General features: G+C 38.1%; 39 protein-coding genes (1 of these 39 cut by a window edge). 21 read left to right on the plus strand and 18 right to left on the minus strand.

The window, feature by feature from the left end:
* Positions 1 to 783, minus strand: the 5' portion of a protein-coding gene (locus REI64_RS03705; protein ID WP_308848747.1) for a PKD domain-containing protein. 51 nt of this gene lie to the left of the window's left edge; 783 of the gene's 834 nt are visible here — the first part of the coding sequence; it begins with the start codon at positions 781 to 783; its stop codon lies off the left edge, out of view.
* A gap of 176 nt (positions 784 to 959) precedes the next feature.
* Between REI64_RS03705 and REI64_RS03710 the strand changes: the two genes are divergently transcribed.
* The 12 genes from REI64_RS03710 to REI64_RS03765 all read left to right on the plus strand — a co-directional run bounded on the left by REI64_RS03710 (position 960) and on the right by REI64_RS03765 (position 14,210).
* Complete coding sequence (locus tag REI64_RS03710) at positions 960 to 3,833, plus strand: triple tyrosine motif-containing protein (protein ID WP_308848748.1); 2,874 nt, start codon at positions 960 to 962, stop codon at positions 3,831 to 3,833.
* A gap of 60 nt (positions 3,834 to 3,893) precedes the next feature.
* Positions 3,894 to 5,204 carry a polysaccharide deacetylase family protein gene (locus REI64_RS03715; protein WP_308848749.1) on the plus strand — a complete coding sequence of 437 codons (1,311 nt, stop codon included), beginning with the start codon at positions 3,894 to 3,896 and terminating at the stop codon, positions 5,202 to 5,204.
* Positions 5,205 to 5,284: 80 nt separating this feature from the next.
* Entirely contained in the window at positions 5,285 to 5,929 is a 645-nt protein-coding gene (upp, locus tag REI64_RS03720) for a uracil phosphoribosyltransferase (protein WP_308848750.1), read from the plus strand.
* A gap of 129 nt (positions 5,930 to 6,058) precedes the next feature.
* Positions 6,059 to 6,301, plus strand: a complete 243-nt coding sequence (locus tag REI64_RS03725; protein WP_308848751.1) for a DUF2442 domain-containing protein — start codon at positions 6,059 to 6,061, stop codon at positions 6,299 to 6,301.
* A 33-nt stretch (positions 6,302 to 6,334) separates the two neighbouring features.
* Positions 6,335 to 7,024 carry a YjjG family noncanonical pyrimidine nucleotidase gene (locus tag REI64_RS03730; RefSeq protein WP_308848752.1) on the plus strand — a complete coding sequence of 230 codons (690 nt, stop codon included), beginning with the start codon at positions 6,335 to 6,337 and terminating at the stop codon, positions 7,022 to 7,024.
* A 260-nt stretch (positions 7,025 to 7,284) separates the two neighbouring features.
* A complete protein-coding gene (locus REI64_RS03735) occupies positions 7,285 to 7,803 on the plus strand; it encodes a DinB family protein (RefSeq protein WP_308848753.1) in 519 nt (172 codons plus the stop codon).
* 37 nt (positions 7,804 to 7,840) lie between these two features.
* On the plus strand, positions 7,841 to 8,224 hold the full coding sequence (locus REI64_RS03740; protein WP_308848754.1) for a hypothetical protein: 384 nt from the start codon (positions 7,841 to 7,843) through the stop codon (positions 8,222 to 8,224).
* A 15-nt stretch (positions 8,225 to 8,239) separates the two neighbouring features.
* A complete protein-coding gene (locus REI64_RS03745; RefSeq protein WP_308848755.1) occupies positions 8,240 to 9,559 on the plus strand; it encodes a flippase in 1,320 nt (439 codons plus the stop codon).
* Positions 9,556 to 10,203, plus strand: a complete 648-nt coding sequence (locus REI64_RS03750; RefSeq protein WP_308848756.1) for a class I SAM-dependent methyltransferase — start codon at positions 9,556 to 9,558, stop codon at positions 10,201 to 10,203. The genes REI64_RS03745 and REI64_RS03750 overlap by 4 nt, the downstream gene beginning before the upstream one ends.
* A gap of 4 nt (positions 10,204 to 10,207) precedes the next feature.
* Complete coding sequence (locus REI64_RS03755; protein ID WP_308848757.1) at positions 10,208 to 12,376, plus strand: gliding motility-associated C-terminal domain-containing protein; 2,169 nt, start codon at positions 10,208 to 10,210, stop codon at positions 12,374 to 12,376.
* A gap of 18 nt (positions 12,377 to 12,394) precedes the next feature.
* Complete coding sequence (locus REI64_RS03760; RefSeq protein ID WP_308848758.1) at positions 12,395 to 13,156, plus strand: class I SAM-dependent methyltransferase; 762 nt, start codon at positions 12,395 to 12,397, stop codon at positions 13,154 to 13,156.
* A 154-nt stretch (positions 13,157 to 13,310) separates the two neighbouring features.
* A complete protein-coding gene (locus REI64_RS03765; RefSeq protein ID WP_308848759.1) occupies positions 13,311 to 14,210 on the plus strand; it encodes a glycosyltransferase in 900 nt (299 codons plus the stop codon).
* Between the two features lie 151 nt (positions 14,211 to 14,361).
* Here the strand turns inward: REI64_RS03765 and REI64_RS03770 are convergent, their stop codons facing one another.
* Entirely contained in the window at positions 14,362 to 17,538 is a 3,177-nt protein-coding gene (locus REI64_RS03770) for a S41 family peptidase (RefSeq protein ID WP_308848760.1), read from the minus strand.
* Positions 17,539 to 17,600: 62 nt separating this feature from the next.
* Between REI64_RS03770 and REI64_RS03775 the strand changes: the two genes are divergently transcribed.
* From REI64_RS03775 to REI64_RS03785, 3 genes are all read left to right on the plus strand, one after another.
* Positions 17,601 to 18,884 (plus strand): glycosyltransferase, encoded by a 1,284-nt coding sequence (locus REI64_RS03775; protein ID WP_308848761.1) that lies wholly within the window; start codon positions 17,601 to 17,603, stop codon positions 18,882 to 18,884.
* A gap of 311 nt (positions 18,885 to 19,195) precedes the next feature.
* Positions 19,196 to 19,945 (plus strand): glycosyltransferase family 2 protein, encoded by a 750-nt coding sequence (locus tag REI64_RS03780; protein WP_308848762.1) that lies wholly within the window; start codon positions 19,196 to 19,198, stop codon positions 19,943 to 19,945.
* Between the two features lie 185 nt (positions 19,946 to 20,130).
* Positions 20,131 to 20,691 carry a type 1 glutamine amidotransferase domain-containing protein gene (locus REI64_RS03785; protein ID WP_308848763.1) on the plus strand — a complete coding sequence of 187 codons (561 nt, stop codon included), beginning with the start codon at positions 20,131 to 20,133 and terminating at the stop codon, positions 20,689 to 20,691.
* Positions 20,692 to 20,872: 181 nt separating this feature from the next.
* Here the strand turns inward: REI64_RS03785 and REI64_RS03790 are convergent, their stop codons facing one another.
* The 11 genes from REI64_RS03790 to REI64_RS03840 all read right to left on the minus strand — a co-directional run bounded on the left by REI64_RS03790 (position 20,873) and on the right by REI64_RS03840 (position 34,512).
* Positions 20,873 to 21,916, minus strand: coding sequence for a hypothetical protein (locus REI64_RS03790; RefSeq protein ID WP_308848764.1), 1,044 nt, complete (start codon positions 21,914 to 21,916; stop codon positions 20,873 to 20,875).
* A 188-nt stretch (positions 21,917 to 22,104) separates the two neighbouring features.
* Positions 22,105 to 22,740: an OmpW family outer membrane protein gene (locus REI64_RS03795; protein WP_308848765.1), complete on the minus strand. Its 636-nt coding sequence runs from the start codon at positions 22,738 to 22,740 to the stop codon at positions 22,105 to 22,107.
* A 464-nt stretch (positions 22,741 to 23,204) separates the two neighbouring features.
* Positions 23,205 to 24,191, minus strand: a complete 987-nt coding sequence (locus tag REI64_RS03800; RefSeq protein WP_308848766.1) for a pyruvate dehydrogenase complex E1 component subunit beta — start codon at positions 24,189 to 24,191, stop codon at positions 23,205 to 23,207.
* 154 nt (positions 24,192 to 24,345) lie between these two features.
* Positions 24,346 to 24,702, minus strand: a complete 357-nt coding sequence (locus tag REI64_RS03805; protein ID WP_308848767.1) for a VOC family protein — start codon at positions 24,700 to 24,702, stop codon at positions 24,346 to 24,348.
* Between the two features lie 4 nt (positions 24,703 to 24,706).
* Positions 24,707 to 25,261: a GNAT family N-acetyltransferase gene (locus REI64_RS03810; RefSeq protein WP_308848768.1), complete on the minus strand. Its 555-nt coding sequence runs from the start codon at positions 25,259 to 25,261 to the stop codon at positions 24,707 to 24,709.
* The gene (tnpA, locus tag REI64_RS03815) at positions 25,261 to 25,695 is read right to left on the minus strand and encodes an IS200/IS605 family transposase (RefSeq protein WP_308848769.1); all 435 of its coding nucleotides are present in this window, start codon (positions 25,693 to 25,695) and stop codon (positions 25,261 to 25,263) included. Before tnpA ends, REI64_RS03810 begins: the two co-directional genes overlap by 1 nt.
* A gap of 381 nt (positions 25,696 to 26,076) precedes the next feature.
* Entirely contained in the window at positions 26,077 to 28,914 is a 2,838-nt protein-coding gene (locus tag REI64_RS03820) for a PD-(D/E)XK nuclease family protein (protein ID WP_308848770.1), read from the minus strand.
* A 167-nt stretch (positions 28,915 to 29,081) separates the two neighbouring features.
* A complete protein-coding gene (locus REI64_RS03825; RefSeq protein WP_308848771.1) occupies positions 29,082 to 32,333 on the minus strand; it encodes a UvrD-helicase domain-containing protein in 3,252 nt (1,083 codons plus the stop codon).
* 36 nt (positions 32,334 to 32,369) lie between these two features.
* Positions 32,370 to 32,828, minus strand: a complete 459-nt coding sequence (locus REI64_RS03830) for a 6-carboxytetrahydropterin synthase (RefSeq protein WP_308848772.1) — start codon at positions 32,826 to 32,828, stop codon at positions 32,370 to 32,372.
* An 89-nt stretch (positions 32,829 to 32,917) separates the two neighbouring features.
* Entirely contained in the window at positions 32,918 to 33,721 is an 804-nt protein-coding gene (locus tag REI64_RS03835) for a tRNA threonylcarbamoyladenosine dehydratase (RefSeq protein WP_308848773.1), read from the minus strand.
* A gap of 131 nt (positions 33,722 to 33,852) precedes the next feature.
* On the minus strand, positions 33,853 to 34,512 hold the full coding sequence (locus REI64_RS03840) for a TatD family hydrolase (RefSeq protein WP_308848774.1): 660 nt from the start codon (positions 34,510 to 34,512) through the stop codon (positions 33,853 to 33,855).
* Positions 34,513 to 34,617: 105 nt separating this feature from the next.
* On the opposite strand from REI64_RS03840, the gene REI64_RS03845 reads away from it, so the two are divergent.
* Entirely contained in the window at positions 34,618 to 35,127 is a 510-nt protein-coding gene (locus REI64_RS03845; RefSeq protein ID WP_308848775.1) for a thioredoxin family protein, read from the plus strand.
* A gap of 736 nt (positions 35,128 to 35,863) precedes the next feature.
* Here REI64_RS03845 and REI64_RS03850 read toward each other — a convergent pair.
* Positions 35,864 to 37,570 (minus strand): glycoside hydrolase family 3 protein, encoded by a 1,707-nt coding sequence (locus REI64_RS03850; RefSeq protein WP_308848776.1) that lies wholly within the window; start codon positions 37,568 to 37,570, stop codon positions 35,864 to 35,866.
* A gap of 395 nt (positions 37,571 to 37,965) precedes the next feature.
* Between REI64_RS03850 and REI64_RS03855 the strand changes: the two genes are divergently transcribed.
* The 4 genes from REI64_RS03855 to REI64_RS03870 all read left to right on the plus strand — a co-directional run bounded on the left by REI64_RS03855 (position 37,966) and on the right by REI64_RS03870 (position 40,774).
* The gene (locus tag REI64_RS03855; RefSeq protein WP_308848777.1) at positions 37,966 to 38,589 is read left to right on the plus strand and encodes a porin family protein; all 624 of its coding nucleotides are present in this window, start codon (positions 37,966 to 37,968) and stop codon (positions 38,587 to 38,589) included.
* 134 nt (positions 38,590 to 38,723) lie between these two features.
* Positions 38,724 to 38,897, plus strand: coding sequence for a hypothetical protein (locus REI64_RS03860; protein ID WP_170311298.1), 174 nt, complete (start codon positions 38,724 to 38,726; stop codon positions 38,895 to 38,897).
* A 176-nt stretch (positions 38,898 to 39,073) separates the two neighbouring features.
* On the plus strand, positions 39,074 to 40,240 hold the full coding sequence (locus REI64_RS03865; protein ID WP_308848778.1) for a PQQ-dependent sugar dehydrogenase: 1,167 nt from the start codon (positions 39,074 to 39,076) through the stop codon (positions 40,238 to 40,240).
* Positions 40,241 to 40,369: 129 nt separating this feature from the next.
* Positions 40,370 to 40,774, plus strand: coding sequence for a cytochrome c (locus tag REI64_RS03870; RefSeq protein WP_308848779.1), 405 nt, complete (start codon positions 40,370 to 40,372; stop codon positions 40,772 to 40,774).
* Between the two features lie 273 nt (positions 40,775 to 41,047).
* Here the strand turns inward: REI64_RS03870 and REI64_RS03875 are convergent, their stop codons facing one another.
* Together REI64_RS03875 and REI64_RS03880 are read right to left on the minus strand one after the other, a co-directional pair.
* Positions 41,048 to 43,354: a DPP IV N-terminal domain-containing protein gene (locus REI64_RS03875; RefSeq protein WP_308848780.1), complete on the minus strand. Its 2,307-nt coding sequence runs from the start codon at positions 43,352 to 43,354 to the stop codon at positions 41,048 to 41,050.
* Between the two features lie 78 nt (positions 43,355 to 43,432).
* Positions 43,433 to 44,008: a YdeI/OmpD-associated family protein gene (locus tag REI64_RS03880; protein WP_308848781.1), complete on the minus strand. Its 576-nt coding sequence runs from the start codon at positions 44,006 to 44,008 to the stop codon at positions 43,433 to 43,435.
* Positions 44,009 to 44,090: 82 nt separating this feature from the next.
* Between REI64_RS03880 and REI64_RS03885 the strand changes: the two genes are divergently transcribed.
* Positions 44,091 to 44,282, plus strand: a complete 192-nt coding sequence (locus REI64_RS03885) for a hypothetical protein (RefSeq protein WP_308848782.1) — start codon at positions 44,091 to 44,093, stop codon at positions 44,280 to 44,282.
* A 140-nt stretch (positions 44,283 to 44,422) separates the two neighbouring features.
* Here the strand turns inward: REI64_RS03885 and pyk are convergent, their stop codons facing one another.
* Positions 44,423 to 45,853 (minus strand): pyruvate kinase, encoded by a 1,431-nt coding sequence (gene pyk / locus REI64_RS03890; protein WP_308848783.1) that lies wholly within the window; start codon positions 45,851 to 45,853, stop codon positions 44,423 to 44,425.
* 126 nt (positions 45,854 to 45,979) lie between these two features.
* Complete coding sequence (locus tag REI64_RS03895) at positions 45,980 to 46,399, minus strand: IPExxxVDY family protein (protein WP_308848784.1); 420 nt, start codon at positions 46,397 to 46,399, stop codon at positions 45,980 to 45,982.
* Positions 46,400 to 46,589: the final 190 nt, after the last annotated feature.

Genomic DNA, 46,589 nt, shown 5'->3' on the forward strand with positions numbered 1-46,589 from the left:
ACGTAATATCATTTCTGTTGCTGAAATAGATATGATACGGTAATTATTTGATGAAACGTCGGTTACACCAATAAATCTTTCTGGCGGCGTGCCTGGAATAGTAATGGTAGCCAAACCTGCACCTTGCACCGTAGTACTAAAGGTAAATGCAGTTTCGTAAGACCTATCGTTACCACAGTTGTAATTTGGATCAACGTTACCGCCGTTAAATGTTTGTCCATTTGCTTTGTAGGTAAGCTTAAAAGCGTTGTTGGCAAACGAAAAGATGTATTCGTCATCTAACTGGCAAGTAGCCAAAGCACCACCACCGAAATATTCTGACGGATTATTTTCTGTCCCAACAGTAATTGGTGCCAATGATGCTGGATCTAGTTTCCAAGCATGTGCTGTTAATAGTTGGTAGTTAGCGTTATTTAACGTAGGTGTGAAGTCATCTTGCTCTACCACTATAGGCTGTGTAGCGATGTCGTAACCACCCTCTCCGTAAGCATACAACTTCACATTGTACGTGCCCTTAGAGATAAAATAGGCTTCGGTGCTTGCTCCGGCAGATTTAAGGCCTTCGTTCTGTCCAAAATCCCATTGGTAACGGTAAGCATTTTGAGATGTACTTTCTAATAGGTAGGTGTTTGCTTTGCCTGCAACTTTAGTAACCTTAAAGGCTGCCGTAGCAGGAGTTCCGAGTTTGCTGGCATAATCTTCATCTTTACAGCCGAAGTTGAAAAGAGTAATTAATGCCAACAGTAAAAGACAATGATGCCTTACAAAAGACTTGTTGTTCATACTTTTTAATATTTGGTTAATCGGTTAATTGATGTAAAATTATCTTTAATAATATCCGACATCCAAATTTTAAGCCCCTACAAAACTACATCAAAACCGCTTAAAATAACTCAAGAGCACAGATTATACCTACAACATTTGAAGAAAGGAAGATTTTATCTACTTTTAGTTTGTTAATGAAAAACCAAATATTAGCCTTACTCCTATTTTCTCTGCCCCTTTTTGGATTTGCTCAAAATCCGATAGGTATGCCAGACATTGTTAACTATGATAATACTAGTTATGGCGGCGGTACTCACAATTGGGATATCCAGCAAGACCGTAATGGAGTTTTGTATTTTGCTAACGATGAAGGTCTACTAACTTTTGATGGTAGCCGTTGGAAAATTTATCCATTGCCCAACAAAACCATTGTAAGATCTGTCAAAATTGGCAACAATAACAAGATATACGCAGGCGGCCAAGGCGACTTTGGATATTTTGCCCCAGATTTAAGCGGTAGGTTGGTTTTTCACAGCCTAAAGAATGAAATCCCAGAAGCACACCGTTCCTTTGCAGATATATGGAATGTACATTCTACGGCAGATGCCACTTTTTTCAGAGCAGCAAACGGAATTTATAGATGGAAGAATAATAAAATTAGCGTATTTAAATCAGAAGCTGGATGGCTTTATATGGGCATTGGTAATCAACAGATTATTGCTCATGACAAGGCTAAGGGCTTGCTCAAACTTAACGTAGACCGCTGGGAACCAGCAGTAACCCATCCACTACCAACAGATTTATCTATTAGCTCTATTGCACAATATGGTAAAGACAGTGTCTTGGTTGGAACCATGTGGCAAGGCTTACTGCTGCTGCACAACCAACAAATGCAGCCCGTCAAAAACATTAGCTATCTATCAAATATCACCAATACGTGTATCGTTAACAATAATTTAATAGGCATTAGCACCTTAGACAAAGGTTTCTATCTTTTTGAAAAAAGCGGCAAACAGCTTTATCAGCTCAACAAAAATTCTGGTTTACAAAACAGTTCTGTTTTAAGCTTGTACAGTGATAAAAATGCTAATATTTGGCTCGGATTGGCAGACGGGATCAGTTTTATTGCCAATAGCAACGCCATCAAACACATCAATCCGCCAGTTTTTGATAATGCAGGCGGGCATACTTCTGTGCTTCACAACAACAACCTATACGTTGGTTTATCTAATGGCGTGTACAAACTTCCGCTAGGCAATACTACCGACGTCAGTCTTGCGCAAAGTGGATTTAATCCCGTTGCCAATGCTTTTGGACAAGCTTGGGGCATGAATGTAGTAAATGGCAAGCTTTTACTTGGCAGGCACGAAGGTGCTTTCGAAATAGTTAACGACCAGCTTATTCCAATTGCTACCGGAAAAGGATATTGGAACTTTCTGAGCTTTCCGCAGCCATCAACAAATAGGCAACTTTTGCTTTCGGGCAACTATAATGGCATTTCCGTTTTTGAAGACATTAATCAGAAGCTTCAATTAATCTCAAACATTGGCAACTTTAGTGAATCGGCTCGTTTCGTACTTGCAGAAGGCAACAATATTTGGGTATCGCATCCTTACAAAGGTGTTTACAAAATTACGACTTCTAGCTTGCGAACTACCAAGGTACAGCTTTACACGCATAAAAAAGGCTTACCTTCTACCTTCAACAACCATATCTACTTTGTTAAAAATAAAATTGTTGTAGGTACCGAAAAAGGTGTTTACGAGTATAACAGCCAACAAGATCGTTTTGAACCTTCAAGTCTTTTCAATCCAATTTTTGGAAATAAATATATACGTTATTTAAAAGACGATGCCGAGGGCAACATTTGGTTTATCGAAGAAAAGAAATTAGGTGTTGCACAACGTAAGGGCAACGCTTACGAATTGCTTTACATCACCGAGCTTAACGGAAAAACTTTGGGCGGTTTTGAGCATATCAACATCATTAATAAAAACAATATTATTATTGGTGCCCAAAAGGGATTTTACCATCTAAATTTAGAAAAATACCTCGCAAAATATGGTAAACAGCAGGTAAGGATTAGTTTAGTAAAAGCTTTTGGCAAAGCAGATAGCTTGCTTTTTGGTGGTTATTTTGGCGATGTTAATGAAGATGCGTCGCAAAGTATAATTCCAAAAATGAGACATGCCTTAAACTCATTCCACTTCGAATATTCCTCAACATTCACTAAAAATAGTGCAAACACCTTTTACACTTGTTACCTAAAAGGATTTGACGAAAATTGGTCGCCACTAGATAAAAAGACGGAGAAAGATTACACCAATTTGCCTGGCGGAAACTACACGTTTATGGTGAAAACTGTAGATAATTTAGGCAATGAATCAATTGCCGCAACCTACGAGTTTACTGTTTTTCCACCGTGGTACCAGAGCATTGTGGCGTATATCGTTTACATGCTGATGTTTTTTGGCATCATGTACATCGTTTATAAAAGACAGCACCGCAAAATAATTAATCAGCGTATTGCTTTTCAAAGAGAACAAGAGCATACCCAGTACATGCACCAGTTAGAGATTGATAAATCGGACAAGGAAATCATCAAACTTAAAAACGAAAAACTAGAGCTGGAAATAGAGACTAAGAACACCGAATTAGCTTCAAACACCATGCACTTGGTGCAAAAGGCAGATTTAATGTCGAAGATTAAGGGTGAGCTATTCAAGCTGAAAAAGGAGATCAAGGACGATACGTACTCGGCAGATTTTAATAAAATTATTAGGTTGTTAAATGCCGAGGAAAAATCTGACGAAAGTTGGGAACAGTTCACTGTACATTTTGACAAAGTGCATGTCGATTTCCTAAAGCACTTAAAGGAGGCTTATCCGGCCATTACCAGTAATGAGCTTCGTCTTTCTGCTTATTTAAAGATGAACCTTTCTACAAAAGAGATCGCAAAGCTGATGAAGATATCGCCCCGAGGTGTAGAAATTGGTCGCTATCGCTTGCGGAAAAAGTTAAATATTGATGGTAATGTGAATTTGTTCGAGTTCTTTAATGCGTTTTAGTAGCTTCAAAAATTTCTAAAACTGCTATGTTTGACCGCATAATTACTTAACTTAGTAAATATGCAGCTGCTCGTTTATAGTCCACAAGTTACCCCACGCATCAAATACATTTTCAATTTTATTTTTAGGGAAGTGTTGCGATGCGATTTTGAATTTACAAGTGTCGCTAATCAGTTCGTCACGTATAATGGGCCAAAATTCAGCTACGCAGAAAAGCCCTTGGGCAATGAACTATTTTTTAAAGCAAATGCGCTTTTACTTAAAAATAATATCGCACAGCAGGATTTAGACATTACAGATTTTGGAAACGATCGGGTTCCTTTTGCGGTTGAAAATAGCACATTACCATTTGATATCTTTGCGGCATCTTTTTACCTCTTAAGTAGGTACGAAGAGTATTTGCCCTACACGCCCGACGAACATTTACGATTTCCAGCAGAAAAGAGTTTACAGTACGAACTTGGCTTGTTAAAAACTCCAGTGATAGACCAATGGGCAATGATTTTGAAAAACTTGCTACGCAACAAACTGGGCAATATTCATTTCGGCAGCCGGAAGTTTGAATTTATTACAACCATTGATATCGATAGGGCTTACCACTTTAAATCTAGCGGTATTGTCAAAAACACAGCCCGTTTTATTAGGGCAATTGCCAAAGGCGATACCGAAAGATTGACTAACATTATAAGCACTGGTTTGGGGAAGAAAAAAGATCCCTTTGATACTTACGATTATCTGCATCAATTACATGAAAAATACCAATTAACTGCTATTTTCTTCTTCCTGCTTTCATTAAAAGGCGACAGAGCTCACGATGTAAACATTCACCCGAATGATGATTTATTGCAACAACTGATTGTAGAAACTTCCAAAGTGGCCAAAGTGGGAATCCATCCCTCTTATGCCTCAAATAGTAACGTTACCAAACTCAAAGAAGAAAAGGCTTTGTTAGATGCCGTGTTAGGAAAAACGGTGGATTTATCTAGGCAGCACTATCTTAAAATGCAAATCCCAAAAACCTACTTACAACTTATTAAAGAAGGCATTAACCATGATTATACCATGGGATATGCTTCGCAGGTTGGCTTTAGGGCAGGCACATGCACGCCTTTTTTCTGGTACGATTTACAGCTAGAGAAACAATCGCATTTAAAAGTACATCCTTTTGCAGCAATGGATTCTACTTTGCTAAAATACCTGAAATTACAGCCCAAACAAGCGATAATGCTGATCACAGAACTCGTAGAAAACGTAAAAATGGTAGACGGAACTTTCTATTCGCTATGGCACAACGAAAGCTTATCGGAAACGGGAAATTGGAAAGGCTGGAAAGAAGTTTATGAAAAGATGTTGGCATTGGCTGTTGCTTAAGTAACCTGAAATAGATCACTATTTTAAGGTTTTGTGGAATGTCTAAGATGGTTTATGATCTAAAATTGTAAATTTAGAACATGATATACGACCTAAGCAAAAACAATTCTATAGCCCGCACTTTTGTTGCCGAGATAAGGGATGAGCAAATCCAGAAAGATGCCATGCGTTTTCGTAAAAATATGGAGCGTTTAGGTGCTTTCTTCGCTTACGAGATTAGCAAAACCTTAAAGTATAAGGAGGTTGAAACGCAAACCCCATTGGGCATTGCTACAAGTTCGGTTTTAGAACAGCAGCCAGTTTTGGCAACCATTTTAAGAGCTGGTCTACCAATGCACCAAGGTTTGTTGAGTGTTTTTGATCAGGCCGAATCTGCGTTTATCACAGCTTACCGTAAAACCAAAAAAAGCGGCGATTTTGTTATACAGATGGAACATATTTCTGCTCCAGATTTGGAAGGGAAAACAGTAATTCTTGCCGATCCGATGCTGGCTACAGGCTTAAGTATTGTACTTTGTGCGAAGGAACTCATCAACTCCTATAAAATTGAAAAGCTACATATCGTTTCTGCCATCGCAAGTGCCGAAGGCGTGAAGCATGTTAGGGCTAATTTGCCAAAAGCAGATTTATGGTTGGGTGCTATTGACGATGAAATGACTAGCAAAAGTTATATTGTCCCAGGTTTAGGCGATGCTGGGGATTTAGCTTATGGGGTGAAGCAGTAAAAAGCCTCCCCTAACCCCTCCAAAGGAGGGGAATTTAAGACAAATCGGAATAACAAGTAGTCAGTAAATTGAATTTTTCGTTTACAATAATGCGATAGAACCAGAAATCATTACGAAAAAATTATAGTCATGGTTATAGAAATTAATAAAGCAGATTATTTAGGAGACTATAAAATTAGATTTGGGTTTTCTGATGGAGAGGTACGTATTATCGATTTTACTGATTTTTTAACATCCGCAAAAAATCCAATGACAAAAAAGTATTTGGATAAAAACGAATTCAAAAATTTTAAAATTGAATTTGGTGACATAGTTTGGAATGATTACGAAATGTGCTTCCCTATTTGGGATTTGCATGAAGGAAAAGTCTAGCTTTACAACGTTAAAACATTTCAACTTTACAATTTGATTAAGCACATTTTCTTCGACCTTGACCATACCATTTGGGATTTTGACCGTAACGCTCAAGAAACCTTAATGGAGCTTTACGAAAGCTATAAACTAAATGAGCTGGGACTAAGTTCTGCAGAAGATTTCATAGCAACTTATACGGTAAATAATCATCAACTTTGGGCACAATACCATTTGGGTAAAATCACCAAGCAAGCGCTTAGAGAAGAACGTTTCCGCAAAACCTTTTTAGATTTAGGCCTGCAACCGGAGATGATCCCTGCCAAATTTGAAGATGACTATGTGGCGATGGGCCCAACCAAGACAAATCTGTTTGAAAGTGCAGAGAAGGTACTTACCTATCTTCAAAACAAATACCATCTACACATCATTTCTAACGGATTTAAGGAGGCTGTTCTTACTAAAATGCAAGTATCAAACCTCAATCCATATTTTAAAAACGTAGTGATTTCTGAAGATGTTGGTGTTAACAAGCCCGACAAAGCAATTTTTGAGTATGCTTTAAATTTAGCGGTAGCGCAAAAGCAAGAAAGCATTATGATTGGCGATAGTTTGGAAGCAGATGTTTACGGCGCACAGAATTTTGGAATAAAGGCGATTTTCTTTAATCCGCTGAAAGCACAAAAACCTGATGATGTGGAACAGCAAATCCATCATTTGGAAGAGTTGTTAAACCACTTTTAGTTGGACGCTTGGTTGGTGACGTTGTTAAATAGCCCGGATTGAAGCGGTAATACTTTTTGTTTCGTCATTTCGAACGCAGAGAGAAATCTGTTACATAGATGCATTTAACTTTTAGATTTCTCTCTGCGTTCGAAATGACGGCAACGGAACACAAAAAGATTTAGCGAAAAGCCGGACTGCAGGCTGCTATTAGCACTAATACTGTGCTTCAAAATTTTAACTTAAACAATATATGGTTTGGCAAAACGTATATTTACCTTATGGGTACTGAAAAAATTTACCAATCTGTTCTTAAAATAGCAGAGGCTTACCGGCAGGCACTTGATAGGATTGGCGCTGTTAACTTCCAAACCGAACCACCTATTGGCGGTTGGAGTTATAGCGAGGTCTATTCCCATATCTTCGATTCGAGTTTACTTTCGTTAATGGCATTGAATAATTGCCTTATGGGCGAGGGCAAGAAAAAACCAACGGCATTCGTTGTTAAAGTAATTTTATTTTTTGGCTCACTTCCTCCGGGAAGAAAGTATAAAGCGCCATCAAAAATAGCATCAAGAGTAAAGAGGATAAGTATTGCCGCAGCTCAGCAATTCATTACAGATTTTGAATTACAGCTGATGCAAATTTACCCGAAAATGAAAGATTCCGACCCAAATATTAAGGTTAAACATCCGGTGATTGGCTATTTAAACGCTAAACAGTGGCTTCGGTTTATCGAAATTCATTTGAACCATCACCTAAAACAGCTAAAGCGCATTGAAAATAGTTACAAGCAATAGTGCAAAATTTGCCGATATTGCCCACAAATTAGTAAAGATGAAAAAGATTTTATGCGCAATAGCTTTAGTAGGCTTGTTTTCGGCCTGCGACAATAGCAAAAACAATACGCAAACCCAAGTTCCAACTGCTACGCAGGGCGGCTTATCTGGATTACAAAATGCACCCGCAGCCACGACAGAAAGCCAAACCAGCTTATTAACCAATCCGGAACATGGCAAACCAGGTCACGATTGTGCTTTACCTGTAGGTGCTCCGTTGAAACAAAAAGCGACTACTCAGCAATCTACCGCACCTGTACCCAACACACCTGTAGCACCAGAACCTGTTGCGGCAAAACCTTCAAGTGCACAGAAATTAAACCCGGCACACGGCCAACCTGGACACGACTGCGCTAAACCTGTTGGTGCTCCATTAAGTTAATCCTACTCTGCGTAAATGAAACTGCCACATATTAAAGGATTTGATGAACAAGCTTTTCAAAAGTATTTAAAAAATACTGGCTGGGTTATGTTCGGAAAAATATTAAGCTTAGTAGTGGGCATGCTCATTGCGAGGTATCTTGGTCCTACAGAATTTGGGGATTTGAGCTTCGCTTTGGCATTGGTTGGTATTTTATCAGCAGTAGGTGCATTAGGTCTCGATACATTTATTGTGAGAGAAATCATTCAAGAACCTGATAAAAAAAATGAAATTCTTGGCACATCCCTTTGGCTAAGAATTTGTGTAAACTCGTTGCTAATTCCAATTGCAGTAGTCATTTACCTTTCTTATCATCATCTGTCTCACAATCAAGCTCGTCCCTTAACTATTATGGTAGCGCTTTTGGGTCTAGCTTCGTTCTTTAAATCTTTTAATGTAATCGATGCTTTTTTTCAATCACAAGTACTGTCAAAATATATCGTACAAGTACAAAATATATGCTTGTTTATCTCATCTGCAGTAAAAATTGTTGTTATTAGCTTAAATCTTCCGTTAATATATATTGTACTTTCGTTAGTGTTTGACGGATTTATTCTTGCGCTTGGACTAGTTATAATTTATCAGAAAAAACAAAGAGACATTACAAAATGGACTTTTAGCAAAGAAAGGGCAAGATCCCTACTTAAGCAGTCATCACCTTTAATTCTTTCTGCGGTTATGGTTTCACTATATATGCAGATAGATCAAATCATGCTAAAATCTGAAGGAAGCAAGACTGTCGGAATTTACAGCGCTGCTGTGAAAATAAGTGAAGCGTGGTACTTTATCCCAGTTGCAATTGTAACTTCAGTATTTCCTGCATTACTAAATGCACGAAAAACAGATTTAGAACGATACCAAAAAAGATTAGGTAACCTCTACGATTTATTGATTTTAATCAGTTTACCCGTAGCCATATTTGTTAGTTTTTCTGGGACATACATCATTAATATTTTATATGGAGATCGTTTTGAAGGTGCCGGCCAAATGCTTTCCATTCATATTTGGTCGGGTATTTTTGTATTTCTAGGTAGTGCTAGTTCACAGTATCTTTTAGCTGAGGGCTATACTAAGATTTCTTTCTACAGGACTTTGGCTGGAGCAGTTACCAACATTGGTCTAAATTTTTGGCTAATACCAAAATACGGTGGGCTTGGAGCTTCTGTAGCTACATTAATAGCGTGCTTCGTTTCCGCTTTCTATATATTATTTATTCCAAAAACCCAAAAACAAGGATTGATGATGTTAAAATCATTATTTTTGGTTACACTTTTTCAAAAAATCATTAAACGTTGAGCAAACTTAAAGCACTAGCAACATTATTAGCAAAACCGAAACGTTTAGCTGCGCTTCTATCATACGGACACAAAGGTTACTTGGCCTCTATCGGCTGGTTTACCGCTTTTGATAATCATCAGGCTGTTGACGCTAACAATCAGCCTATACCCTGGGTTACCTACTCTTTTATCGATTTCATTAAGGGCCGATTAAATAAAGAGCTAACTATTTTCGAGTATGGATCTGGAAATTCTACCTTATTCTATGCAAAAAGCGTAAAACGTGTGGTTTCTGTAGAACATGATGAAGCTTGGTACAAGAAAATAGTAAATGAAAAAGCCTCTAATGCAGAAATGATTTTCACCAAGTTAGAAACAAATGGCGAATACAGCCAGAAAGCAAAATTGCTTAATGAAAAATTTGATTTAATTATTGTTGATGGTAGAGACCGTGTTAATTGTTGTAGATATAGTATAGATGCTTTAACGGAAAAAGGAGTGCTTGTTTTAGACGACTCTGAACGCAAGGAATATAATGATGCTAGAGTTTTCCTAACTGATAAAGGCTTTAAAGAACTGTCTTTTTCAGGCATTTCACCAGGCTTATTTTATAATAAAGCCACATCTGTTTTCTATAAAAAGGACAATTGCTTGGATATCTAATCTCATGAGTAAACGCTCCGCTCTTCTTTTCTTTTTATTAGCATTTTGTCCCCTCTGGATATTTGCATTTGAAAAGAAGACACCTTTTGATGTTTGTAACAACATTAACTGGGCAACTTGGGGCAATTTCAACGGGCGTTCGGCTACGGGCTCAGTTTTTAATGGAAGCGAAAATGTTAACGTGACCATGACATCTAACTTCGATTTTAGCTCTACTCCCGACATTTACAACCATACCCGATTTAGTACATATCCATCCGCTATTCCAAATAGAACCGTTCCCAGAACAACTTGGTCTGCGGGAGTTGGAGGCACTACCGAGATGTGCTTTTCAAAAACAGTGACTAATCCTGTTTTATTACTCGCATCTTTAGGAGCCAGTAACGGCACTGCCTCTAGGCTCAGTTTCTCGAAACCATACGTGGTACTTTTTGATGGAGGAGGTATGCAATTTCATGACAGTTATTCCCTAACCGGAATTGAAGGATATGCCATTGTGATGTTTCCGGGAGATTTTGATTGTGTTACCGTAAATTCTACCACACCCGAAAACTACACCAATATTACATGGGGACTTAGACCACCTCCCTTTCCAATTAATATTATTGAAGCAAAAGGCTGTACCGAAGCAACACTTACGGCATCTGGCGGTGTTTCTTATCAATGGAATGGCGGACTGACACCAAACCAAGCAACCAACAAATTCACTAGTTCAGGAACTTACATAGTTACTGTAACAGATGCTAACGGTTGCAAAACCTCTGCTTCAAAACAAGTGACACTTTCACCAAACTTTGCCAATGTTACCGGCAACACAAGCGGCTGTAATTCGGTGACTTTAACTGCCGTTGGCGGCGCCTCCTATCTGTGGAATGGAGGAGATAGCCCAAACACAGCAAATAATACTTTTAGAAGTAGTGGAACCTATTCTGTTACAGTTACCAGTGCAGATGGTTGTACCCAGTTAATAAACAATACAGTAACCGTTAACAACGCTCCAACTGCCTCTATTGTTGACAACAGCATTGCATGTGGCAATACAAGTTCCCTCACTGCCAGCGGAGGCATCTCCTATCAATGGAGTGGCGGATTAACCCCTAACCAAGCAAGTAATACTTTCACTTCAAGCGGCACCTACTCGGTTAGGGTAACCGGAGCAAATGGCTGTACTACAACCCTATCAAAAACCATTACTATTGGTGCCGGGCAAACCGTTATCAACGGAAACGATACTGGATGTAACAATGTAACGCTTACAGCAACTGGCGGCGTAACTTACCGGTGGGATGGAGGCAACACACCAAACCAAGCCAGCAACACATTTACTACAAGTGGAACTTACAATGTAACTATCACCGATGCCAACGGATGTATTTCCACTTTGCAAAAAACGATAACCGTAAACCCTAATATTGTTCCATCTTTAAATATTGCAGCCTCAACCAACAATATCTGTGCTGGTGGTGTTATCAGATTTACACCAAACTACGCTGATGCTGGTACAAACCCAACTTTTAAGTGGTTTAAAAATGGTGTGCAAGTTTCCACTAACGAAACCTATATCGCCAACGGCCTAAAAAACGACGATGAAGTTCACTGTGAGATTACAAGCTCTACCCCATGTAGCGTTCCTTTTATCAGTAATAAAATTAAAGTGACAGTAAATCCTTTACCTGCTGTAAGCTTCGAAGGAGATATCATTATTGAAAATGATGGCCCCAAAACCTTAAATCCCCAAGCGAACGACAATATTGTTAGCTACCGTTGGTTTCCAGCCATAGGTTTAGACAACCCAAATATCAAAAATCCAAAAGCCAATCCAGAATATACAACAGAATACACCTTAACTGTAAGCGGACCAGGTGGCTGTTTGGCTGAGGCGAGTTTAAAAGTTGTAGTGCTCAAAGACATCTTCATTCCAAATGTTTTTTCTCCTAACGGCGATGGAAAAAACGACCAATGGGTAATTAGAAATATATCCGATTATATAGGTACGAAAGTTCAAATCTTTAATCGATATGGCCACAAAGTATTTCAAAACGACAACTTTATTACGCCTTGGGCCGGCATTTTTTCTGGCAAGCCCTTGCCTTCAGGCAGCTACTACTACATCTTAGACCTCGCAAATAAATCTAAAACGAGATACACAGGCAGTGTTACTATTTTAAGATAGTTACTATATTTATATCCTATGTTAAACAATGAATTTCAAACCGCCTACCAAGATTTCTACACCAACAACGATGTAGCTTGGCGCATGCTAAGCGCAAAATATAAAGTACAAAACATTGTTGATGTTTGCAAAGGCATTCGTCCTCAAAAAGTACTCGAAGTTGGTGCTGGCGACGGTAGCATCCTTCATTTCTTAAACGAATGGAATTTCGCCCCAGAAATACATGCGCTGGAAATAGCCGCATCTGGCGTAGAGAAAATTAAAGAGAGAAATTTAAAAAATGTAAAAGAAGTTCGGGTTTTTGACGGCTACAAAATCCCTTATCCAGATGATAGCTTCGATTTAATTATTCTTGCACACGTACTAGAACACGTAGAGCATGAAAGAATATTAATTAGAGAGTTAAAGCGTGTGGCAAAGCATGTTGTAATAGAAGTTCCCAGAGATTACAAATTTAATGTTGATAAACGGCTATCTCACTTTTTGGCTTATGGTCACATTAATATGTACACGCCTACTCTATTGCGCTTCCTTCTAAAAAGTGAAGGATTTGAAGTCGTAGCTGATAAGTCCTCCATCATCACTCCAGAAGTTACACTTTTCAACGATTATGTAAATCGTAAGTTTAAAAAATCATCAATAAGAACTCTAAAAGTAAAATTAGAATACAAAGTGAAGATTTTTTTGAGTAAGCTACTTGGCACGAAAAAAGAAGAACAATTCGCTAACGCTTATACTGTTTTAGTTCAAAAATCAGAGCAGGACATTAAGATATTTTAGACCCATTTCGTCATTGCGAGGTACGAAGCAATCTTAAAGCGAGTGCCATCTTGTCTTTCAATATTTGTAAGATTGCTTCGTACCTCGCAATGACGACCGCCTTTAAATGTTGCCGATGGCTTAATAAATTAGTGAATTTACGTTATTTTTGGCTATGCAAAACCTTGCTCCAATAGCTTTATTTGTTTACAACCGTCCGCAGCATACCGAGCGTACTATTAAATTTTTACAGCAAAATCTGTTGGCTGCAGATAGTCGTTTGTATATCTTTTCTGATGGGCCAAAAACACAAAACGATGAAGAAAAAGTGAATGAAGTAAGAAGCTTCATTAAAACAATTGAAGGATTTAAGTCGATAAAAATTATTGAAAGCAAAACCAACAAAGGTCTAGCAAATTCGGTTATTGAAGGTGTAACCCAACTTAACCAAACCTATGGACAAGTAATTGTATTCGAAGATGATTTGGTTTCTTCTCCACATACGCTAACCTACTTTAATGAGGCCTTGAACCGCTATCGTGATGAAGAGAAAGTAATGCATATTGGTGCATATATGTACCATTTAAAAAATGAGAACTTACCTGAAAGCTTCTTCTACAGAGCGGCAAGTAGTTGGGGATGGGCCACTTGGCAAAGTGCTTGGCAACATTTCGAACCAAATATCGATAAATTATTAGCTCAATTCGACCGTCAGAAAATAAACGAATTTTCGATTGAAGGAACCATGAATTTCTGGAAGCAGATGAAAGAATTCAAGCACGGTAAAAATAATTCGTGGGCTATTCGATGGTATGCGTCTATTTTCCTTAAAGGAGGATTAACACTAAACCCATCACAATCTTTGGTAAACAATATTGGACACGATGGCACAGGCGTACATTCTGGCATTAACGATATTTATAATGTGATTATTAATCCTCGGCCAATTAAAAAATTCCCTGAAAAAATTGAAGAACACAAAGAAGCTTATGTTGCAATCAAACATTTCTTGGCGCATAGAAAAGGTAGCTTATGGGCCAGAATTAAACGTTATATCAACGAAAAGCTCAACTAGTTTATTCGCGTTTATCTAAAAATTTCTTTGAAACCATCATTTGGATGACTTGAAATTTTAGAGGTAACTTATGATTTCGATATCCAATTATCGGATTGCTAAATTGCTATAATCCTAACAATAAAACAATCCGACAATTGAACAATTTTTATTATTTCAAATCCTTCATAATCTCGGCAACAGCACGCTCTAACTGCGGATCTTTGCCGGCCAATCTGTCCTCAAACGTATTCTTTACGAAAATATCTGGGGCAACACCCTCTTTTTCTAGATTCTTTCCATCCATCGTATAACAACCCCAAGATGGCAAACGATAGGACGAGCCATCAACCAAACCTTTTGCCGAAGTGAAGATAATCCAGCGGTAAGTTTCTGTTCCAATAATTTTGCCCAGTTTTAAGTGCTTAAATCCTGCGGCAGTCATTTCGGCATCACTTAACGATTGTTCGTTAATTAGCAGCACAATTGGTTTTACCGCCGGACCGAAGTTACTTTGCGGTGTTAACTTTCCTCCACGATACTTCCATTGCAAATACGGGCGTTGCGATAAAAACTTCAATACCTCATCGTGTACATTTCCACCGGTATTGTAACGCAGATCTAGGATGATGGCATCTTTGTTATTTTCCTGTTCTACCATATCCAACAAGAAAGTTTGCAGCTCGCCAGTACTCATATTCTTCATGTAAGAATAAGCAATGCGATTTTTACCCCAATCATCTACATTTTTACGGTTGTTGGCAATCCATTCATCGTATAAATTTGCTTTAAGCGTAGCTGATGTTTGAGGATGGATATTCACGTTTACTGATTTACCATTACGCAAGAAAGTTAAACTCATTTCCCTATCCAACGATGGCTTGCTGAAATAATAATCCCTATCTGCTGATGGGTCTACTTTCACACCATTTACGTGGGTCAATACATCGCCAACGGCAATTTTATCTCCCAACAACATCGCACTACTTTTAGCCACTACTCTATCTATTTGGTAAGGTTTTTCGTTGTTAAAGATGATGCCCGTTTCGTTGGTTACGTAGTTCATACTCTTACGTTCTTCGGCACCAAAGCTGTTAAAGCCCATGTGCGAAGAGTTCAGTTCGCCCAACATATCGTTCAATAAAATTCTTAAGTCGGCACGGTTGTTTACATAAGGCAAATAAGCTGCGTAACGAGTTTTCATCTTTTCCCAATCTACCCCATGGAAATCATCATCATAGAAATTCTCATCTAAACCTACCCAAGTTTCGTAGAACATTTGGTTAAACTCTGCGTTCAGGTTTTTGCTGAATTTGTAGCTAAAATCTAAAGCATCCACCTTGTTCATATCAATGTTATATTTATTTACCGTACCTCTCGACAGTAGGAAATGCTTACCCGCAGCTTCTACAATTCCAAAACCTCCAGGAGCTACTTTTTCCGTTTTATTGTTTTCTAAAGGCTCGATAATTGTTCTGTAAGTACTTGCCGGCACGCCTTCGTGTGTTGATGAATAGAACACATAAGTTTTATCGCCTTTGGCCAAAACATCTGTTATATATTGCGTACCAAACGCCGGACTAACTAACTCTACCCTATCCAAAATACGTTGTGTATTGATTGTAATTAATTTTGGTACTGGTTTAGTTTCTGTTTTCTTCTTTGAAGTGTCTACAGTTTTTTTCGCATCTTTTGCTGGTGCTGTTTCTTTTGGTGTAGCTGGAGTGTTTTCCTTAAACAATTCATCAAATTTATCCGCACGGTAAGGCGTGTCATAATAGTCTAAAGCCATGCGATACACATGTGCATCTTGCATCCCGAACGGATAAGACGGCTTGGTACGAGCACTGGTAAAATAAATGTACTTCCCATCTGGAGACCAAATTGGACTAGCTTCTGTTACACCTGTATTAGTCAAATTGATGGTTTGATTTGCTTTGATATCATGCACCAAAATATCCTGCTCAAAATTGCGGAAAGCTGTAAAAAGAAGATATTGGTCATTTGGTGAGAAGCTTGGTGCTGAATTTTGGATAGCCCAGAATTCATCTTTCACTACCGTTTTACTCTGGAAAGTTTTCAAATCCATCACACGCAACTCATTTCTGCCACTCAAATAAACCGCTTGTGTTTTGGTCTTATTGAAAGCAATATCGTGGTTATTCGCTTTATCTTTCGTTAGCTGCTTGGCTACAGATTTTCCGTCGCCTACAATGGTAAACCAGTTTTGGTAGCCGTCCGTTGTTTGATTAAAAAGGATAGTTTTATTATCAGCCAGCCATTTTAATTCCAAAGCTCGTTCCCCACTATTGTTAATCTGGCGGATGAATTTTCCATCCACATCGCTTACAAATAATTCGCCTCTAGAAATGAAAGCCATTTTTTTGCCATCTGGCGATACATCGAAGTTGGAAATGTTGGCTTTTACTTCATATTCTTGTTCCTTAGTCAACACTTGGTTTCTAAAAGAACTGATGTTGATTTTCTCTGTTTTCTTTGTCGCCACATCGTACACAAACAATTGATAATCTTTCTCGAAAACAATTGTATTACCATTTGCTGCCACAAAAGGGCGCTTAATTGAAGTATCAAATTTGGTTAAAGCTGTCTTCTTTCCACCGACGAAAGTGTACAAATTATATTCTTCATTGCCTTCATCAGACACAAAGTAAATATTCCCTTTTTGGTCAATGCTAGTCCAAAAATCTTTGCCTAAATACTCGGTGTAACGCTTGTAAGTTTTTGTTTTTGGGTTGTAAGATTGGATATCAGGATTAAAAGCACCTTTATAATGTTTACGATTGGCGAAGTTTCTGCTTTCCCAAGTATCATTAAAAAACAAACTGCCATCTGGAGCTTCGGCAATGTTGTGCGTGGTGTTAAAAAAGTTATCGAACAAACGCAAGGCTGTACCGCCATTGATGCCTACCTTATAACTCGAATAGTTATTGTAACGGCTAGATGTGAAGTAAATCGACTGCGAATTCCAGCTCCAATTGTCTACTTCATCGGTTCCATCGTTAAAAGTCAATTGCTTGATTTCGCCACCAGCCATCGGCATTAGATAAACGTCGAAATTTCCATACTGATTAGATGAAAAAGCTAACCATTTACCATCTGGCGAAATTTTTGGATTAATTTCTTCACCTTGCATAGCCGTAATTCTCGATGCTAAACCACCTTTAACAGGCACTTTCCAAATGTCTCCATCGTAACTAAAAACAACGGTTTGCGCATCTGGAGACAACGCAGGATAACTCGCAAAATAAGTTTGGTTTTGAGCGTTAGCAAAAAAAGGAATGGCCAAGAATGCAAAAGCAAGCTTGCTAAACAAATTTTTATTCTTCATTTTTAATGATAGTTAGTCAATTTTAGTATCGGTTTTACAAACCTAAACATAAAAATGTATTTTTGATTGATTTGAAAGTTGTACACCTAAATACCTACGATGGCAATGGCGGCGCTGGCAGGGCTTGCTTACGATTAAGCGATGCGCTGAACAGTATTGGCATCGATTCTAAAGTGTTGGTGTATTACCAATTCGGTAACAACCCGAAAATACATAACCTCAGTAAAAGTCCTTTTGCTAAAGCCAAAGCTGTTTTCAACATCATGTCTGAGCGATATTTGGCCAAAGCTTTTTCAAAATCTGAAGTAAAAACTCCTTTCTCTTTGCAGTGGTTTGGCAAAAGCGTAATAAAAAACAAGCTAGTTCGCGAGGCAGATATAATCCATATTCATTGGGTTAACCACGGTTTTTTAAGTCCGAAGTTTTTGGCAGAATTAGATGAACTGGAAAAACCTATTGTATGGACTTTTCACGATAGCAATGCCTTTACGGGCGGTTGTCATGTGCGCTACAGCTGCGAGAATTTCCATCGTCAATGTGGCAATTGCCCGTTGTTAAAAATGAGCGGACCAAAAGATATCTCACACCAAACTTGGAAACGCAAACAGAAGGCTTATTCAGAAGTGAATTTTCACATTGTTGCGCCTAGTAGATGGATGGCGCAATCGGTTAAAGAAAGTAGTTTGTTGGGTTTGCGCCATACTTCGGTAATTCCGAACACCATTGAGGTGGATGTTTTTAAACCTTACGTAAAAGCAGAAGCAAAAAAAATATTAAAGATAGCTCCCGAGAAATTTGTGTTGATGAGTGGTTTTATGCCCTCAAAAAACGACAGGCATAAAGGCACACAATATCTAATTGATGCTTTGTTCGAGCTTTCCCGTCGACCAGAAATTCCGAACGAGCAAATAGAATTGGTAATTTTTGGTAATAAGGATGAAGCAAATGTGCCGAAATTCCCGTTCAAAACCACCTTTTTGGGAACCATTAATAAAGACGAACATTTGGCTAAATGTTATGCCGCAGCGGATGCTTTTATCACGCCATCATTAGAAGATAATTTACCAAACACAGTGATGGAAAGTTTGGCTTGCGCTACGCCCGTTATCGCTTTTACTACCGGTGGAATTCCAGATATGGTAAAGCACTTACAAAACGGCTATTTGGCCAGATACGAGGATGCTTCAGATTTAGCTGATGGTATTGAATGGTTATTTCTTCGCGAACAAAAAGAAGAGGTACAAAAGGAAGCAAGAAGAACTGTGCTAAGCACATTTGCTCCGGCTGTAATTGCAGAACAACATGCAGCTTTGTATTTGAAGTTGTTGGATGATATGCCGAAGTAACGTTTTTCCGTCATCTACTGCCTTCGTTGGCGTCCCCGCCAACGTTAAATATATTTGAGAAAGCACGTTGGCGGGGACGCCAACATGAGAAAGGTTTCCTATTCCGTCATTTCGATGAGGAGGCACGACGAAGAGAACTGAAAGAAAGCGAAGCTAAATCTAGCTCCTTTACCTAAAAATTATCTTCATAATTTTTTTGCTCCAATTTCATAGTTTTTAGATTTAACCTCGTTGATTTTCAATTCTTCTCATTCTTCGTCGAAATGACGACAAAAGCCATAATTAACAAGCAAATTCCTTAAACTTGCATTATGCTTCCCAAACTGTCTGTCATCACCATCGTTTATAATAATGCAAAGGATATCGAACGCACCATACTTTCGGTACTAAACCAAAGCTATAAAAATATCGAATATGTGGTAATAGATGGAGCTTCTACAGATGGCACCTTAAACATCATCAAAAAATACGAAAACCGTTTAGCAAAGCTCATATCTGAAAAAGACAAAGGCATTTACGATGCGATGAACAAAGGTTTGGTCCAAGCCACAGGCGATTACGTTTTGTTTATGAATTCGGGAGATGAAATCTACGAACTAGATACCGTAGAAAAAGTTTTTGCGACTGCACCAAACGCAGATATTTACTATGGCGAAACCGAAATGTATGATGAAAATTGGAATAGCTTAGGTCAACGCAGGCACCAAGCGCCCGAGACATTTAACTGGCGCAGTTTTAAATATGGGATGAATATTAGCCACCAGGCGATTTATATTAAACGCAGCTTAACCGAGCCTTACGATTTAAAATACAAGTATAGCGCAGATATCGATTGGATTATCAAGATTGCAAAGAAAGCTTCCAATATCGTAAACACCAATTTATACGTTGCTAAATATTTAGTTGGCGGCATGAGCAAGCAAAAACATCGCGAAAGCTTAAAAGAACGGTTCAAAATCTTTAGTCATTACTATGGTTTTGTTGCTAATGTGATTAACCATGTGGTAATTGCCTTTAACTTGGGCTTTTATTTCTTGAAATATAGAAGAACGAATGATTAAGGAACTATTCGTCATTGCGAGCTTGCGAAGCAATCTTTTTTACGGGTTGGAAGCTTGATATCCTAAACGTTACAGATTGCTTCGTCGTTCCTCCTCGCAATGACGGCCTAATCCAAACTTTCCCAAAACAATCCTTCCAAAACGCTTGTATTTAATATGATTGTTTTATTAAATACATAAGAAAAATGGGAAAGTTAAGCAATAAAAACATCGCCGTTCTATCAGAAAATGGCTTTGAAGAATCAGAATTATTTGAACCACTAAATAGGTTAAAAGAAGAAGGTGCCAATGTGCAAATTATATCTTTGAAAGAAGGTAGCATAAAAGGCATGAAAGACCACGAGTGGAGCAAGGAAATACAGGTGGATAAAACCGTAGCGCAAGTGAGCGCAGATGATTTCCACGGTTTGTTATTGCCTGGCGGCTTAATTAATCCAGATGCTTTAAGAGGCGATGAGAAAGCAGTGGCATTTGTGAGAGATTTCTTTAAGCAGGGCAAACCTGTAGCAGCTATTTGCCACGGTCCGCAGACTTTAATTGATGCCGAAGTGGTTGAAGGAAGAACGTTGACTTCGTACAGCTCAATTAAAAAAGACTTGATTAATGCTGGGGCAAATTGGGTAGACGAAGAAGTAGTGGTAGACCAAGGTTTGGTAACCAGCCGCAGCCCAGAAGATTTACCAGCTTTTAACGATAAAATGGTAGAAGAATTTGCAGAAGGTGTGCATGAAGAACAACATGCTTAATGCTAAACCGCTAAGTTTTTACCTAGTCATAGGGAGTTCGTCATTTCGAGCGTAGCCGAGAATTGAAAATCAACGAAGTTAAATCTTTGAAATAGTTTATATTAAATTGTATTTAAAGATTTCTCCACTCGCTTCGCTGCGGTCGAAATGACGACATAGTCCCCGAAAAGCAATTAGTTGACTACAGTTTCACCTGCCTAATGATATTCTTCAAATTTAACTCAATGATATCTGTCATATTCTCACATTCTTTGTAGGCAGCGTCTTTATAATACTCTGCCATGCTTCTTTTCAGTTTCTGAATATTTTCTTTAGTTGTCAGTTCTTCTTTTCTAGAAACATCCCTCAAATCGGTTAATCGATGGCGCTCGCTACGCACCCGATGCACAATAGAGGAAAGTTCTTCCTGTTTATATTGCTGTACGGTTTTTTCTGTTAGATGCTCCATACATAATTTTACCAAAACAAAGTTTTCCTTAAAAAATTGTGGCATATACACCTTGATATTCCCTTCGTAAAACTGCTGGTCGAAATCTATGGCTCGTATACGGAATTGAATATCATCGAAATCGGGAGTAATTTGTACTACGAAATTATAGGAGCGCATATCACCCAACAAAGTCACCAAACAACGTTCATTAAATTTTACAAATTCTTTGGCAATACGGGTTGGGTTAAAATCATCTTGATGGATTTTCCCTTTGTTGAAAACATCGCCGGGCAAGCCTACAATATGCTCTTCAATCATGGTGTCTTCGTCTACCAGATAATTGACTTGGTTTGGCGATAGAATTTCTTCCAATTCCAGGCCGTAAATTCTTGAAGAGTCTGCTTTTTTCACGTAGAAATAATCGTAAACATCGTTTAAGCGGTTTACAATTCTTATCCTAAAAGGATGCGTATTGCCAAAAGTACAGTAGTCAATTCTATCAATGTATTTATGTTCTACGATACGTAGATTTCCAGAAGCTTTTAGTTTGGCGTAAATTACCTTTAAGCCATTATGCAACTCCTCAATTTGACCTTGTGCATAAATTGGACTTTCCCAAAGCGTATCTTTCCCGTCTTTGTCCATAATTGGGAAACTTTCGGTAAAGGCTTTTAAATCATTGTAATTGATGGGCAAGCGGGCATCACGCTGGTAGGTACGCAAATATTTATGTAAGTTTTCGCTTACTGGAAATATGGGTTTCTTACGAGAAATTTTTACGTCTTTGAGTTCCATGGGATGCTATTTGATTGCAATTTAACATAATTGTACCCAACATCACAAGTTCATTCTTAGACCATTAAGAGATGAAGTATAATTTAAGAAATAACACAAAAACTTAAATAACGAAAATACTATTTAAGAAAGCCATTAAAAAGCCCCATGCTTAAAAAACATGAGGCCTATATTTGGTTTTGAAAAGATTATAATTTGATACCAATACCGAAGCTACATAACCAAGGGTCTATTTTGGTATCAGCAACTACTGTAGCGCCGCCAGCTACACTTGGAATTGTAGTGACAGTTGCATCTGTACTTAGCCAAAGTTTCTTCACATCGAAGTTTAAGAATAGCTTTTTGCTGATATCGAAATCTACTCCCAACTGCGCCGCTGGTGCAAAGGCATTTTTATAAGAGGTTTTGGCAATAGCTGGTCCATTTTTAACACCATAGAAAATGGTATAGTTAACTCCGGCACCAACATAAGGCTGTACTTGTGCGCTTACCGGCATGTGATAAGCAAAGGTTAATGTTGGTGGCAATAACCATACTTTCCCTAAGTCTACATTTCCTAAAGCGGTATTAATGGCGCTCACTTCGTGTCTAGTGGTACCTAGAATTAAATTGGCAGAAAAGTTTTTAACTAAGAAATAGGTAAAGTCTAACTCTGGAATTATTGTGTGCGAGATGTCTACACTTCCTTTAATTACACTAATGTCTGCACTTTCTTGAGGTATAACTGCGGTAGCACGTAAACGCATTCTCAAATCGCCTTTTTGTTGCGCAAAAGCGCCAAATGTTAACCCAACTAAAAAGATTAAAACTGATATTTTTTTCATATTGTTATGTTATTTATAGAGCAATATTAGCGGGTATAGCCCATGTAATTAATGAGTAATTACAGTTGTTTTAGTGATTTTGGTTACTCGGCTTTTTTTGCTTTGCGAATTTCAAAACCTTGGCGTTTAAATTTTTCGCAAAGAAAGGAAAGAGTTTCGCTAAGAACGCAAAGGCATTTGGTCAGCTTTGTCAATCTTATAGACGTGATGCTGGTAAGATTGACAAAGCTCTTAGTAGTTTCCTTGCCTTCCAAACCCGATTGTAGTGGGAATACTTTTTGTAACACATACTTTTCAAACTTCGTAAGTTTTAAAAACTTACGAAGTTTATGCACTTCCAAACACAAAAAGATTATAACGAAAAGCGGGACTTTCGGTACCGAAGCACCCGGAACCTTGCTTTTCTAAAACAAAAAATCCCGCTCTTTGCAGAACGGGACTTGATATTTAATAACTTAAAATTCTTATTTAGTAACGTACATTACTTCTTTTACCGCTTTCACAACCTTCTCTGCGTTTGGTAAACTTGCAGCGATTAAAGTTGGTGCGTAAGGAAGTGGCACATCTTGACAAGTAACACGCAAAATTGGCGCATCTAAGTGGTCGAATGCATTTTTCTGTACGTTGAAAGTAATTTCTGAAGAGATAGACGCCAATGGCCAAGCTTCTTCTACAATTACCAAACGGTTAGTTTTCTTCACAGAGTTGATGATGGTTGCATAGTCGATTGGACGAACTGTACGTAAATCTATCACTTCTGCATTGATACCGTCTTTCGCTAATTCTTCTGCCGCTGGATTTACTACACGGGTTAACATTTTACCGAAAGTTACGATGGTTACATCTGTACCTTCTTTAACCACGTTAGCTTTACCAATTTCTAAGTAATACTCTTCTGCTGGCACATCGCCTTTATCGCCGTACATTACCTCAGACTCCATGAAAATTACTGGATCTGGGTCTAAAATAGCTTGCTTTAATAAACCTTTAGCATCGTAAGGTGTAGCCGGAATAACCACTTTTAAACCTGGACAGTTTGCGTACCAGTTTTCGAAGTTTTGTGAGTGTTGTGCACCTAATTGACCTGCGTTACCAGTTGGACCACGGAAAACCATTGGCACTGAGAACTGACCACCGCTCATTGACAACATTTTTGCTGCCGAGTTGATGATTTGGTCGATTGCTACTAATGAGAAGTTGAAAGTCATGAACTCAACGATTGGTTTTAGGCCGTTCATTGCAGCTCCAATTCCGATACCTGCAAAACCTAGCTCGGCAATTGGTGTATCGATGATACGTTTGTCGCCAAACTCATCTAACATACCTTGACTTACTTTATAGGCACCATTATACTGCGCAACTTCCTCGCCCATCATGAAAACGTTCTCGTCTTTGCGCATTTCTTCGCTCAATGCTTCGCGTAATGCTTCTCTGAATTGGATTTCTCTCATTGTTTTGTTGAAAATTAACGAAGGCAAATATAATATTTAGTTTATTGCTATGCAAAGGTTTGAAAAGCTCGTAATTGTAATATTATAATTGCTACGTAAGCAGTAGAAAATGTGTTAAAACGTTTGATTTGCCAAATGAAAATTTGAAAAGGATTTATTTTTCTCCCGAGATATTTTCACCAAAATGGATGATATTGCCGTTATTATCTAAAATAGAGAACTGACGCATACCCCAAGGTTTGGTTTCTAATTTCCCATTGGGATGAATTAAGCCTAACGGTTCATATTCGGCATAAAGCTGGCTTACTTCGGTTACATTTACATAACAACCTGTATTTTTAGGAATTGTCTCATCGCTGGTTGGCCACAAATGGATTTGAATTTGGTCTCGGCTAAAAATGAGGTAGCCATCCCAATTGCTATGAAAAGTAAAACCTAACTTTTCGGTGTAGAAATTAATGGTTTCTTCGGCATTTAGTGAGGCGAGGATGGGTACTGCGGTTTGTAGCATGATATTATTGTTTATGTTTGATGTAGTACTCGGAGTTCAATTCTTCTTCCTGAAAAGTCATTTCCTTGTACACCAATCTATCAAATTGATAATGATTTCTTTGCAGGATTTTTCTAGAGTTGTCGTTGCGTGGGTCTATCTTCGCTTCGATGATTTGTAGGTTGATTTGCTCAAAACCGAATTTCTCCACTAACAAAATTCCTTCTGGCACATAACCTTTTCCCCAATAATCTGGATGTAGCATGTAACCTATTTCGGCTTTGCTCAGTTCTGGATAGAAGTTAACATAGCCCATAATTCCGTATATTTCTGATGGATTTTCGATATTGCTGATTGCCCAATTGATAGATTTTCCTTCGTTAATTCCGTTGGTTAGCATTTCTATAACACCCAAAGCATCTTCCATTGTTTTTGCCCGAGGCCTCGGAATGTAGCGCATCGCCTCTTCGTTACCTCTAATTCTCATTACATTTTCGGCATCTGTAGGCAGTACTTGCCTTAATAATAATCGCTTTGTTTTTAGCTCTGGAAATGGATGGAAGTTGAGGTTTAGCATCATTAATTCTTATTCCATAAAAATCCATATATTTTTTCAAATTCCCTTATCTCGTCATCAAATGATTTTTTAGCATGATGCTGCTCTTGATTTTTTATATAGTCAATCACTCTAGGTAAAACCGACTCGCTTACTGATACTGCAAAATAGTCGTCTTGCCATGTAAACTGCGAGTTAGCGAGCTTATGTTTGTTGATCCAAAAAGATGACTCTCCTTTTATGAGTTGAGCAATTTTAGCAATGCTTTGCTCCTTACCTAATGATATTAGGCAATGAATGTGGTCTGTGTAACCATTAACCGCTTGCAAATAGATTGATTTCTCTTTACAGTTTTGGATGATGTGTTCTTGAACTTTATATCTAATTTCCCTTGATAATAATGGTGCTCGGTTCTTGGTGGCAAATACTAAATGCACCCACATTCTGATATATGACATAGTTTTTCATTTGGTGTAAACAAGATAGGGATTTTCCATCTTATTTTGGAAAATGTGGCTAAAGCCTTTATCACATTTCTCCTAATCCGTCAGCTGAAGCAGACGGCAATGAAACCCTCAATCCAAATTGCAGAATTTGACTAAATTAGATTTGGGAACGATAGCTTCAACTTTCTATATTAAAAACAACCAACTCTGCTAAAGCAGATGGCAATGAACTACCCAAGCTGCTTTAAATCGAATAACTTTTCAGTTATCCTTGATTAGCAAAATAGATACTAAAATTCTATAAGCACTGCCGGATCGGAAAATAAAACTATTCATTGCCGTTGGCTTCAGCCAACGGAAAAAAGAACAAAGCATATTGGCTTTAGCCACATTCTAAACCCCAAACAAAGTCTTATAAATAGAATAGCTATAATTATTTGGAACTTCGCTCGCCCTAAAAGGAACATTCACATCAAACAACTCAGCCACTTTGGCCCGAAGTTCTTCCAAAAACACTGGCTTCACTTCTTCTAAATAAGCCTCAGACAAAGTCGATTTTCTGGAACGGAAGCACACATTGCCATCTGCCATAGTTTTTACCACAAAAAGATTAGGTTCTACTCCTGTTCTCTCCGATTGCCTTTCGTAAGCATAGGTATAAATCAAAGTCTGTATCAAAGCTTTATTGATGTTTTTCCCGTCCGTATCAAACAGTTTTTCAATCTCAGAAAAAGTCAATTTATCGCTTCCGGTTTTATAATCGATAATGCGGGTAACACCGTTACGTTCGTCAACCCTATCGATGAAACCAAAAAGCTTAACCTGTTCTTTTTTACCGTTTAGCTCAAATTCAAGTTCGGTACTGATTTTTTGTTCCAAACTTAAAATAGTAAATGGAGCATCGGCTTCGTCTCTATTTAAAATGATGTCTACATAAGCTTCTACAATAGCGAGAATTACTTTTTGCATTCCCGAGTATTCTAAAGTACTTTCCTCTTTGTTGGTCATCACAAAATTGAACGCCTTTGCAACCAAAGATTTAACGCTACTTCTTTTAAGTTTGATGACTTCTGGAGTAACTAATTTTTTAATTTCGGGCAGATAAAAGTACTCCATCACTTTGTGTAAAATAGAACCAATTTGGTTGGCTTCTATCACGGCAGTAACCTCTTCTGGCTCTTTAATTTCAGCAACGTAACGGAAAAAGAAATCTATCGGATTTGAGATATACATGGTTAAAGCCGATGGCGACAAAACTTTCTCTCCACTCAAATATTTTTGCAAAGCATCTTTTATTTTTGGATGGTTTTTATCAATTATTAGCTCTTCTTGAGGTTCGGTAGTTACCGTTAGATTTAGTGACGAATAGTTAAAATCGAAAGCACTTTCATACTCCAATTGCCTCAAAATACGGCTTACTTCCCCTGAATTATTTTCATCCGTTAAACCATTATAGACAAAATTGATATTCTTTGCCCGCTGCAATAGACGATAGACCATATAAGACGAAATCGCATCTAGGTTTTCCAGCACTGGCAGTCTGTAAGCTCTACGGATATTATCCGGAATAAAGCTATTGCCTAATGAGGTTTTAGGGATAATTCCTTCGTTAAAGCCTAGGAAAACTACTTTATCAAAATTAAGGTTACGACTTTCCAACAAGCCCATTAACTGTACGCCTTTCAAAGGATCGCCACTTAATGGAACCGACACACCTTGCAAGGATTTTTGTATCAACTGTACTACAAAGTGATATTCTTCGCCAGCTATAAAACCTTTCAGTGTATCGTTTAATCGGGTAAGTTCCTCTATCGTTTTAACGAATAAATCGGCATCAATTTTCTTTAATGATTTTTGTGTAGATAATCGCGACAGCAAAAATTTCATCACAGCGGATAATTCGCTAACTAGTTCAGTTGGCTCATCCACTTTGTGATAAAATTTCTCGAAAATACCGCCTTGCTTTTGTAAACGAGGCAAATCGATGCTTACCACATTGTCTTTTAACAAGGCTTCCTGGATATTTGATTTGAGTTTGGCAGTTAATCCCGTAAGCGGGTGCGTAACAAAAGCCTCCAGTGTTTGATAAGTTACTTTATTGGTTTCTCGAAGCTCTAATTGCGTACTGAGCCACAAATCTGCTAAGCCAAAAACAGTAGAACCCGATAAGGCAAAACCCATCGTAACGTTTAAATCAATATCGTCGTTTATGGTTTGCAGGGCGGGCATCAGTAAGCTTTCATCAGCTAAAATTACTGCCGTTGAACCTACTTCTTCGGTATCATCTTTTACATCAATAATTTGATTTAAAATTTTTGCTTGTGCGCTTTGACCTTGAACTTTGTAGACATTTACCTCATGCTTTTCAGAGGCAAAACTGTTTCCGTGATTTTCGAAAACGTTCTTCAGCCCAAGTTGGTTTAAGTTTTTACGCAAGAACAAACCTGCTTCCTGTAGTTCATCTTCTACGTAATAACTATCGGTATCGAAATAGAATAAGGCTTTCCCTGATTCTTGCAAATGGGTAAAAACCTTCACTTCGGCACGAGTTAAGGCATTAAAACCTACAAAAATAATTTTGCCTTTATCAAAAGATTTGATAAAATCCAACGAAGCTAAATCTGTGTTTGCCAAATGGCGATAAACCTGTCCATTGGTAATGTAGTTCTGTACTTTTAGTTCTGCGTGAAAACGATGATAAAGCTTTGGCATTCGGCGCCACATTTTAATAAAAAGCTTTTGCTGTTTTTTGTGTTTCCCTTCGCTGTACGACTGCCAAAACTGCGCTAAAAACTTGTACTGTTCTTTAGAAAGATAATCGAATTCCAAATTGATTTCAGCGATATCTTCCATTTCTCGATACAGTTTGTCTGCATCTACCAAATCATTGTCTATCTGTGCGAAATCGCTGAGCATAATTTTAGCCAAAGGGAAAAACTGACTGCTTTTCATTGGCGACAAACCTTCTTCTGCTAGCAATTCATTATACACCTTCAACAAGGTAAAAAACTGCAAGTAAAAATCGGCTACTTTTTCTTTTACACTCCCTGCAAAAAATTGTTGTATGGTATATATAGCCGGACTAAAAAATGGCTTTTGAATAATATTAGCTAAGTATTTACGCAAATAGGTAGCAGGTCTATTATTATTGAAAACGATAGCGCAGTATTGTAAATCATCGCCAAATTTGGCAAAAACATCTTGGGCAACTTCTTTTAAAAATGGGGTCATTTTAATTTACGATTTTAGATTGACGAGTTACGATTTTTATTCCTCCCTCTTTAATTCTCCCTCCAAAGGGAGACATTGGATGTCTAAGCGTTTCGCATATCCCCCTCTTGGAGGGGGTAGGGGGAGGATTTTTTATCTCATGATTTAGCAAAACTATACTTAAAACCTTAAACCTCTTTCAATTCTTGCTTTACCGCATAAAACAAATAGCTTTTCACTTTCTCGAAACCCATCTGCGTAAGCAAATCTTTATAGTTTAAAATCTGCTCGATGTGTTTGTCTGTTTGTTCTAACGTGAATTTATAATCAATAATGGTTACGCTATCTGCATGTACCACAATCCTATCTGGTCGGTGTAGCTTCCCGTTCGCATCAATAATATTTTTTTCGATGATGCTTTCTGTTGATTGTGCTAAAATTGACTTCAATTCTGGATGGTTCAGCACTTCCATCACACCGTTTTTCAAATCCTCAAATTCGTCTTCGGCAATGGCACCGCTGAGCAACATTTCCGTCAGACAATCTTCTACTTCGGCTTCATTTGTGGCGTTAGCCAAAACCTCATGCTTGATGGAACCTATACGACCAGAATGCTCAATATTCAATACATGCTGCAAATGTTTTTCTTGCGATGGCACATACAGAGCCGACAAACGATTGGTAGTTGGATATGACTCCAATTCAAATCCATTGCTCTCACCAGCTTTCACTTCTAAAACATCATCAATTATTTCATAGCGATTGGTCGCATCAAAGTCCTCTTCTTCTGCCAGATTAATTTGCGAAACAACCTGCGCCAACGCATCGCCAACCGAGGTAATCACTGAAGCGTCTTTTTTCTCCATCACCGAGACGTACAAATAATCTTTTGAGCGAGTGGTGGCCACATAAAGCATATTCAAAGCATCCAAATTGCTATCTAAAAGCTCTTTGTAATAAGCTTTGGCTACGGTAGAATTGCTGAGTTCTTCGGCAAATTTCAATGGAATACCTCCCAATTCTTTATAGGCAGTTTCCGCAGCCGAAACCCAGAAAATAGAGTTAGCCTTGGTTTTCAAATCCCAATTACAGAAAGGTACAAATACGGCTCTAAAAGCCAATCCCTTAGATTTATGGATGGTGATAATTTGCACCGCATCTGCCTCATCTGGCGATGGCAATGATTTTTTCACACCATCTTCATCCCACCAAGTGAGAAAATTAACGATACCTTTTTCGCCCATTCGGGTAGCATTGGCAATTAAATCTCTAAAAGCCAACAGGTAAGGAATATGCTGTTTCAACTTTGTAATACCATAAGCTTCAATCAGGTTTTCTACCAACTCTATCAAAGGCAATTGCATCCAGTTTTGCCAATTTTCGCAGAGCGATTTCGGTAGCAAAGCTGATAGATGAGTTAACGATTGTCCTGTTAAACCCAAGTAAGCAGTTGGTTCAATTTCTCTTTGATGTAAACGATGATACAAGGAAATACAATTGGCTTTATAAAGTGCCGTTTGCTTATCAATCCCCACCAAAACTTTTAAGGTATTGATGATTAATTCTACCGCAGAGTTATTGGCGACCATTAAGGCTTCTCCAGATAAAACTGGAATATTTTGTTCCATTAACCGGGTTACGCAGAGCATGGCTTCAAAATTGGAACGCACCAAAATGGCGATATCCTTAGCTTGGTATTTCTTTTCTGTTTTGAGGATTTTGATTTCCTCAATTACATCTTGTAAGGCAATTTCACGATACATTGTTTCAGAAAAACGCTCGTCCGCTCTCTCTTCGGGGACATCGGCTTTGCCAAAACGCTTTATTTTGATGGTGCCGCCTAGTTTGGTAAATGGCGATGGATTTTGTTTGGCTTTTTCGTAAACCGAAGTCACGATATCCGAATAGCCATTTTCATCCCACCATTCTAGTAATTCATCCGATTTTTCGGTGACATTATTATTCAACTGCTGCTGCACCACCACCGGCAACGATTGGTATAAATAGTTATTAAATGTGATGATATTTTCTGTACTGCGGTAATTCTCTTCCAGGTTATCATCGAACACATTATGCTCGCCAATTTCATGTTTGGCTTGCTGGTGAAGAATGTTCCAATCGCCATTGCGCCAACGATAAATAGACTGCTTGGTATCGCCAACAATTAAATTATCAATGTGTTTCTGACTTGGTGTAGCAATAGCATTCGATAAAATTGACCTGAAACTTTTCCATTGGTTAACGGAAGTATCCTGAAATTCATCGAATAAGAAATTACGGTATTTGCTACCTACTTTCTCCCAAATAAAAGATGGATTTTCACCAGCATCATCAGTAATTCCAGTAATTAATTTCTGCGCATCGCTGATTAAAAGGTTATCGTTTTCGTTACGGTAATCGCTCAACAACACTGCCACTTCTTGCATTAAACGCAAATAGTAAAGGTTTTTGTTAAAAGCAATGGAAAGGCTGTAAGTGGCTAAATTTTGCTCGTGAAAAGCCTTGATTGTTTTCATTTGCTTATTTAACTCACTGTAAAAAGCTGGCAAATCCACTCCTTTTTGAAACCATTCTTCAGGTTCATCAATCAATTTAAAAACGGTGTCTAACTTAGAAAAGTCACCATTGGAAACGTTTAGCACTTTCAACAATCCATTACGTGATTTTCCTTTTAATTGGTCCGCAGTAACGCCGTGGTTTTCGAAAATTTGCCAAGCCGCAGCGCCCAATTCTTTCAATCGGTCTTGAAAATGATTGATTTCTGCCTTAGTGACACTGATGTATTTTTTGAAAAGTTCGTCCAGACTATCCAATCCAAGGGTGTTCACAGCAGTTTCAAAAACCTCATAGCTGTCCTTAAAAACTTCGTTAATGAGGTTAATCAATTCCGATTTGTAGTTCCAACTTTTGTTATCGCCAATGCGCTCTAAGGCGAGGTCGATAATCCACTGCAATAATTGTTGATTATGATTTAAACTTTCATCGAGTTTCTGTACCAGTTCATCTTTTACCTTGTCGTAGTTCATTTCCAAGGTGTAATCGGCATTTAAACCCAACTCAAAAGCAAAACCGCGAATTACCTTTTGCACAAAACCATCAATGGTACTTACCGCAAAGCGACTGTAATCATGCAGAATTTTGCGATAGACTTTATCAGCTTTGAACTTTAACGTTTCAGTATTCAAATCAGGATGCGCAGCCAAAACAATCATTCGGTAATCCTCAATTTTCCTGGAAGCATCGCCTATGGCAAAACCCTTAAGCACTTCGAGAATACGGGTTTTCATTTCTTCGGTTGCCTTATTGGTAAAGGTTACCGCTAAAATTTCTCGGTATTTATTCTCGCCGCTAAAAAGTAGTGTAAGGTAATGCGCCGCCAGACTGAATGTTTTCCCTGAGCCAGCAGATGCTTGTAATATTTTGAGTGGTTTTACAGCCATGGAGTGAAGTTAACCAAACTCCACCAATCAACAAACTTATTGAAACGCTTTTGGCTGGTCTTCCTTGCACCACTCAGCCCACGAAGTTGGAGTTTCGTACAAACGAATTGTCCGTAAGATAAAACCATCATGCTCAAAGGCTGTCTGTAATTTAAACTTCATATCAAGCAATAAATTTTCGCAAGTAGGCTGAAAAGCAACGAAGTGCACCTTCTCAGAAATTGCATAACAACTTGCCCTCAAAGATGCAGGAACAGCTTCGTTAAGCACCAAAGCATGGTCATATTTGTCAATAATCTCTTCAGTAACGATTTTCTTGAGCTGACCAAAATCTATCAACATTCCGCACTTTACATTTTGCGGGTCTTGATTGGCGTATCCAGAAACTGTAACCTGTAAACGATAGGTATGTCCGTGGATATTTTTGCAAGGTCCATCGTAATTAAAAAGCGCATGCGCCATATCGAAAGTAAACTCTTTTGTAACTCGTATCATCTGATTTTGCATGATACCAAATTAGCTCAAGCCAGACCGAAGAAAAATGAGCCGTATCAGAAATAAAAGTTACGTTAAACAAGAAAGTTTTAAGATTTCTTCTGTTCTTTCTTTTTAGCTTTGGTAATTGATTTCTTACTGATACGCTCCGGACGTTTTTCGATATCTACTTTGTAACCTAATAAATCTCTAATGACTACCGATGCACAAACGCCACCAAAAGCAGCAGGCAAATAAGAAATAGTTCCATAAGCAGAACGTTTGAAGTTAGAACCATCGGTCATAATCAGCGACTCTTTCATTACTTCCTCAATTGAAAAAACCGCTTTAATAGAGCTTGCGTTACCTAGTTTTTTTAAACGCTTGCGCACATATTGTGCAAAAACACATTGGTAGGTATCTGGCAAGTAAGTTGTACGAAGTTTGGTTGGGTCTAACTTTCCGCCAGCTCCCATAGAACTTACAATAGGCAAGTTAAACTGTAATGCTGTAGAAAGCAATGTCACCTTTGGTGTGATACTGTCAATGCAATCCATCACGTAATCGAACTTCGTGGTAAGAATTTCTCGACATCTTTGCGGCGTTAAGAAATCTTGCACTACATGTAATTTCAACTCAGGGTTAATCGCCAACAAACGCTCCTTCATAATTTCAGCTTTGCTAACACCATGATTGGTAGCCAGAGCAGGCAATTGTCTGTTTCTGTTACTCGGGTCAACCACATCACCATCTACAATGGTCATTTCGCCAACACCAGAGCGACAAATAAACTCCGCTGCGAACGAACCCACACCACCTAATCCAATGACCAATACATGTTTTTGTTGCAACAAATCAATTCCTTCATTGCCCACCAATAATGCAGAACGCGATAACCAAGCTAAATCAGACATCTATTTAAGTAAAAAGTTAAAATTGCGACCTCTCGTCATCTCGACTGCAGCGCAGCGAATGGAGAGATCTTTCCCATTAAGATTAAAGATTTCTCGACTACGTTATACTCCGCTCGAAATGACGCAACGGTTTACAACAAACCGAGCTTCTTCCAATTCGCAAAAATAAAATCTTTCAGTTCATCCAATGATATTTTTTTTATTTCAGCTACTTTGGTATAAATCTCTTTGACATCAACTTCCGCTTCATCCGTTTCTAAGAAAAAAGCAGTGTCTATATTTTCCAAAGCCGAAGCCACCGCCTCAGATTGTAAAACGGCAGTACCAAACGACAAATAAAATCCTTGATTAACCAGTTGCTGCGCCATCTCCAACTTCTTATTAAACCCGTGGATAATCATTGGAATAGTAGGCTGTAACCGTTTTTTCACTGCAATCATTTCATCAAATGCTTTTACACAGTGCAGAATTAGCGGTTTCTGAAGTTCTTCTGCTAAGACAATCTGTGCTTCCAAGATTTGCAGCTGGTGTTTCATCGGCTCACCTTTGAGTTTATCTAAGCCACACTCGCCAATCATTTTTACATTCTCCTGCCGAGCCAACACATTCAAATACTTCATGTTTTTTTCAAGTTCTTCCAATTTCCCATACCAAGGGTGAATACCAATAGAAATTGGTTTGGTCTTCGGCATCGCTAAAAAAGTGCTTTCGGTTAAAGAAATACTCTGAATAGCAACAACTCCTTGCCTTTGTTTAGTTTGATGGGTATGGATATCTAAAAACATGCTCATTTAATGCAAAGGTAACAAATCAGTGCTTCAAAAATTTACTCTACAAAAACAGTAGACTATTCTTAAAAGATGTATCTTTGCTATAAATATTTAATTAGAATAAAAATGATGAAGAGATTGTTGTTTCTTTTGATTGCCATGAGTTTTGGCGTTGCGAGTTTCGCACAAACCCAACCAAAAAGCGAGAGTGCTGGTGTTAAAATCTATAATCCGTTGGCAAATGCACAGGCTGATATTGATGCTGCCGCAGCAAAAGCTAAGAAAGAAAATAAACACGTTTTTGTACAAGTAGGTGGTAATTGGTGTATTTGGTGCATCCGTTTTCATAATTTGGTAGAAGAAACTCCCGAGTTGAAAAACTATCTAAACAACAACTTTGAAACAGTTTTGGTGAATTATAGTCCAGAAAATAAAAACGAAGCGGTGCTTAAAAAACTTAAAAACCCAGGTCGTTTTGGCTTCCCCGTATTCTTAATTTTAGATGGAAATGGCGAAGTACTTCATATTCAAAATTCGGCGTATTTGGAAGAAGGAAAAGGGCACAGCGTAAAATTAATTACTGATTTCCTTAAAAATTGGACCTACACAGCAGTTAACCCAAGCTTGGCAAAGTAAACCAATCCCGTTCAAATAAGAGTGGGATTTTTTTGAAAAGCAATTTTACATTTCCATCGGTACCGAAAGCCCCGCCCTTTGGTACAAGTCCTCGCCCCGATGAAAAATCGGGACTGTGGGCTTTTCCCTTCGGTCGGGTTTAGCTAACGCAAAACTGCACTGCTATCAAAAAATCTAGGTGCAAAACCTTAAAATTTCCCCACGTTTAGCCTATTTCAAACACGACCTGAATTTCCCTTCTCACGTTGGCGTCCCCGCCAACGTGTACCTTATCTAAATTAATAAGCAGCTTAGGTTAACAATATCTCTCGGCAAACTCGTTGGCGGGGACGCCAACAAGGGCGGAATAATGCTTTCTCATTCAACTTTGTGTTCTTCGTGGTTAAAAATAAACTGAACCCGACCTTTAAGCGCATTACGATTGCCAGTCGAGCTGGCAATGACGGTATATTAGCATTGCTACAAGAATGGGACTAGATTGTGTAAAGCTCAAGTTAAATAGCCCCGATTGCAGTGAAAATACTTTTTGTTCGTGTCATCCTTGTCGAAGGATTTTGTATTAATAACCAGATGTTTCGACGAGCTCAACATGACAAGTATGAATAGCAGTTGCATTAACAAAAAGATTGAAACGGAAAGCGGGACTTTCGGGAAATAGTAGCAGGAAAACTGCGCTTCAATAAAATAAAAAAAAGCGTCCAGTTAAACCGAACGCTTTTCTAATTATTTAAAATTTCTACAATCCGTCTCCGTATTTGAAGAAACTATTCACCGTAATTGGCAATTTGCCAGTTGGCACTAATTTCTTGGTAAATACTGCTGCCGCTGCTTTTTGCATAAAATCTTCTTTTTGGTAAGCCACCACAATAGACCTCGCCATTTCGATTCCTGGAAAGTTTGCTAAATTATAAGGGTTAGCAAAAAATGCTACCATTGCATTTCTAGCAGCTAACGTTGTAATCAAGTCTTTCGCATCTTTACTCAACGGAATGTTATTTCCCGGACGTGTTCTGCTATCTACAATTGCCAACACAATCTGATCGTCGTCTTTAACCTGTTTAATCACATTGGCAACTGCCGCTGCATTAGCATTTCTTTCTACGTTAAAAGAAATTGAGTTTTTGTAGGTACTTACAATTTCATTTTGGAATGTTGTTGCCTGCCCAGTACCCACATTAATAATTACTGTTCTCTTTTTTGGCGTTAAGCTGGCAATACCGTCGCGACTTTTTAGCAAAGTCATACTTGCATCTGCCAATTGTTGTACTAAAGCTTGGCTTTCTGGTCTGTTCAAATCTTCCACTACGTTATTCTCGTCAATGTGTGGTTTTACGTTTAAGCCAGCCCAATATTTAGCAGTTAGCACTTTTTTAACGCTTTCGTCAATACGCTCCATGCTGATGCGCTCGTCTTTAATGGCTTGCTTTATTTTCTTCACCGCTTGTTTGGTGTCGTGAGCCAACTCCAGAATGTCATTCCCTGCAATTAGGCCCATTACTTCGGCTTCCCCATCTTTATAGAATTTGGTTACACCTTTCATATCCATCGCATCAGAAATGATTAAGCCTTTAAAACCAAGCTCATTCTTCAATAAATCGGTAACAATAGGTTTAGACAAAGTTGATGGCATGTTAGGTGTAGCATCTAACGAAGGAATATTCATGTGTGCAATCATTACACCTGCAGCACCTTTTTTAATCAATTCCTTAAACGGATACAACTCTAAGGTATCTAAACGTTCTTTTGTAAATTTCAACTGCGGTAAATCGTAGTGCGAATCTACGTCAGTATCCCCATGACCAGGGAAATGCTTAATGCTGGTTAGCAATCCGCCTTCTTGCATTCCTTTCAAATAAGCGGCACTTTTTTCGGCTACATTATATTTATTTTCACCAAACGAACGGAAGTTAATTACCGGATTTTTGGCATTGTTATTTACATCTACATCTGGTGCCAAGTTCATGTGAACACCTAATCTTTTGAAGTCTTTAGCAACCTCTAAACCCATTTTATACAGCAGCTCCTTATTTTGCACTGCACCCAAAGCCATTTGGTAAGGATACGAAATGGTACTATCTAAACGCATGCCCAAACCCCACTCGCCATCAATAGAAATAATTAGCGGAACTTTAGATTTGCTTTGATATTTGTTGGTTAAAACAGCTTGCCTTACCGGACCTCCTTGAAAGAAAACCACACCCCCTAACTTTTCTCTCTTAATTACTTTACCAACAGAATCTTGATAAGCTTTACTCAAATTTGTATGCGCCCTCACGAAAAACAACTGCGCAATTTTTTGCTTTTTGCTTAATTTGTTAAATACCGAATCTACCCAATGTGGTTGTTGCCTTAATAAATCGATGTAAGATGGTTGCTGTGCATTGACTTTTCCCATTGCTAATAAGGATACTAGGCCAAGCGCATAAAGAAATTTCTTGTTCATTTTTGTGTTGAAAATTTTGGTTGTTCTTCTCTGCAATTGCAGTTTATTGCGGAAAATCCTTTAAAGATGCGGAATCAATTCGTTCTTGCCAATTATTTATTTGTAGATTTTTAAGAAGCAGTGTAAATTGTACACGACAGCAGTCTTTTGAAACAGCATTGTATTAAATTTAATACACTCAAAGTCATATATTCCAACTGAGCGTGTAGCCACTTCAAAAAAAATAATTCACTAAAAATCTGCTTTTTACGTACTCAAAAAAGGCGTAAACTACATTCTGACTTTCATCTGTTTTTTCGATTTGGCACATTTATTTGATAGAGCTTGTCCGTAAACGAAACAGTTCTTCATCAATTTGAAAGCTGCGTTAATTAGAAAATTAAAAAAATAAAAAGATGAAAAAGATACTTATCCTAGCATTAGGCTTGTTTGCAACAGGTCTTACAGCAAACGCTCAATCAACAAATAGTTTAATTAGATTCGGGGTTAAAGGTGGTGCCAACTTTTCGAACATTATTAAAGATGATGGCAACAATAATTTCAACACTGATTACCTTGTAGGTTTCAATGCTGGTGTAACCTTAGACATCAAATTATTAGAAAATCTAGCTTTCACACCAGAGCTTTTGTACTCTACTAAAGGTTACAAGACTGATGTACTTGGTGGCACGTTCACACAAACCACTCACTTTATTGATGTGCCTATCTTAGCTAGTATTAAGTTAGCTGAAGGTTTTAACTTGGTAGCGGGTCCACAGGTTTCATTCTTAATGTCTACTAAAAACAAGTTTGAAAGCGGAATTGGTACTGCAGAGCAACAAATTATCGAAGATGAGGCTGACCGTTTTAAAAAGAGCATTCTTGCCGGTGTAGTTGGTGCCCGTTTTGATGTAAGCGATAAAGTAGGGATTTTCGGTCGTTACGCACTCGATTTTCAAAAAACTAACGAAAACGGTGACCGTGTAACCCCAGAATTTAAAAATCAAGTTTTCCAAGTTGGTTTGGGTATAAAATTCTAACCGTTTAGCGGTTTCAACATAGATCGAAACGCTCCTGATATTGATTATCGGGAGCGTTTTTCTTTTTATCAAAACTAAATATCAGTTCTAGGGTTACTTTATAAACTAATTTTTAACCCTAGAACTTAGAAATCATGAAAAGTACAGATCTTCCAAAAAATAACGGCTCAATGCACAATAATTCAATAGCCGACAGAGCACATCACGACACTAAACAGGCAAAACGGATGAACGGCATCACCAATGCTGGTGGTCAACGTTCAGACCAAACGTCTAACAAAGACAACGAGCGCAAACGCGGTCAATAGAACAAAAGGCATGGATAGTTTCCATGCCTTTTTTGTAAAGCTCTTTTTACATCGAACTATCTATGTCCTAATTTAATATCTTTAGAGAAATTATGCTTTATGAAGTCGTCATGTTTCCGAAAACGCTAAAGAATATGAAGACAACATATCGCAACTAAACATATCATTATTAACACATGAAACTTCAATTTGCTAAACAACCGTCCAAGCTTTTCTTAATGCTAGGTGTTCTAGTTGCATCTGGCTTATTAATGAGCAATTGCAATATCAACCCAAACAATACAGACCTTACTGAGAAAAATTTAAAATCTGAAACTATTGTTACTGGCTTAAATATGCCATGGGCGATGGCTTTTTTACCTGATGGACGAGTTTTGGTTACCGAAAGAAGTGGTAAACTGCGAATTGTAAAAGGCGGAGCTTTAGACCCGCAGGAAGTGACTGGTATTCCGAAAGTTTACTACCGTGGCCAAGGTGGTTTATTAGATGTGGTACTTCATCCAAACTATAAAGAAAACGGTTGGATTTACATCAGTTATTCTTCTCCTAAAAAAGAAGGAGAAGCTGGTGACGATAATGGCGCCAATACAGCATTAATGCGTGCAAAATTAGACGGGCATCAATTAACCAACATCGAACATTTATACAAAGCAAGTCCAAATGTAAGGGGTGGCGTTCACTTTGGTGGCAAAATCTTATTCGATAACAAAGGCTACGTTTTTCTTTCATTAGGTGAGCGTGGGCAAAAAGAAAATTCACAAAATTTGAACAAGGCACAAGGCAAAATGGTGCGTTTGCATGAAGATGGAAAAATCCCGACAGATAATCCATTCGTAAAAACTAAAGATGCTTTGCCGGAAATTTGGAGCTACGGACATAGAAACCCGCAAGGCTTGGTAATGCACCCAACTAACGGTACTATTTGGGCACATGAACATGGCCCACAAGGTGGAGATGAACTGAATATTGTTGAAAAAGGCAAAAACTACGGCTGGCCTTTAATTACCTACGGAATTGATTACGATAACTCCATTATATCTGATAAAACTGAAGCACCTGGATTGGAACAACCGGTTATCTATTGGAAACCTTCTATAGCTCCCTGCGGAATGACATTTGTAAATAGTCCGAAATTTAAGGATTGGAACGGAGATTTGTTGGTAGGCTCGTTGAAATTCCAAAACTTAGAACACTTAATTATCAAAGGAAATAAAGTGGTAAAAAAGGAAATCATCTTTGATAAAATAGGAAGAGTGAGAGATGTAAAACAAGGGCCAGACGGAAATATCTATGTAGTAGTAGAAAGCAGTGGTTCAATTGTGAAAATTAGTCCGAAATCTTAATTATCGCGTCATTTTGACCGCAACGAAGCGAGTGGAGAACTGAAAGAAAGCAAAGCTAAATCTTTGAATTCTATATAGCAAATAGATAGCTCTCTCCGCTACGGTCGAGATGACGACAAAGCCTTTGAAATGAAAATCATATCAATCATTACCTGCGGAGCAATATACGCCCTTGCTTTCTTTTCAAACGCTCAAGACGAGCTGAACAAAAGCATTGTAAGAGGCAAAGAACTATACAAAGAAAGCTGCATCACTTGCCACTTAGCCAACGGCGAAGGGGTAAAAGGGACATTTCCGCCTTTAGCAAAAGCTGATTTCTTGACCAAATATCCCGAAAAGTCTATTCACGCCGTTAAGTTTGGCATGAAAGGCGCCATAAAAGTAAACGGTGTTGATTACAATAACGCGATGCCTCCTTCTGGTTTTGCAGACGATGAAATTGCAGACGTAATGAACTATATCAGAAATTCTTTTGGTAACAAAAACACACAGCTAGTTACCGAAAAAATGGTGGCGGCGGTAAAGGAAAAGTAAATAAATTTTGAAGACTTACGAAGTTTTAAAAACTTCGTAAGTCTATCCGATTGAGTAAATATGATATAGATCTCTCCAAAAGGTCGAGATGACGTATTATTCAACGTGAATTATGGGTCTTAATCTAGCTTAACAGACCCTGAAATAAATTCAGGGTGACGGGATATGGGCGTTTCGTCATGCTGAATTTATTTCAGCATCAGCTTTTAAGACAACTTTAAACAATACTCGAAACTAATAAACATAAACACCCATAGCTCACGTTATTTAGTTTTATCTCTGTTCCTGATTAGCTCCTCTTAAATTATACTCCTTCGGAGTTTCCGCACCTTGTAAGTGCTTTACAAAGTAATCCCAACGGCGGCGCATCATGTAAGGATTGTAAGCTCCAAAACCATGAGAGCTATGCGGAAAAAGCACTAAATCGTAATCTTTATTTGCTTTGTTTAAAGCATCAATTACCAAATACACATTATAAGGAGGCACGTTGTTATCCATCATTCCGTGGGCCAACATTAGTTTTCCTTTTAGGTTTTTAGCATGAGTTTGGTTGGCTTGCGCTTCGTAATCAGAATTTTCTAGCAAGCCATTATAACGCTCGCCCCAATCGTCCTCGTAGTTTCTGTTATCGTGGTTGCCCGCTTGTGATACACCTACTTTAAAGAAATCTGGATAACGAAACAAAGCAGCTGCAGTTGCAAAACCACCGCCCGAGTGTCCCCACATCCCAACTTTGTCAATATCTATCGGATACTTCTCTGCCAATTGTTTAATGCCAGCAATTTGATCTGGCAAGGTATTTTCGCCCATGTTGCCGTAATTCATATCGTGGTAGCTCTTAGAGCGCATCGGATTGCTCGTTCCCTCTATCAGCACCACAATAAAGCCAAGCTCGGCTAAAGCTTGATGATCGCCTCTAGTTGCTGAAAATGACCAGTTACCCACACTTCCACCCTGCGGACCAGGATAAATATAATCTACCACTGGATATTTCTTGCCTACCTCCATTTTCGTTGGCGTAAACACTAGGCCATAAATATCTGTCGTACCATCGGCAGCGACTAATTTCACTACATCTGGAGCTTTCCAACCTTTTCCTTGCAATCTAGAAACATCTGTTCTGCCCAGCTCTTCTATTTTTTTGCCTTTTATATCTCGTAAAACGGTAACACTCGGCACATTCGGTTGCGAGTAGGTATCTATAATAAATTTAAAATCTGGAGAGAATGATGTTTGATGATTGCCTAAATCTGGTGTTAAAAGAGCAAGTCCTTTTCCATCAAAACCAATCTTATACAAATAAGAAAAGTAAGGATTTCCTTGCTCGCGGCCATAGCCCGTAAAATAGAGCTGTCTATTTTTCTCATCAACCTGCAGCAATCTACCTACCAGCCAATTTCCTTTAGTAATTTGATTTTTTACCTTGCCTGTTTTCGCATCGTATAAATATAAATGTCCCCAATTATCACGCTCCGAATACCACAAAATTTCATTAGTTTTAGGTAGGTATCGCCAATTGATAGATCTCACTCCCGATTCGAAATGCGTCTTCACCGTTTCTGTAAACACATCCCTAACTGCGCCAGTTGTAGCATTCGCAATTTGCAGCTTAGAAATTTTATGATCTCTCGAGGTCGATAAAAAAGCAAACTCACTTCCATCAGCATTCCAATCTACATCTGCCAGTTCGCCACCATCTTTAATATCATCGCTTAACGAACTTCTATGTTCATCTAAGGGAATTTGCAAGTTAACAACCTTAGCATTTTCTACATCGATCACTACCCTACGCAATTTGGCAATTTCCTTATCGCCCGGCAAAGGATATTTCCAAGCTTTTAATGTCGGCGAACCTACATTGGTCGTCACCAAGTACATATCTTTTAGATGGCGTTCGTCTTGCTGGTAAGTTGCTACTTTTTTTGAATCTGGCGACCATTTCACCACTGCTCTAGCACTAGTTGTCCAGCCGGCGTTGTCTGTAGCATAGCCGTAATCCTTAACACCGTCAAAAGTTAGTTGTGTTTCTTTTTGAGAGGCTACATCTTTTACCCAAAGGTTCCAATCCTTAATAAATATCGCTTTTTTGCCATCGGGCGATATAGATTCTGAAAGCCCACCCATTCTGCCTCTAGTTTGTTCGCGTCTATTTTCTTTGCTTTCGGTTAGTGCATTGGTTTTAATGTTGTAACTCCAAGCTTGTTCACCAGTTGCAAATCTGATGGTTTCGGTTTTCGAATCGTAAGCCAAATTCTGAAATGGCAATTTCGCTGCATCAACCGTCTTTCCCGTAGCTTTCCCAAGCGCTGCCGCCAACTGCTGATGATCAAAAAGTGGTACTTTAGTTTTAGATGCAGGATCTAATAATAAGAACTGGTTTCCTTTATCAGTTTTACTTAAATACCAAAATTGGTTGACTACCCAAATTGGTCTACTGGCGCCTTCATCTACAAAGGATTCTATGTTATAGCCAAGAAATTGTTCTGCTCTAGCATAATCTGCTTCGGTTAAGGCTTTATTTTGTGCTTTCAAAGTAAAAACGGTTAAAATAGCACCAATGGTTAGTATTGATTTTTTCATTTAAATTGAAATAAACATCTAAAATAATGGACTTTGCTCAATCGTGCACATCGTATTAATAATGATACAAGTTTTGATTTAAAACCGCGGTGGCTTTTTGCCTTTTAACGCATTTTCTACAATTTCACCAACGCGATTTAATTTTGTTTCTGGTCGTTTGGCAGAAACAACCCAATGTAACATCATTTTTTTCACCGATTTGCTCAAAGAGTTGAAAAATGCTTCAGCATCAGGATTTGCCTCAAAGGCATTTGTTAATTCTTGCGGCACGGTCAATTCTTCAATCTCATCTAAGAAACTCCACGAACCATTTTGCTTGGCAATTTCAATACTTTTAAAGCCCGCTTTTGTCATCAAGCCATCTGCTATCAAATGTTCCACCTTGGCTTTGTTGATTTTAGACCAACCACTTTTAGGCTTCCGCTTGCAAACAAACTGAACGAAGCTTTCCTTGTCCACAGATTTTCGCATCCCATCAATCCAACCGAAACAAAGCGCTTCATCCACAGCATCACTCCAGTTTACCCCAGGTTTGCCTGATTTTTTCTTGTATGATAAAAGCCAAACCGCATCCTCAGATTGATAATTTTCTAACAACCATTTACGCCATTCTTGCTTTGTTTTAGGATAAAATGTTTTTATGCTGTCTTTCATACCAAACGATATTAACTTATTTATTCAGAACTACAAAATGTTAGGAAGTAATTCAATCAACACGGGCACAAAACAACTATCTTTGCAACACATAATCAAGCACTTACAAGCAGACATGGAAACTGCTCTCACTTTATATGTATTGGCTATTGCAACTGTTTACTTTGCGAAAAAATTTAAGCCAGATAATGATGACCTATATGAGTTGCGACTGGTATTTTGGGGCATATTTGGCTTGTTCTTCACCTTTGCTATCTTCGCTATCTTAATTTAAGTCTAACTGATTAACGATCCAAATTTAAATCCTCGTAATTTGCTTCGGCACTTTATTCGGCACTTTATTTCGTAGATCATATTCACAAAAAAGCCCTGCATTAAATAAATACAGGGCCCAGATCTATAAGTAAGAAACTTTTATTCTATTACGGTAACCTTAACAGTATTGGTTCTGCTTCTTTTTTCTAAAGGAACTGCTGCAGTATTAATTACTACATCTCCTTTTTTAACTAACTTTTTCTTCTTTAATACATCGTTAACCTCTTCAATGGTTCTATCTGTACTTTCGAATTTATCGTAGAAGAAACCTCTAACACCCCAAACTAAACTCAAGGTATTTAATAAACTCTCATTACTAGTGAAAGTAAAAATTGGTGCTTCAGGGCGGTGACTAGCTACTTCAAAAGCAGTATATCCGCTTGAAGTCATCGTTACAATGCCTACCGCATCTGTTTGTTTAGCCAAGAAACAAGCCGAATCGCATACTGCATCTCCTAAGAAACTGTCAGATTTTGGTTTTAAAAACTTATCTGAGTGGAAAGGATAGTTGTTTTGCTCTATGTTGTTAACGATTTTCTGCATCGTCTCAATCACAATTAAAGGAAATTCACCAACTGAAGTTTCACCGCTCAGCATCACTGCGTCAGCACCATCAAGTACCGAGTTTGCCACGTCATTTACCTCTGCACGAGTTGGACGAGGTGTAGTAATCATGCTTTCTAGCATTTGAGTAGCAATAATTACTGGCTTAGAAGCCGCCCTACATTTGTTTACAATCATTTTTTGCAACAAAGGAACTTCCTCCATTGGCATTTCCACACCTAAATCTCCACGGGCAACCATCACCGCATCAGTTACTGCAATAATTTCATCGATATTTGCGATAGCTTCAGGTTTTTCAATCTTGGCAACTACTCTTGCTGTCTTACCTCTTTCCTTAATTACATCTTTTAGCTCTACAATATCAGCCGCATTACGCACAAAAGAAAGACCAATCCACTCCACATCACTTTCTAAAACAAAATCTAGGTTTTTTCTATCTTCTGGAGTTAAAGAAGGAATAGAAACTTTAGTGTTTGGCAAGTTAACTCCTTTTCTTGAAGTTAAGATACCACCGTGCACCACCTCACAAACCACTTCGTCTTTATAGTTGGTCTCTAGTACACGCATTTGCAGTTTACCATCATCCAAGAGAATAATTTCGCCAGCTTTTACATCCTTCGGAAAATTTTCGTAAGTAATGTAAATACATTCTTCGCTACCGATACACTCTTTTGTGGTAATGATCGTTTTGCTTCCGTTAACAAGGTTGATCCCGCCATCTTTAACCATTCCAATCCTAATTTTCGGACCTTGCAAATCGGCCAAGATGCCAACATTATATTTATGTTTTTTATTGATATCTCTAATGGTATCGATAACAGCTTGATGATCTGCCTGAGAACCGTGAGAAAAGTTTAAACGGCAAACATCTAAACCTGCGTTAAACATACTATACAATACATCTGGCTTTGCCGATGCTGGACCCAAAGTGGCTACGATTTTAGTTCTTGAATGAAAAGGTTTCATTAAAATTATCTTGTTATTAAGCTTAAACAAAACCAACGTACGCGAATTGTTTAAGCATTGATTATACTATTCTGTTTGATTTGATATTCAAATATAGTGTATTTACTACACTAACGATTATAAAATTTACATTACCAAGTTTTCTTTCGACTTCAATTTCTTCACATCTATCTGCGCAGCTACCTGTATATCAGACATTTTATTAAGACTACTGATTACAAAATTAAGATCTTCCTTGTCTATATATTGGTGAATAACCATAAAAAAATCAACCTTGTTCATTTCTGGCACTAAAAACCCATCACTATTTCTATTGCTCACCAAATAATATTCTCGCTCTCCTTCTTCAACAAAAAAATAATATTTAGAAAAGGCCAACGGTGCCTCATCTGTGTTAAAATAAACTTCGTGGTCGTCAACTTTGCAAAACTCAAAACCTAAATTGTTGTTTATCTTGTGGCACAAAACATAGTCTTTTAATGATGCTGTGATGGCAATCAAGACAAAATCTAGATCGAGAGATAGTTTTAAATAAGTTTTGTTCAAAATGTATTTTTTTATTAGAATTACGAAATTATAAAACTAATTTTACTTTGGCTTTTAAGAGCCTAAAATTGTTAGAGAAATAAAAACATTTGAAATGTGTTAGAATTTATTTTTCTTTGCACAGAATTATTTAACCATTAAATTATAAAATTATGTCTGATATTGCTTCAAGAGTTAAGGCTATTATCGT

Origin of the sequence: Pedobacter sp., assembly GCF_031119335.1 — a bacterium.
GTDB lineage: Bacteria > Bacteroidota > Bacteroidia > Sphingobacteriales > Sphingobacteriaceae > Pedobacter.

What these genes read in the sequence shown, in the direction of transcription:
- REI64_RS03835 (WP_308848773.1), bottom strand. Translation starts at nt 33,721, where the DNA reads ATGTCTGATTTAGCTTGGTTATCGCGTTCTGCATTATTGGTGGGCAAT.
- REI64_RS03770 (WP_308848760.1), bottom strand. Translation starts at nt 17,538, where the DNA reads ATGAAGAATAAAAATTTGTTTAGCAAGCTTGCTTTTGCATTCTTGGCC.
- REI64_RS03805 (WP_308848767.1), bottom strand. Translation starts at nt 24,702, where the DNA reads ATGCTACAAACCGCAGTACCCATCCTCGCCTCACTAAATGCCGAAGAA.
- REI64_RS03875 (WP_308848780.1), bottom strand. Translation starts at nt 43,354, where the DNA reads ATGAAAAAATCAATACTAACCATTGGTGCTATTTTAACCGTTTTTACT.
- REI64_RS03760 (WP_308848758.1), top strand. Translation starts at nt 12,395, where the DNA reads ATGTTAAACAATGAATTTCAAACCGCCTACCAAGATTTCTACACCAAC.
- REI64_RS03845 (WP_308848775.1), top strand. Translation starts at nt 34,618, where the DNA reads ATGATGAAGAGATTGTTGTTTCTTTTGATTGCCATGAGTTTTGGCGTT.
- REI64_RS03725 (WP_308848751.1), top strand. Translation starts at nt 6,059, where the DNA reads ATGGTTATAGAAATTAATAAAGCAGATTATTTAGGAGACTATAAAATT.
- REI64_RS03870 (WP_308848779.1), top strand. Translation starts at nt 40,370, where the DNA reads ATGAAAATCATATCAATCATTACCTGCGGAGCAATATACGCCCTTGCT.
- REI64_RS03710 (WP_308848748.1), top strand. Translation starts at nt 960, where the DNA reads ATGAAAAACCAAATATTAGCCTTACTCCTATTTTCTCTGCCCCTTTTT.
- REI64_RS03785 (WP_308848763.1), top strand. Translation starts at nt 20,131, where the DNA reads ATGGGAAAGTTAAGCAATAAAAACATCGCCGTTCTATCAGAAAATGGC.
- REI64_RS03810 (WP_308848768.1), bottom strand. Translation starts at nt 25,261, where the DNA reads ATGATGCTAAACCTCAACTTCCATCCATTTCCAGAGCTAAAAACAAAG.
- REI64_RS03740 (WP_308848754.1), top strand. Translation starts at nt 7,841, where the DNA reads ATGAAAAAGATTTTATGCGCAATAGCTTTAGTAGGCTTGTTTTCGGCC.
- REI64_RS03795 (WP_308848765.1), bottom strand. Translation starts at nt 22,740, where the DNA reads ATGAAAAAAATATCAGTTTTAATCTTTTTAGTTGGGTTAACATTTGGC.
- upp (WP_308848750.1), top strand. Translation starts at nt 5,285, where the DNA reads ATGATATACGACCTAAGCAAAAACAATTCTATAGCCCGCACTTTTGTT.
- REI64_RS03790 (WP_308848764.1), bottom strand. Translation starts at nt 21,916, where the DNA reads ATGGAACTCAAAGACGTAAAAATTTCTCGTAAGAAACCCATATTTCCA.
- REI64_RS03745 (WP_308848755.1), top strand. Translation starts at nt 8,240, where the DNA reads ATGAAACTGCCACATATTAAAGGATTTGATGAACAAGCTTTTCAAAAG.
- REI64_RS03830 (WP_308848772.1), bottom strand. Translation starts at nt 32,828, where the DNA reads ATGATACGAGTTACAAAAGAGTTTACTTTCGATATGGCGCATGCGCTT.
- REI64_RS03780 (WP_308848762.1), top strand. Translation starts at nt 19,196, where the DNA reads ATGCTTCCCAAACTGTCTGTCATCACCATCGTTTATAATAATGCAAAG.
- REI64_RS03840 (WP_308848774.1), bottom strand. Translation starts at nt 34,512, where the DNA reads ATGAGCATGTTTTTAGATATCCATACCCATCAAACTAAACAAAGGCAA.
- REI64_RS03860 (WP_170311298.1), top strand. Translation starts at nt 38,724, where the DNA reads ATGAAAAGTACAGATCTTCCAAAAAATAACGGCTCAATGCACAATAAT.
- REI64_RS03765 (WP_308848759.1), top strand. Translation starts at nt 13,311, where the DNA reads ATGCAAAACCTTGCTCCAATAGCTTTATTTGTTTACAACCGTCCGCAG.
- REI64_RS03755 (WP_308848757.1), top strand. Translation starts at nt 10,208, where the DNA reads ATGAGTAAACGCTCCGCTCTTCTTTTCTTTTTATTAGCATTTTGTCCC.
- REI64_RS03865 (WP_308848778.1), top strand. Translation starts at nt 39,074, where the DNA reads ATGAAACTTCAATTTGCTAAACAACCGTCCAAGCTTTTCTTAATGCTA.
- REI64_RS03855 (WP_308848777.1), top strand. Translation starts at nt 37,966, where the DNA reads ATGAAAAAGATACTTATCCTAGCATTAGGCTTGTTTGCAACAGGTCTT.
- REI64_RS03880 (WP_308848781.1), bottom strand. Translation starts at nt 44,008, where the DNA reads ATGAAAGACAGCATAAAAACATTTTATCCTAAAACAAAGCAAGAATGG.
- REI64_RS03820 (WP_308848770.1), bottom strand. Translation starts at nt 28,914, where the DNA reads ATGACCCCATTTTTAAAAGAAGTTGCCCAAGATGTTTTTGCCAAATTT.
- tnpA (WP_308848769.1), bottom strand. Translation starts at nt 25,695, where the DNA reads ATGTCATATATCAGAATGTGGGTGCATTTAGTATTTGCCACCAAGAAC.
- REI64_RS03735 (WP_308848753.1), top strand. Translation starts at nt 7,285, where the DNA reads ATGGGTACTGAAAAAATTTACCAATCTGTTCTTAAAATAGCAGAGGCT.
- pyk (WP_308848783.1), bottom strand. Translation starts at nt 45,853, where the DNA reads ATGAAACCTTTTCATTCAAGAACTAAAATCGTAGCCACTTTGGGTCCA.
- REI64_RS03825 (WP_308848771.1), bottom strand. Translation starts at nt 32,333, where the DNA reads ATGGCTGTAAAACCACTCAAAATATTACAAGCATCTGCTGGCTCAGGG.
- REI64_RS03850 (WP_308848776.1), bottom strand. Translation starts at nt 37,570, where the DNA reads ATGAACAAGAAATTTCTTTATGCGCTTGGCCTAGTATCCTTATTAGCA.
- REI64_RS03715 (WP_308848749.1), top strand. Translation starts at nt 3,894, where the DNA reads ATGCAGCTGCTCGTTTATAGTCCACAAGTTACCCCACGCATCAAATAC.
- REI64_RS03800 (WP_308848766.1), bottom strand. Translation starts at nt 24,191, where the DNA reads ATGAGAGAAATCCAATTCAGAGAAGCATTACGCGAAGCATTGAGCGAA.